This window comes from Bacillus sp. RC242 (assembly GCF_044908245.1).
Taxonomy (GTDB): domain Bacteria; phylum Bacillota; class Bacilli; order Bacillales; family Bacillaceae_G; genus Bacillus_A; species Bacillus_A mycoides.
The window spans coordinates 288,358-345,773 of record NZ_JBIYCZ010000005.1; the positions used below are offsets into that span (position 1 = coordinate 288,358).

66 protein-coding genes and 5 pseudogenes (2 of these 71 only partly in view) are annotated in these 57,416 nt (G+C 33.8%); 17 read left to right on the forward strand and 54 right to left on the reverse strand.

The genetic code is table 11. The features are described 5' to 3' along the window. The 10 genes and pseudogenes from ABH957_RS12450 to ABH957_RS12495 all read right to left on the reverse strand — a co-directional run. Positions 1-365 carry the 5' portion of a class I SAM-dependent methyltransferase gene (locus ABH957_RS12450; RefSeq protein WP_033734052.1) on the reverse strand. Its footprint begins 346 nt before the window's first position, so 365 of the gene's 711 nt are visible here — the first part of the coding sequence; the start codon lies at positions 363-365; the stop codon falls past the left edge of the window. A gap of 21 nt (positions 366-386) precedes the next feature. Further along, complete coding sequence (locus ABH957_RS12455) at positions 387-740, reverse strand: MmcQ/YjbR family DNA-binding protein (protein ID WP_070143336.1); 354 nt, start codon at positions 738-740, stop codon at positions 387-389. Positions 741-754: 14 nt separating this feature from the next. Then, on the reverse strand, positions 755-1,159 hold the full coding sequence (locus tag ABH957_RS12460) for a GNAT family N-acetyltransferase (protein WP_003189822.1): 405 nt from the start codon (positions 1,157-1,159) through the stop codon (positions 755-757). 35 nt (positions 1,160-1,194) lie between these two features. Beyond that, positions 1,195-1,611: a GNAT family N-acetyltransferase gene (locus tag ABH957_RS12465; protein WP_033734050.1), complete on the reverse strand. Its 417-nt coding sequence runs from the start codon at positions 1,609-1,611 to the stop codon at positions 1,195-1,197. Positions 1,612-1,645: 34 nt separating this feature from the next. Beyond that, the gene (locus ABH957_RS12470; protein ID WP_033734048.1) at positions 1,646-2,017 is read right to left on the reverse strand and encodes a hypothetical protein; all 372 of its coding nucleotides are present in this window, start codon (positions 2,015-2,017) and stop codon (positions 1,646-1,648) included. After that, positions 2,014-2,214: pseudogene (locus ABH957_RS12475) on the reverse strand (serine hydrolase); the annotation flags it as partial. The gene ABH957_RS12470 and the pseudogene ABH957_RS12475, both read right to left, overlap by 4 nt. Positions 2,215-2,393: 179 nt before the next feature. Beyond that, positions 2,394-2,906 (reverse strand): GNAT family N-acetyltransferase, encoded by a 513-nt coding sequence (locus tag ABH957_RS12480; protein ID WP_002147366.1) that lies wholly within the window; start codon positions 2,904-2,906, stop codon positions 2,394-2,396. A 61-nt stretch (positions 2,907-2,967) separates the two neighbouring features. Further along, complete coding sequence (locus tag ABH957_RS12485) at positions 2,968-3,975, reverse strand: HAAS signaling domain-containing protein (RefSeq protein ID WP_404448777.1); 1,008 nt, start codon at positions 3,973-3,975, stop codon at positions 2,968-2,970. Then, the gene (locus tag ABH957_RS12490; protein ID WP_404511340.1) at positions 3,962-4,315 is read right to left on the reverse strand and encodes a PadR family transcriptional regulator; all 354 of its coding nucleotides are present in this window, start codon (positions 4,313-4,315) and stop codon (positions 3,962-3,964) included. Before ABH957_RS12490 ends, ABH957_RS12485 begins: the two co-directional genes overlap by 14 nt. A gap of 183 nt (positions 4,316-4,498) precedes the next feature. Then, positions 4,499-4,831 carry a DUF952 domain-containing protein gene (locus ABH957_RS12495; RefSeq protein ID WP_404448775.1) on the reverse strand — a complete coding sequence of 111 codons (333 nt, stop codon included), beginning with the start codon at positions 4,829-4,831 and terminating at the stop codon, positions 4,499-4,501. A gap of 82 nt (positions 4,832-4,913) precedes the next feature. On the opposite strand from ABH957_RS12495, the gene ABH957_RS12500 reads away from it, so the two are divergent. Both ABH957_RS12500 and ABH957_RS12505 read left to right on the forward strand, forming a co-directional pair. Next, positions 4,914-5,327 carry a hypothetical protein gene (locus ABH957_RS12500; RefSeq protein WP_404511342.1) on the forward strand — a complete coding sequence of 138 codons (414 nt, stop codon included), beginning with the start codon at positions 4,914-4,916 and terminating at the stop codon, positions 5,325-5,327. Then, positions 5,315-5,635 (forward strand): annotated as a pseudogene (locus tag ABH957_RS12505) (hypothetical protein); the annotation flags it as partial. The gene ABH957_RS12500 and the pseudogene ABH957_RS12505, both read left to right, overlap by 13 nt. 64 nt (positions 5,636-5,699) lie before the next feature. Here ABH957_RS12505 and ABH957_RS12510 read toward each other — a convergent pair. The 4 genes from ABH957_RS12510 to recQ form a co-directional block, all read right to left on the reverse strand. Then, positions 5,700-7,775 (reverse strand): HelD family protein, encoded by a 2,076-nt coding sequence (locus ABH957_RS12510; protein ID WP_404511344.1) that lies wholly within the window; start codon positions 7,773-7,775, stop codon positions 5,700-5,702. Between the two features lie 117 nt (positions 7,776-7,892). Beyond that, on the reverse strand, positions 7,893-8,636 hold the full coding sequence (locus ABH957_RS12515) for a class I SAM-dependent methyltransferase (protein ID WP_404448769.1): 744 nt from the start codon (positions 8,634-8,636) through the stop codon (positions 7,893-7,895). Positions 8,637-8,818: 182 nt separating this feature from the next. Continuing rightward, the gene (locus tag ABH957_RS12520) at positions 8,819-9,202 is read right to left on the reverse strand and encodes a gamma-glutamylcyclotransferase family protein (protein ID WP_404448767.1); all 384 of its coding nucleotides are present in this window, start codon (positions 9,200-9,202) and stop codon (positions 8,819-8,821) included. 25 nt (positions 9,203-9,227) lie between these two features. Next, positions 9,228-11,345, reverse strand: a complete 2,118-nt coding sequence (recQ, locus tag ABH957_RS12525) for a DNA helicase RecQ (protein WP_404453608.1) — start codon at positions 11,343-11,345, stop codon at positions 9,228-9,230. A gap of 1,051 nt (positions 11,346-12,396) precedes the next feature. Between recQ and ABH957_RS12530 the strand changes: the two genes are divergently transcribed. The 3 genes from ABH957_RS12530 (at position 12,397) to ABH957_RS12540 (ending at position 14,096) form a co-directional block, all read left to right on the forward strand. Further along, positions 12,397-13,020, forward strand: a complete 624-nt coding sequence (locus tag ABH957_RS12530) for an acetylglutamate kinase (protein WP_219302618.1) — start codon at positions 12,397-12,399, stop codon at positions 13,018-13,020. A 129-nt stretch (positions 13,021-13,149) separates the two neighbouring features. Then, positions 13,150-13,506 (forward strand): hypothetical protein, encoded by a 357-nt coding sequence (locus tag ABH957_RS12535; RefSeq protein ID WP_000606233.1) that lies wholly within the window; start codon positions 13,150-13,152, stop codon positions 13,504-13,506. Between the two features lie 137 nt (positions 13,507-13,643). Next, positions 13,644-14,096, forward strand: a complete 453-nt coding sequence (locus ABH957_RS12540) for a hypothetical protein (RefSeq protein ID WP_113938505.1) — start codon at positions 13,644-13,646, stop codon at positions 14,094-14,096. 52 nt (positions 14,097-14,148) lie between these two features. On the opposite strand, the gene ABH957_RS12545 is transcribed toward ABH957_RS12540, so the two are convergent. From ABH957_RS12545 to ABH957_RS12555, 3 genes are all read right to left on the reverse strand, one after another. Further along, positions 14,149-14,334: a hypothetical protein gene (locus ABH957_RS12545; RefSeq protein WP_002085081.1), complete on the reverse strand. Its 186-nt coding sequence runs from the start codon at positions 14,332-14,334 to the stop codon at positions 14,149-14,151. 132 nt (positions 14,335-14,466) lie between these two features. After that, on the reverse strand, positions 14,467-14,916 hold the full coding sequence (locus tag ABH957_RS12550; protein WP_098168333.1) for a DUF6884 domain-containing protein: 450 nt from the start codon (positions 14,914-14,916) through the stop codon (positions 14,467-14,469). Between the two features lie 20 nt (positions 14,917-14,936). Beyond that, positions 14,937-16,145 carry a peptide ABC transporter permease gene (locus ABH957_RS12555; protein WP_404453602.1) on the reverse strand — a complete coding sequence of 403 codons (1,209 nt, stop codon included), beginning with the start codon at positions 16,143-16,145 and terminating at the stop codon, positions 14,937-14,939. Between the two features lie 175 nt (positions 16,146-16,320). On the opposite strand from ABH957_RS12555, the gene ABH957_RS12560 reads away from it, so the two are divergent. Continuing rightward, entirely contained in the window at positions 16,321-16,509 is a 189-nt protein-coding gene (locus ABH957_RS12560; protein ID WP_002032631.1) for a DUF4017 family protein, read from the forward strand. 21 nt (positions 16,510-16,530) lie between these two features. Here the strand turns inward: ABH957_RS12560 and ABH957_RS12565 are convergent, their stop codons facing one another. From ABH957_RS12565 to ABH957_RS12585, 5 genes are all read right to left on the reverse strand, one after another. Next, positions 16,531-18,228: a M3 family oligoendopeptidase gene (locus ABH957_RS12565; protein ID WP_404453599.1), complete on the reverse strand. Its 1,698-nt coding sequence runs from the start codon at positions 18,226-18,228 to the stop codon at positions 16,531-16,533. A gap of 108 nt (positions 18,229-18,336) precedes the next feature. After that, positions 18,337-19,266 carry a manganese-dependent inorganic pyrophosphatase gene (gene ppaC / locus ABH957_RS12570; RefSeq protein WP_404511346.1) on the reverse strand — a complete coding sequence of 310 codons (930 nt, stop codon included), beginning with the start codon at positions 19,264-19,266 and terminating at the stop codon, positions 18,337-18,339. A gap of 151 nt (positions 19,267-19,417) precedes the next feature. Beyond that, positions 19,418-20,083, reverse strand: a complete 666-nt coding sequence (locus ABH957_RS12575; RefSeq protein ID WP_404448754.1) for a lytic polysaccharide monooxygenase — start codon at positions 20,081-20,083, stop codon at positions 19,418-19,420. Positions 20,084-20,521: 438 nt separating this feature from the next. After that, positions 20,522-21,037, reverse strand: coding sequence for a DinB family protein (locus ABH957_RS12580; RefSeq protein WP_404453596.1), 516 nt, complete (start codon positions 21,035-21,037; stop codon positions 20,522-20,524). Positions 21,038-21,298: 261 nt separating this feature from the next. Then, positions 21,299-21,802 (reverse strand): GNAT family N-acetyltransferase, encoded by a 504-nt coding sequence (locus ABH957_RS12585; protein ID WP_404448752.1) that lies wholly within the window; start codon positions 21,800-21,802, stop codon positions 21,299-21,301. Between the two features lie 105 nt (positions 21,803-21,907). Here ABH957_RS12585 and ABH957_RS12590 point away from each other — a divergent pair, with 105 nt between their 5' ends. Further along, on the forward strand, positions 21,908-22,549 hold the full coding sequence (locus ABH957_RS12590) for an HD domain-containing protein (protein WP_404453593.1): 642 nt from the start codon (positions 21,908-21,910) through the stop codon (positions 22,547-22,549). A 61-nt stretch (positions 22,550-22,610) separates the two neighbouring features. Next, positions 22,611-22,907, forward strand: coding sequence for a hypothetical protein (locus ABH957_RS12595; protein ID WP_404453590.1), 297 nt, complete (start codon positions 22,611-22,613; stop codon positions 22,905-22,907). Positions 22,908-22,961: 54 nt separating this feature from the next. Here the strand turns inward: ABH957_RS12595 and ABH957_RS12600 are convergent, their stop codons facing one another. The 7 genes from ABH957_RS12600 to ABH957_RS12630 form a co-directional block, all read right to left on the reverse strand. Continuing rightward, positions 22,962-23,327, reverse strand: a complete 366-nt coding sequence (locus tag ABH957_RS12600) for a carboxymuconolactone decarboxylase family protein (RefSeq protein WP_002085063.1) — start codon at positions 23,325-23,327, stop codon at positions 22,962-22,964. A 125-nt stretch (positions 23,328-23,452) separates the two neighbouring features. Next, positions 23,453-24,943, reverse strand: coding sequence for an alanine/glycine:cation symporter family protein (locus tag ABH957_RS12605; RefSeq protein ID WP_404453587.1), 1,491 nt, complete (start codon positions 24,941-24,943; stop codon positions 23,453-23,455). A 130-nt stretch (positions 24,944-25,073) separates the two neighbouring features. Beyond that, a complete protein-coding gene (locus ABH957_RS12610; protein WP_404453584.1) occupies positions 25,074-26,558 on the reverse strand; it encodes an aldehyde dehydrogenase family protein in 1,485 nt (494 codons plus the stop codon). Between the two features lie 18 nt (positions 26,559-26,576). Beyond that, complete coding sequence (gene dapA / locus ABH957_RS12615; protein ID WP_404453581.1) at positions 26,577-27,473, reverse strand: 4-hydroxy-tetrahydrodipicolinate synthase; 897 nt, start codon at positions 27,471-27,473, stop codon at positions 26,577-26,579. A gap of 22 nt (positions 27,474-27,495) precedes the next feature. Further along, a complete protein-coding gene (locus ABH957_RS12620; protein WP_404453579.1) occupies positions 27,496-28,437 on the reverse strand; it encodes a proline racemase family protein in 942 nt (313 codons plus the stop codon). Next, entirely contained in the window at positions 28,434-29,471 is a 1,038-nt protein-coding gene (locus tag ABH957_RS12625; protein WP_404453577.1) for a proline racemase family protein, read from the reverse strand. The genes ABH957_RS12620 and ABH957_RS12625 overlap by 4 nt, the downstream gene beginning before the upstream one ends. After that, positions 29,468-30,643 (reverse strand): NAD(P)/FAD-dependent oxidoreductase, encoded by a 1,176-nt coding sequence (locus ABH957_RS12630; RefSeq protein WP_404511348.1) that lies wholly within the window; start codon positions 30,641-30,643, stop codon positions 29,468-29,470. Before ABH957_RS12630 ends, ABH957_RS12625 begins: the two co-directional genes overlap by 4 nt. Before the next feature lie 182 nt (positions 30,644-30,825). Here ABH957_RS12630 and ABH957_RS12635 point away from each other — a divergent pair, with 182 nt between their 5' ends. The 4 genes from ABH957_RS12635 to ABH957_RS12650 all read left to right on the forward strand — a co-directional run bounded on the left by ABH957_RS12635 (position 30,826) and on the right by ABH957_RS12650 (position 34,393). Continuing rightward, positions 30,826-32,487 (forward strand): sigma-54 interaction domain-containing protein, encoded by a 1,662-nt coding sequence (locus tag ABH957_RS12635; protein WP_404453571.1) that lies wholly within the window; start codon positions 30,826-30,828, stop codon positions 32,485-32,487. A gap of 73 nt (positions 32,488-32,560) precedes the next feature. Further along, positions 32,561-32,836, forward strand: coding sequence for a (2Fe-2S)-binding protein (locus ABH957_RS12640; protein ID WP_131247506.1), 276 nt, complete (start codon positions 32,561-32,563; stop codon positions 32,834-32,836). Continuing rightward, a complete protein-coding gene (locus ABH957_RS12645) occupies positions 32,829-33,161 on the forward strand; it encodes a (2Fe-2S)-binding protein (protein WP_215576385.1) in 333 nt (110 codons plus the stop codon). The genes ABH957_RS12640 and ABH957_RS12645 overlap by 8 nt, the downstream gene beginning before the upstream one ends. Continuing rightward, complete coding sequence (locus ABH957_RS12650) at positions 33,158-34,393, forward strand: NAD(P)/FAD-dependent oxidoreductase (RefSeq protein WP_404511350.1); 1,236 nt, start codon at positions 33,158-33,160, stop codon at positions 34,391-34,393. Before ABH957_RS12645 ends, ABH957_RS12650 begins: the two co-directional genes overlap by 4 nt. Positions 34,394-34,499: 106 nt before the next feature. On the opposite strand, the gene ABH957_RS12655 is transcribed toward ABH957_RS12650, so the two are convergent. The 4 genes from ABH957_RS12655 to ABH957_RS12670 form a co-directional block, all read right to left on the reverse strand. Further along, entirely contained in the window at positions 34,500-34,973 is a 474-nt protein-coding gene (locus tag ABH957_RS12655; RefSeq protein ID WP_404511352.1) for a hypothetical protein, read from the reverse strand. Between the two features lie 39 nt (positions 34,974-35,012). Next, the gene (locus ABH957_RS12660) at positions 35,013-35,525 is read right to left on the reverse strand and encodes a DUF6609 family protein (RefSeq protein ID WP_215585112.1); all 513 of its coding nucleotides are present in this window, start codon (positions 35,523-35,525) and stop codon (positions 35,013-35,015) included. Positions 35,526-35,904: 379 nt separating this feature from the next. Beyond that, on the reverse strand, positions 35,905-36,213 hold the full coding sequence (locus tag ABH957_RS12665) for a YxcD family protein (RefSeq protein WP_000447767.1): 309 nt from the start codon (positions 36,211-36,213) through the stop codon (positions 35,905-35,907). After that, a complete protein-coding gene (locus ABH957_RS12670) occupies positions 36,201-36,650 on the reverse strand; it encodes a hypothetical protein (protein ID WP_002032604.1) in 450 nt (149 codons plus the stop codon). Before ABH957_RS12670 ends, ABH957_RS12665 begins: the two co-directional genes overlap by 13 nt. Positions 36,651-36,907: 257 nt before the next feature. Here ABH957_RS12670 and ABH957_RS12675 point away from each other — a divergent pair, with 257 nt between their 5' ends. Together ABH957_RS12675 and uptA are read left to right on the forward strand one after the other, a co-directional pair. Then, positions 36,908-37,672, forward strand: a complete 765-nt coding sequence (locus ABH957_RS12675) for a DUF1836 domain-containing protein (RefSeq protein WP_002085036.1) — start codon at positions 36,908-36,910, stop codon at positions 37,670-37,672. 344 nt (positions 37,673-38,016) lie between these two features. Continuing rightward, a complete protein-coding gene (gene uptA / locus ABH957_RS12680) occupies positions 38,017-38,622 on the forward strand; it encodes an undecaprenyl phosphate transporter UptA (protein WP_002032601.1) in 606 nt (201 codons plus the stop codon). A 28-nt stretch (positions 38,623-38,650) separates the two neighbouring features. Here uptA and ABH957_RS12685 read toward each other — a convergent pair. Further along, positions 38,651-39,092, reverse strand: a pseudogene (locus ABH957_RS12685) (DinB family protein). A 145-nt stretch (positions 39,093-39,237) separates the two neighbouring features. Between ABH957_RS12685 and ABH957_RS12690 the strand changes: the two are divergent. After that, the gene (locus ABH957_RS12690) at positions 39,238-39,462 is read left to right on the forward strand and encodes a hypothetical protein (RefSeq protein WP_002147309.1); all 225 of its coding nucleotides are present in this window, start codon (positions 39,238-39,240) and stop codon (positions 39,460-39,462) included. A 47-nt stretch (positions 39,463-39,509) separates the two neighbouring features. Here ABH957_RS12690 and dltD read toward each other — a convergent pair whose 3' ends face one another. From dltD to ABH957_RS12725, 7 genes and pseudogenes are all read right to left on the reverse strand, one after another. Then, on the reverse strand, positions 39,510-40,691 hold the full coding sequence (gene dltD / locus ABH957_RS12695) for a D-alanyl-lipoteichoic acid biosynthesis protein DltD (protein ID WP_404453561.1): 1,182 nt from the start codon (positions 40,689-40,691) through the stop codon (positions 39,510-39,512). A gap of 336 nt (positions 40,692-41,027) precedes the next feature. Then, positions 41,028-42,650 carry a peptide ABC transporter substrate-binding protein gene (locus tag ABH957_RS12700; RefSeq protein WP_404453558.1) on the reverse strand — a complete coding sequence of 541 codons (1,623 nt, stop codon included), beginning with the start codon at positions 42,648-42,650 and terminating at the stop codon, positions 41,028-41,030. Positions 42,651-42,670: 20 nt separating this feature from the next. Further along, positions 42,671-43,672, reverse strand: coding sequence for a C40 family peptidase (locus ABH957_RS12705; protein ID WP_404511355.1), 1,002 nt, complete (start codon positions 43,670-43,672; stop codon positions 42,671-42,673). Positions 43,673-43,711: 39 nt separating this feature from the next. Beyond that, positions 43,712-44,773 carry a dipeptide epimerase gene (locus ABH957_RS12710; RefSeq protein WP_404511358.1) on the reverse strand — a complete coding sequence of 354 codons (1,062 nt, stop codon included), beginning with the start codon at positions 44,771-44,773 and terminating at the stop codon, positions 43,712-43,714. Between the two features lie 104 nt (positions 44,774-44,877). Then, positions 44,878-45,204, reverse strand: coding sequence for a DUF3870 domain-containing protein (locus tag ABH957_RS12715; protein WP_002012954.1), 327 nt, complete (start codon positions 45,202-45,204; stop codon positions 44,878-44,880). 88 nt (positions 45,205-45,292) lie between these two features. Then, positions 45,293-45,569 (reverse strand): annotated as a pseudogene (locus tag ABH957_RS12720) (hypothetical protein). Further along, complete coding sequence (locus ABH957_RS12725) at positions 45,508-45,864, reverse strand: FtsB family cell division protein (protein WP_404511360.1); 357 nt, start codon at positions 45,862-45,864, stop codon at positions 45,508-45,510. The pseudogene ABH957_RS12720 and the gene ABH957_RS12725 overlap by 62 nt, the downstream one beginning before the upstream one ends. 288 nt (positions 45,865-46,152) lie before the next feature. Between ABH957_RS12725 and ABH957_RS12730 the strand changes: the two genes are divergently transcribed. Then, on the forward strand, positions 46,153-47,079 hold the full coding sequence (locus ABH957_RS12730; protein WP_404453550.1) for an aldo/keto reductase: 927 nt from the start codon (positions 46,153-46,155) through the stop codon (positions 47,077-47,079). 47 nt (positions 47,080-47,126) lie between these two features. On the opposite strand, the gene ABH957_RS12735 is transcribed toward ABH957_RS12730, so the two are convergent. The 11 genes and pseudogenes from ABH957_RS12735 to ABH957_RS12785 form a co-directional block, all read right to left on the reverse strand. Beyond that, on the reverse strand, positions 47,127-47,723 hold the full coding sequence (locus ABH957_RS12735; RefSeq protein ID WP_404448709.1) for a DJ-1/PfpI family protein: 597 nt from the start codon (positions 47,721-47,723) through the stop codon (positions 47,127-47,129). Next, positions 47,720-48,211, reverse strand: coding sequence for an ankyrin repeat domain-containing protein (locus tag ABH957_RS12740; RefSeq protein WP_404490905.1), 492 nt, complete (start codon positions 48,209-48,211; stop codon positions 47,720-47,722). The genes ABH957_RS12735 and ABH957_RS12740 overlap by 4 nt, the downstream gene beginning before the upstream one ends. Before the next feature lie 384 nt (positions 48,212-48,595). After that, positions 48,596-48,826 (reverse strand): hypothetical protein, encoded by a 231-nt coding sequence (locus ABH957_RS12745; protein WP_000789035.1) that lies wholly within the window; start codon positions 48,824-48,826, stop codon positions 48,596-48,598. A 166-nt stretch (positions 48,827-48,992) separates the two neighbouring features. Next, positions 48,993-49,493: a lysozyme family protein gene (locus ABH957_RS12750; protein ID WP_404448705.1), complete on the reverse strand. Its 501-nt coding sequence runs from the start codon at positions 49,491-49,493 to the stop codon at positions 48,993-48,995. A gap of 209 nt (positions 49,494-49,702) precedes the next feature. Continuing rightward, positions 49,703-49,918, reverse strand: a pseudogene (locus ABH957_RS12755) (hypothetical protein). Between the two features lie 195 nt (positions 49,919-50,113). After that, entirely contained in the window at positions 50,114-50,377 is a 264-nt protein-coding gene (locus ABH957_RS12760; RefSeq protein ID WP_002136786.1) for a hypothetical protein, read from the reverse strand. 142 nt (positions 50,378-50,519) lie between these two features. Then, the gene (locus ABH957_RS12765) at positions 50,520-51,038 is read right to left on the reverse strand and encodes a shikimate kinase (RefSeq protein WP_404490904.1); all 519 of its coding nucleotides are present in this window, start codon (positions 51,036-51,038) and stop codon (positions 50,520-50,522) included. Between the two features lie 154 nt (positions 51,039-51,192). Continuing rightward, positions 51,193-51,954, reverse strand: coding sequence for a class I SAM-dependent methyltransferase (locus ABH957_RS12770; protein WP_404453544.1), 762 nt, complete (start codon positions 51,952-51,954; stop codon positions 51,193-51,195). A gap of 228 nt (positions 51,955-52,182) precedes the next feature. Beyond that, positions 52,183-53,979 (reverse strand): Xaa-Pro dipeptidyl-peptidase, encoded by a 1,797-nt coding sequence (locus ABH957_RS12775; protein ID WP_404453541.1) that lies wholly within the window; start codon positions 53,977-53,979, stop codon positions 52,183-52,185. Between the two features lie 136 nt (positions 53,980-54,115). Continuing rightward, complete coding sequence (locus ABH957_RS12780) at positions 54,116-55,492, reverse strand: sensor histidine kinase (protein WP_404453538.1); 1,377 nt, start codon at positions 55,490-55,492, stop codon at positions 54,116-54,118. Then, entirely contained in the window at positions 55,485-56,132 is a 648-nt protein-coding gene (locus tag ABH957_RS12785) for a response regulator transcription factor (RefSeq protein WP_404448695.1), read from the reverse strand. Before ABH957_RS12785 ends, ABH957_RS12780 begins: the two co-directional genes overlap by 8 nt. 121 nt (positions 56,133-56,253) lie before the next feature. Here ABH957_RS12785 and ABH957_RS12790 point away from each other — a divergent pair, with 121 nt between their 5' ends. Next, on the forward strand, positions 56,254-56,673 hold the full coding sequence (locus tag ABH957_RS12790; protein WP_002136793.1) for a hypothetical protein: 420 nt from the start codon (positions 56,254-56,256) through the stop codon (positions 56,671-56,673). A gap of 44 nt (positions 56,674-56,717) precedes the next feature. On the opposite strand, the gene ABH957_RS12795 is transcribed toward ABH957_RS12790, so the two are convergent. Together ABH957_RS12795 and ABH957_RS12800 are read right to left on the reverse strand one after the other, a co-directional pair. Then, positions 56,718-57,224, reverse strand: a complete 507-nt coding sequence (locus ABH957_RS12795; RefSeq protein ID WP_404453534.1) for a DinB family protein — start codon at positions 57,222-57,224, stop codon at positions 56,718-56,720. A 96-nt stretch (positions 57,225-57,320) separates the two neighbouring features. Next, on the reverse strand, positions 57,321-57,416 hold the 3' portion of the coding sequence (locus tag ABH957_RS12800) for a GNAT family N-acetyltransferase (protein WP_404453908.1). It continues 366 nt past the right edge of the window; the window shows 96 of its 462 coding nt (coding positions 367-462); its start codon lies off the right edge, out of view — the gene reads right to left on this strand; the stop codon is at positions 57,321-57,323.

Here is a 57,416-nt window from a genome sequence, read left to right on the forward strand (position 1 = left end):
TTTTGCAAGTAATGAAGAGTAAGCGAACTTACAATCATATCAAAAGAATTATCTTCAAATGGTAATGTTTCTTGAAGGTCATGACAAAGAAATGTTGCTTTATCACCTGTACTTTCCTTTGCGGCTTTTACCATTTCAGAACTTACATCAATTGCTGTAACGTTTGCTCCTCTTCCTACGAATTGAGAAGTATACCATCCAGCTGCACATCCAGCATCTAGTATTCTCTTCCCTTCTAGTTTCTTTGGAATAATCTCCATCATCGCTGGTCTTTCATAATAACTGTTATATGGATTTGCCAAATCTAGATTTTCTTTATATGTACTCGCTAATTTATCATACGTATCTTTGATTGAGTCTTTCATTACATCCACTCCTAATACATATTAATCCAATAACTCTTGCTGCTTTTTCTTTGAAAATGATTGCAGTACTAAATCATACGACCAATCTATCATCTTATTAATTTGTTCTTGTCCTACATCTTTATGTATGTACACTGTATTCCAATGCTTTTTGTTCATATGATATCCAGGAATTATTGTTTCTGGGTAATCTTCTCTTATTCTTAATGCGAGTTCTGGATCACATTTTAATGTAATTGCAGCTTTTTCACCTTCTTCATGGTTCACTATCGCAAATATTTTATTATTGAGCCTCATACATGTTGCACTCCAGCCATCCGGAGAATCTTCTGTCGCTTTTCTTTTCGATAAACAATACTCTCTCGTTGCATTCATTCTTCTGGCACCTCTTATTCTTCCACTATTTGATTACGATGCATCACAATTTGCTTCGTCGCTTTAAATTGCTGTTCACCATAAAACTTTATTAGTTTCTCTCCGCAAAATAGACTAACAATATCAATATGAGATATCTCTTCCAGTAATATTGTAAGCATATTCTCTCCAATACCTTTATTTCTTACACTTTCATGTACGACAACATCTTCTATGTACGCTCGAAAAACACCATCTGAAACGACTCTAGCAAATCCAATTAATTCATTTTCTTCCCATACTCCAATTGCTATACTATTCTTTAACATTTTTTCAATATCAATTTCTTTTCTTTCCGGCCACCAGCCGACTGAATCATAAAGCTTCTTTATTTTCTCTGCACAGATTGGTTGTTCATGTTGTAATTTATACGTGTACATTTTCTTTCTCCTGTCAAACAGTTTACATAACATTATTATAATCTCTTTTCTAAAAAGTGCTGACTATGCCCTTTCGGGTGATCTTCAACGACACCATACTCTCGGTAGCCGTGCTTTTTATAAAATTCTGGTGCTTGGAAACTAAATGAATCTAGTAATATGAGTCTACATCCTTTTTCCTTCGCAATGTCTTCGATTTTATGTATCAGTTGACTTCCATAACCATCATGACGAACCGATTCATCAACCCATAAAAAATCGATATGAAGATGATAAAAATACATCGTTCCTGTAACGCCGCCAAAGATTTTCCCTTCCTCATCTTTCACTACAAAGCTTACTTGTTCCATCGGCTGTTTTACTTCATCTGTTAAGATGGACATATTATATTGAATTACTTTATTTTTAATGTATTCTCCTTCAGTGCGTGTACCGTTCTCTATATGTTTCATATACATTGCTTCCTTTCAACTTAGTAAGTTACATTTAATTTTTATTTCGTCTCTTTAAAATACTAATGAACACAAATCCACCATATGTAACAAAGCACGAAAAACCAATTATCCCAGGTACAGAGACATAGCCTATTCTTACATAACTTATAACTGCAAAACTAGTAATTAATATTAAAATAGATGGCCAAAATATAAGAGCCGTTTTTCTTCGTCTCTGTTTCGATGTACTTTCTTTCTCTTCAGAAACACGTGTGCCAAAAAGCAATACAATACAAATAAGAATCGCTGCAAAGTAAATTGTATCTAATGACAAAGTGTGATCGTATAGTGCAATTCCAACTTCAAGAGCAATAATCGTTACAATTAGAATAATAATTGTTGAAGTCTTTAAGTTTCGTTTCAATCGCTCACTCCTAGCATGCTTTCACTATATTCTTTGTATATGTATTTCAAAGCTGTTGTAATAGTTTCATCAACCTCTATATTATGAACTCGCTCGGGTAAATCTTCTCCTCCAATTACATAAAGAAACGGGAGTTCATTAAACATTCCCATTATACCAATATTTATTGTAGCTGTGGGCAATCCACCTGTCATATATATTCATCTCTATTTCTATATTGTTTTATCACCTCTGAAAATTCGATATAAAATGTAAAAAACCTTTTTTTGTTTAATTATGTTGGTGAATATAAAAAGATAGCATGAGATTTCTTCATACTATCTTTTGAAATATATACAATTTCTTTTTAAATTTATTTGTACCGTAATAAATATCTCTATTCTTCTATAGGATTCTCAGGCCCGTTAAGCTCCAATTGATAAAAGGCTAAATCCAGCCATCTATTAAACTTATAACCAGCTTTTTGTATTGTTCCGGCATGAACAAATCCATAATTTTGATGCAAGGCAATACTTTTCTCATTTTCCGCATCAATTCCAGCAATTAAGGTCATATATTCTCTTTCTTTTGCAAATGTGATTAATTCTTCCATCAAAGAGGACCCAATACCATTTTTTCTATATTCCTTATCAACATACACAGAATGTTCAATTGAATATTTGTAGGCAGGCCACGCTCTAAATGGGCCGAATGTCGCAAATCCTACTACTTTATTATCTAGTTCGTATACGAAAATTGGATAGCCATCAGCCTTTTTTTGTTCATACCAATCTATTCTATTTTCAAGGGTTACAGGTTTATACGCATATACAGCTGTTGTATAAACTATCGCATCATTATAAATATCTAAAATACATGCTAAATCTTTTTTTGTTGCTTCCCTTATCATTGTTTTCTTCCTTTCATAATGGTTATCTTCTAAATGGTTTCATATTATCGGAATTTCTGATTCATTTCCACATACGAATACTAGCTTTTCGGAAACCATCAAATATATTAATCGCAGCGGACAACGTATAAATGATAATTCCACCACCAACTAACCACGTTTTAAATCCCTCTGGGGAAATCGTAAACACATTTGCCACATACGTAATGAATCCTTCGTTAAATAAATGAGGATTTACTACAATTATAATGAATACTATTGTTCCGGTTATTTGAAGAATTGTATTTCCAATTGCCAATCTTGTCGTCCATTGTCCCTGTACTAACTTATAAAGAGATATAGCTACTTCGAAAACGATCATAACCACAACGATTGGCCAGTATTGAAGTAAAACATCTTGATTAAACGTTGGCACTACAAATTTCAGGCCATTTTCAGTACCTTCATATACACCAACAAGGTGATTTGCATAAAAATAAAATGTCGCCCATATTGCTGTCCACATCAAACCTCCAAAAACTTCAAACTTTGAGATTGACTTTTTCTTTGGAACATACGAGATATTTTTCAAATCATCAGGAGTCCATTTTTTTAAACTTGTCGTCAACGGTTGGGTACCTTTGTCTTTATCTGTTCTTTCTAAAATAGCAAATACAAGTGTCAACCAGAAAAATACATGGAGGCCTACTTCGATAATTTCCCCAATGCCTTTACCTATCAATTGTAAAATAACATTTAATACTGCTTGATCACCAGTATAGCCTATAAAATTTTCTGCAATCATTGCAATGAGTGCGATAACAGCTGCAATTGGTATAATCATTTTTAATAACGTCGTATATACATCAAAATAGCGTGGTCCAATTAAATGCATCGGTCTATCCAAATACCCATTAGCCAATGAAACTGGGCTCCCCAATTTTTCAAGGACACTCTTTACATCTTCCTCATTGTATTCATCAGGTAACATATCCTCTATAGTTGACCGAAGTTCTAGTGTAATATCTTCACGATTTTTTTCAGGTAATCTCTTCGCAACCTCCTGAATATAAACCTCAATTAAATTCATTCTCGTTCTCGTCCTCCTCCTTTAATAAGTTATAAAGTTCTTTCGAATCCTTTATCCACTCCTTTTTCAATTGTAAAAATATCTCTAATCCATATTCACTTAAAATATAATACTTACGAGGTCTACTCTCCGTTTTATCCCAACTACTCGTCACTAGCTCCTGCTTTTCTAATCGGCGAAGTAGTGGATATAAAGTACTTTGATCTATCATGATTCCTGATTGCTCCAATAATTGGACAAGTGAATAACCATACTGCGGTGTTCTTAATTGGCTTAAAACTGCTAATGTCAACGTCCCTCTTCTTAGCTCAGTAATTAATGAATTTAATAAAGTATCCATTTACCCACCTCATTTGCATTACTATATGTCATACAGTATATGTTTTATACTATGTATCGTATAGTATAGTTGTGACAAAAACAATCTTTTTTTATAAAAATCAGAAAATAAGAACACAAACTATATAATTTGTGTTCTTATTTTCTTGCAGCTTACTAACAAACTTAAATACCATTAATACTTTTAACGATGTACCTCTGGTAATATAAACACTCCTTTTTCTTTAGAAAATGGGACAACTTCTACAATCGCCTCAACATTAATTACTCCATATACATGCGGGTATTCTTGACCGTTTGAAGCAAGTTCATATTTTATTTCTGCTTTTACAAGAGATGGATCTATTGTAAGTAATAAAACATCTTTTTCATGATTGAAATGTTTTTGAGCAACTTTTAAAGCTTGGTCTAATAATGAACAATGAATAAATCCCTCTTCTTTAAGTGAAGCTTCATTAATCTCTCCAATGTTTTTCGTGATTCTCCAATTTCTTTTTGTTATTACTTTTGTAATCATAGTTACTCTCCTTTTTTAATATATGTAATGATATAATAATACTAAAATTTTCAACACATGATTAATAGATTGGAGACTTATAATGGATAAAAAATTAGAAGAGATCATTGTAAAATCATTTTTTACTAAACGACTTCAAGGTAGAATCATGTTTGAGCTTTCTTCTACTAAGAAACGTAAAGATGCGATAGGTCGACTTTGCCATAATTACAGAACTACGTTACGTGAAGAATATATGATTGAAATTCCTAAACCTAATTCGTGTCCAATTGATATAGGTCGTCTGTTAAAAAAACATGGGGCCGATGATTCTTGCTACGCCATATCATGGGACAGAAAAATTGATGGGAAAACCCTCCCTTTGCTAGACGCATTAGAGGCTGCTGTTGGAATGGGAATGCCTTCTATTCTATACTCAATTACAAATCAAGTTGCGTATTTTGAAGCAGAACAAGAAACACTTCCATCACCAAGATTTATACTCAAGAGGCAATGATACATCTTGTTTCTTACTATATAAATAGCTTAGAGTTTGGTACGCATGAATTTCCATCAGGTTATTGCGGAGATTTAAACGAATGTAAAGAAAAACTTCCATATATGATTCAATTAATTGAGAGAATTCGGGATGAGAACATAAAAGAACAAATAATATGGCAAATACAAGAACAACTAGACTTAATTCTAGATTGGTTAAAGAATACACAAAATCCGGTAGATGCTGTTCGTCTATGGGAAAAAGAGCAAATTAAAGAATTTGAGAATATGATATTTTATTATTTAAAAAACAGCTTAGATCGTTAATTCATATACCTTTTAACTATAAAAAGAGGATTTTCATGAACTACTAGAAAATCCTCTTTTTTATTTATTTTAATCCCTTAATTAAAGGTGATACTTCCCCGCTATAGAAAATCCATAAATCATGAAGCGATCTCGTACATCCGACATACAATAATTTCGCATCATGTTTTGTATTTTTGTAATGTTCCTCATCAACGTCGATTAGAAGTACGGCATCAAATTCTAATCCTTTCGCCAAATATACAGGTACTACCGAAATACCACCTTCATATTTGCTTTGATCTGCTTCAATGACATTAACAGTCAACCCTACATTTGTTAACTTCTCATATATATCACGGCATTCATCGTCTGTTCTTCCAATTACCGCGATTGTTTTCACATCTTCAGTTTGCAAATGCTGTAATGTCTTTAAAACTTCAGTAAATTGGTCCTCTGCCCGGATTACTTTCACGTCTTCACCGCTACGGAAAACTGGTGTTGCGAGTCCTACTGGAATCTCTGCATTTTTAATTATTTCATTCGCGAATTCAATAATTTCTTTTGTAGAACGATAACTTCTCGTCAGTTCATAATAACCTGTTTCTTGGAATACTTCCTTAAAAGCATTCCAGTCTTCAATTCCTTGATAATCATAAATCGCTTGAGATAAATCACCTAATATGGTGAAAGAATTACCTAGTGTAATTTCTTTTAATACATACACTTGGAATGGTGAAAAATCTTGTGCTTCATCAATAACGATGTGATGAAACTTCTGTCCGATTTCAATTCCATTTATGCGATGGTGTATGTAAATTAAAGCTGGTAAATCTTCTACATATACTTCTTTTTTACGGCAATTCTTTTCTGTTTCTTGAACAAGTTCTTCAGGTAATACTTCGAGTATTTCTTTACTCTTCATCATCGAACTATATAGTGAAAGTGGGCTCATTTTTGGCCAAAAATTCATATATGTGTTTAATCTCTTTGTTGCTTCTTTTTTTAGTAACTTTTTCTCGTTTGTTTCTCCAAACTTTTTAAGTTCAATTTCAATCCAGCGCTTCATTCGGCCGACTAAACGTTCTCTTCTTTTCTTTAATGGATAATGTTTATATTCAACTTGCATCCATTTTTTAACGTCTTCCACTGGAATAACTGCTTTATCCCATGCCTCAAAATCTTTTGTCGGTACTAATTCTTTTTCAAATTGAATCATTCTTTCTTCAATAAACGACTTAAATTCCAGCGTGCCTTTCAATTTACCTAGCATAACCTTTTTTTCATCGCGATTAATTGAGAAAGCTTCTTTCAATTTTTCTTCTGTCTGCTTCAGTTTCACCGAACCATCTAACAGACGCAATGCCCAATCTGGAAACGTTGTTTGACTAATATTTCCTACCCCTAACTCAGGAAGTACACTTGAAATATAGTCTAAAAACAAACTGTTTGGAGCGAATACGATCATTCTCTCCGCTTCAAGTTGTTCACGATATTCATAAATTAAAAAAGCAAGGCGATGTAAAGCGATCGTTGTTTTTCCGCTCCCTGCAACCCCTTGAATTAATAATGGTAAGTTTCTTTCCGCACGTATAATATCATTTTGCTCCGATTGTATAGTCGAAACGATATCTTTTAATTTATTATCTTTATTCTCACCTAATCGATATAGAAGAAAATCATCAGCATGTGAGACATCTTCATTTCCTTTCACATATGTATCAACAACACGTTCTAGTTCTCTCTTTCGAATCGAAATGTTTCGTTTTAAATAAACATCGCCTTCTACTAATCCGTCTGGTGAATGATAAAATGCTAATTCTTCACCACCGGTAAATGAATAAAACATACTTGCGACAGGTGCACGCCAATCAATTACAATTGGTTTCATCGTATCTTTATCTGAAACACCTACTTTACCGATGTAAATCGGCATTACGTCTTCCTTGCCATCCTCCTGAAAGTCTAATCTTCCAAAATACGGCTCATGTACACCAATACGTAAGCTTTGTCTATTAGACTCCCTCATACTTTCAAGAATTTGCTCTTTAAAATCTTCTCCATAATAAACCGGGATTTTTTCAAGCTGTTCTAATTGATCATCCATCGTACTTAAAGTATCTTTCATTTTTTGTAACTCTTCGTCAAAAATGTTGTTCATTTGATGATTCCCTCCTGTCCGTTCCAATTTTTTCAGTCGAAATATAATTGTATTAAAAATCCATTCATAAAGTCAATAGTTTTAGTAAGAATTTTCTAAATTAAAAAAGAGTAGAGATTAATCCCTACTCTTCCTTACTTTAATTCGATATGCCAAACATTCATTTAATGTTGCCAATTCTTTATATTTTCGTTTTTCAAAATCATATGCTCCCCCAGGGAAGACTCCCATAATACTTAAACCAGCTTCAGCACATAGATTGCTAATCTCATCTACCGTATAACATCGTAAAGACTGTGTTACTACATCATTTGGATAATTAGGGTCCCGCCAATGATCTAACATTCTTTCATTTATACTATCATATTCGTATTTTCGCATAGCTGCGCTTAAGGACATTTCTTGTCCACTTACTTTTTTCCAATACAATGGTTGATAAATATCAATAAGTGCACATCCATCATCCTTCATCCAATTTTTAATCCGTTTTAATAGAATCAATTGCTCATCATCTGTTCCTACACCAAATCCGTCTAAATAACTAACAACATCAAACTTTTCTTCAAAGTTAATTTTATAAAAATCAGCGCAATGAATATCTATATTATTAGTAGAATGTTCTTTTGCAAACATAACTAACTCTGGTACAAGTTCAACCGTAGTCATTTTCACTTGTAACCTAGACATCGCCCTTGCAAATCTGCCATTTCCTGCTCCTAGTTCTAACATCGTTTGAAATGGATGACCAACTTGTTCTTGAACTTCTTTAGCAACCTGCTCTAACCAGCTTTCTGTATTGATATCGTAATTCGACAGTTCGAATTGTTTTTGGTAAAATTCCTTCACATTTAATTCGTTCATTATTATTCTCCTCCTGCACTAGATTTTTCTGCTACAGGTGAGAAACTAAATTTCTGACATCCATGAAAAAAAACCATTCTTATTTCTCTACATTTACAATTTATCAAAATAATAAGAATTTTGAAAGTACCAATATAAAAAGCAGATAACGGTCGATTCCACTATCTGCTCTATAGCTGCTTTTATTTTCCTTGTTGATACTCCACCCAATCACCAGAAATGATAACTTTCTTTAGCATCTCTTTATCTTGAGCAATATACACAAATGCACGTATTTCTCTATCACCTAAATAAATCGTTTCGGTGATTCGGTCATATAAATCACTCTCTGCATTACCTGTGTATTCTTCAAGTTCATCTAACTTTTGCAGAACATCATCATTTACTTCATAAACTTCTCCGTATACCTTTTCCCCATTTGAACAAATCATTGCAGGATACCCTTCGTATGTATCAAATAATTTACCATACGTCCATGCTTCGTCTGCGATGCATATTGCAACTTGCATAAAATGAGCATTCGTTTGCTCTTTTCTTAACGTGCCATACACGAAAACGTGATGCATAAATCCCTATCCCCTTTATATGTCTCTACTTTCTAATTTGTAAATAAGCACGAATCATAAAGTAACTCACTTCATTTGGAAGTTGGTCCTTAATCGATTTCAGACCACCCTCTGCATTTTGCACGGCAGTTTCAATCAGTGATTCATATTCTGCAGGAACAAAACTGTTCCATTCTACTTCCATTCCATCTTCAAAGCAGCGAATTAAATGATTTTCAATTGTTTGTCTTGATAAGCTACGTTCTTTCGCAATTTCATCTAGATCAATGCCTTGTTTATACATTTCATACGTTTCTAAATGAGAATTCACTGACGCTTTTCCTGATTTTTTACTCTCTGAAACAACTTCAGTCTTAATTGTTTCCGCATAGTTTGGGTTATCCTCAATAAAGTGCTGAACTGCTTGTAAGAAGTGAGACCCGTACTTCACGAGTTTGTGTTCTCCGATTCCTTTTACAGTTAGGAGTTCGGAGTCACTTTGTGGCATTTTCGCACACATATCTTTTAACGTTTGGTCAGAGAAAATAACGAACGGCGGTACACCTTCTCCTTGTGCAATTTCTTTACGCACTTCACGAAGCACTTCAAATAAAGGATGGTCTTGAACAATTTGTCTCGTTTCTACTCGTTCTTTGCGTAAAACATTCTCTTTACCAAGTAATACTTCTTTTCCTTTTTCCGTTACTTTTAATGTTGGATACGTACCATGTTCAACTGCAATTAACTCATCTGAAATTAAAAACTCAATAAACTCACTGACTTCTTTTACACTACGGTTTGATAAAAGACCGTACGTTGGCAAAGTATGAAAATTAAATTCAATGACTTTCTTATTTTTAGATCCAGTTAATACTTGTGCAATCATTTGCTTTCCGAATCGTTGGTTCGTCCTAATCATACAAGATAGTACCATTTGGGATTCTCTCGTCACATCGATACTTTCACGGTCGTCCGTACAATTACCGCAGCGACCACAATCTTCCTTCGGCTCTTCTCCGAAGTATTGCAAAATAAATGATTGTAAACATTGTTCTGTATGACAATAATCGGTCATATTTTGGAGTTTTTCAAGCTCATTTGAAAAACGTGATTCTCCAGTTGATTGATCGATTAAAAAGCGTTGTACTTGCACATCTTGAGAAGAATATAACAAAATACATTCACTATCTAATCCATCACGACCAGCACGTCCTGCTTCTTGATAGTAACTTTCCATATTTTTTGGAAGTTGATAATGGATAACGTAACGTATATTCGATTTATCTATACCCATTCCAAATGCAGATGTTGCCACCATAACACTTATTTCATCTCGTAAAAAGAGTTCTTGCTGTTCATTTCGATCGTGATCGCTCATACCTGCATGATATTTCGATACCGAAACTCCTGCTTTCCCTAGATCTTCATATAACTGATCGACTACTTTTCTTGTAGCTGCATATATAATCCCAGATTCCTTCTGATTTTGACGAATATAATCTGCTAAATACGCATTACGATCCTGTCCTTTAATTACTGAAAATGATAAGTTCTCGCGCTCGAACGTTGTCATAATTGTATTTTCTTGATTAATTTCAAGCGTACTACAAATATCATCACGTACTTGTGGTGTTGCCGTTGCCGTTAAAGCTAAAACGAGCGGTTTTTCTGGAAGATAATCTAATATGCGATGTATATGTAAATAACTTGGACGGAAATCATGACCCCACTGCGAAATACAGTGCGCCTCATCAATCGCAATCATTGGAATTTTCATATCGATAAGTTGGTCAACAAACTCCATAGAATCAAGACGCTCAGGCGCCACGTAAAGCAATTTGTAATGTCCTTGTTTCGCCAATTGAATTCGTTGATTCGCTTCTGTAATAGAAATAGAACTATTAATATATGTAGCGGAAATACCGTTTTGTATTAATGTATCTACTTGATCTTTCATAAGTGAAATCAAAGGTGATATAACTAATGTCGTTCCTTCGAATACTAATGCGGGAATTTGATAGCAAATTGACTTACCACCGCCCGTTGGCATAATACAAACTGTATCTTTCCCATCTAATACATTTTTAATTGTTTCATCTTGTCCTCTTCGGAATGACGAATAACCGAAATAAGACGCTAAAAGTTCTTGTGCTTTTGTAAACAAAAAAGAGTCACCTGCTTTTCTTTATCTTTCATCTATTCCCATTATATCATCAAACTGATTCTCGCCACTTTGAATTTTATAAGTATTTGAGTTCTATTTGCTTCTTACGTTTTCCAACATAAAAAAACAAATCTAGTACACAAGAAGAAAGAATTTCAAAATAAATATTCATTTAATTTACCTTCCTAGAATACTACTAATCGTATACATATGAATTTAAGGAGGTTAAATTATGAAGAGTCGTTACAATAATTCCAACAAACCTAAAGCGTCAAATAAACAACTCCAATTCTCTAATAATGATGCGTGGAAATATGAATCATTTTATAAGTATCAGCCCTTATTTTCTTATAGCAAGCTTATGAATTTCCTTTCTCAACTTTTTAAACGTTAATACATGTGCCAAATATATATCATTCAAACAAATTTTCTCAACATATAACTTATAGACTTACTACAATACAGTTGTTACCATATATAATAATCTGTTAGATAAACCCCTTATGTTGACCTGCTTAAATTAGCAGGTCTTTTTTTACACTTACATATCGCAATATATCGTAGCCTGGTTGAAAAGTCTTTTCTCCATTTTAGAACCCTATTCCGCTCTCCACAAATGATTATAATTCCAAAAAGCAAAATATAAATCCGCTACATTCATACAAGCAATTCATTTTTTCTCAATACACAAAGTGAATTTCATTTGTTACTATAAAAGTACTCTAGATGAGTTTTTGCTCATCAACATTATCTAGTTAAAAAGTACTCTTCTTATTTGGACACATTTACCAGGTTTTTTTGAAAGAATTTTATGTTAATATTACGTAGTCGAGTCCGACATCTCGACAATACCCTTTAGAGGTCCTGTAATTTCCCTTGCAGGACCTCTATTATTTTAAAATTCTTTTGATTTATATATATCATAAGTATATTTTTCATTCCCCTTCAACTTTCTCCTTTTCCAACTCTCAAAAAAACTCTTGGACACGTAACTTAAAAATAATGTTTATCATATTGTGAGATATACATGTTCAAAGGAGTGTAACTATTTATGTATACTTATTGGCAATCGTATTACTCCCCTTATCATATCACTAATGGAAACTTCGATTCATTTGTAAGAAATTACCCAGTTAGTAAAAACGAAAACTTTCTAAAAGGATATATGCGTTCTTTATGGGAACAACACGTTGCTTGGACACGATTAGCCATTATAGGCATCATCTTTAACTTGCCCGACGTAAACGTTACCGTTGGACGTCTTCTACAAAATGCAACACACATGGGGCTATCACTTGAACCATTCTACGGAGAAAATGCAGTAAAAAAATATAGTGCATTAATTAAAGACCACTTAACAATCGCTGCTGATCTTGTTAAAGCCGCAAAAGCTGGTGATCAAAACGCAGCGGCCGCTATAGAAAAGAAATGGTACGCTAATGGAGACGAAATTGTTGAGTTTCTAACTAGTATCAATCCATATATAGAAAAAGAAGAATTTAGAAAAATGTTTTATGAGCATTTAGCGTTAACGAAAGCGGAAGCACTTGCCTTCCTAAATAAAGATTATGATGCCAGTGTAAAACTATACGATAAAATTGAAAAAGAAGCATTAGAAATGGCCGACATGATAACAGACGCAATCGTAAAACAATTTCCGCAAGTATTTCAATAAAAATAAGCCGATTTGAAAAAACAAATCGGCTTATTTAGCTTTCTATCAATGATATTTCACTACTCCTCTTTACATTTAACGTATATCGATATATTTTATTAATATCCGTTTTTTATAGGAGGAAATAGTTTGATTAACGCAATTGGTCTCGTATTTATTCTCACAAATAAGCACGAGAAAAAGAAGAAAGTTTATCTGAATGAAAAATTCGCATTAATAGACATTATTGATTCTAAAGAAGTATTTGATGATGAAGGTAACTCATTAGTAGAACTAACATGTAAATACAGCATATACTTAGACGAAAAATACTACTGTAAATCTCTCGATGATTATACTGGACAAGTATTCCCCTTCTTAAGCGCAAAAATAGGAAAGGGACTTCTTAGAAACTTAAATTATTACTTTTCTTACGTTGATGCCTATGATAAAAAACCACCTGTTAAAGAAATAAGACCGCTTATGAAACAAGTAACTAACAGATAGCGGACAGTATTCAAAAAGAAAGCACCTAACTTCAGATGCTTTCTTTTTTTGAATCAGTAACTCTCTAACTTTCATCTCCTTCTAAATATATATACCCACGCATACTTTAAAATAAAAACATTGGAGGATTAGGCTGAATGAAATATTCAGAATCAATCGTAAGTAAACGGCTTCGAAAACTTAAAACAACTGGTATGTTTTTTATACTATTTTTAATCGCATGGATTGGATATACAAAATTCCTTTATGGAAATGGTTTTCTTCTAGAAAAGAAAAATTCAGTTGAAGTAATGAATACTAGCGTTACTGGAGAAATAGAAAAGAATTTCGATGTAAACTTACAAGGTTTTCGTAAAACGAACCTTGATACACTTATAGATGCAAGTAAAACCGATCCGAGCGAACTATCATTAATTGAGCTCATCAATAAATCTTGTTCACAAGATTGCACAAGTGAACCTTCAACTTACGTTAAATCAAACCACGGATACATCTTTTATACAGAATCTAATGGTACGAATGTAGCTTTAAAAATAATAAAACAAGATTCATGGGGAATTGAAAAGAAATCCGTTCAAAAAGGAATTTAAAAGGTTCATACAAAAAAGAGTACTTTACTTCAAAGTACTCTTTCAAAGAAAATTACCACTTACGGCATTTGTCATCATCGTCGTCACGTTTACGATTGCGACGGCAATCATCACAATCACAGTCACGTTTACGTCTACAACCACAATCATCACAATCTCTGCGTCTACATCTTCCAAACATTAAATCATCCCAAAATCTATTACAATCTCTGCGTCTACAACCACAATTATTACACATGAATATGACTCTCCCCTAATATAAAATAGAATTCATCATATTCTATGTTTAAAAGGGTAAAAAGGCTTGTTTAATAGTCTATTTTAAATGTATTAATTTGGTATAATTTGAATCTATATTACTAATTTATCCCTATACTTCCTTCTGCGCTTCCACTGCCCCATTCAACCTCTGCAGCATATACCCAATCCCTCTACATCCCGCTAACGGATATGTGATGATTTCTTCTGGATATAACTTCGTCACTACTTTTTTATGCTTCTTCCCCGCAAGTAAGACGATCTCTTCAAACTGAAGTAAACCTTTATCAATCATCTGTTGTTTTAATTGTTCTATGCTAATAATCTCATTACTATTTGAATCAAATGCAAGATCATAATTTTCCTTTACAATATCATTTGGTCTTAAAAATCCATGCTTTGCTGATAATATAACCCAATTCTCGAAAAACTCAGTTGCATACGCCTGACATGCTTTTCCGAATGGACTAATATATACATCTTTTGCCTCTTCCTCTCCGTAATCTGGATACTTATCCCAAATTTTCTTTTTTCCGCACGGAATAATGCATAATCTTTTCATTGTTATTTCTTACCTCGCTTCTAACTTTTTAAATATAAAAATAGAGAATTCTCCACTTCTTCATACTCAGCTTCTATGTCTCCAATTCCCACAACGTTCCAACTATTATTTTTTTCTACCGGTTTTTCATTCATAATGATATGAACTTGTTTCATATTTTTATAATCTTCTTCAAAAGATGCTAACACAGGCTGATTTAGCATATATGTTTTATTATGTATACTTACACTTACAAAGGTTTTATGTAATGCTTTATTTCCCTTTAAATTTACGTTCATTGGATTAAACATATTTAATTTTATATCCCCTATAATATACAGGTGATATCCTTTTTTCTCATTAAATTCTTTAAAATCCTTGTCTCTTTCGTTTTGAACAAAATGAATCATTTGCTTTGTTTCATTACTTATTGTAATTTCATTGTTTAAATCCAAATCCACATTTATATTTTGTTTTAAAAAAGCATATAGCGATTTATCACTATTAAAGAAGCTCGTTTTCCACTCAGGAAGGATTTCATCTAATAATAAACATAAAAACATTCCTGAGCTATAGCAACTCTTTCTTATGTTACAATTAGCTTCATATGCATCTAAAATTAATCTACTATATTTTCGTAATGTTTCACTTTCATCATTATTACATACTGTATTGTAAGCATTCATTTCAACATACCAAGCAGGCCCTTCTATACTTTCAACCATACACTCGTATGTTACAAACTCTTCTTTCATAAAATTAGCCCTTCGCTCTCTTAGTTCAATAAATTGCTTAATATAGTTATTCTTCTCAGCTTGTGACTTACAATGAACAGCATCATATAAACAAATTCGTTCTTTATTTCGTAATTCAATATTTTCTTCTAATATAGGATATTGAAATCCTAGAGATTCATTTGGAAATCTACTTTCACCATTCAAATATTGATAACAATGAAAAAGTTCATGCACTACAATCGCAAATAAACTTTCATAATCTCTATACCTATTCATATTGACGATGGCAGTTGGATAATCTTTGAATATGATGAATGTATCTCCTTTAAATTGTTCATTCCAATTTAAAACGGTATACCCATCATCATCCTCTGTCAGAAATAATGGATGATGAAATACATACACATACTCATCATCATACAATGCAAAAGCAGCCCTCTTAAAATCAGGCCATAGCTTATACAATAACTCCATATTTATATCTTGCTTCATTCTATTTAATATATTGTCCATTATACAAATCCCCCTATATCATTCTTTATATATATCATCTACCCTATTTTCAAATAACCATTTCATTTACATAATTACAAAAATATATGTCTTATACATAATTTTCTAAACACAAACTTATCATGTGTTATATAAATATAGTCATAACATTGGTATTAAAAGGAGGTGAACAATTATGAAAAATATACTCCCAGCATTATTAGCTTATATTATTGTTTGTATCATCGCAATTATCATTCCAGCATCTGACGGCTATAATAATGTGGGATGGAAATTATTCGTTGGGCAAGCGTACGCAATACCTATTTTCATTATTGCTGCTATTGTTACATTTTATATAAACAAGAAACGATCTTATGAATAAAGAGGATAGCGAATGCTATCCTTATTTTAATTCACTTATAAACTTCAACACAGCTCCAGCAGTACTTTGTACCGTTTCTTGCGAAAAATCAAATGCAACACCTGTATTTTCATAGATTTCCTGTATGGAAAAATTCCAATCCGCACTCGTTCCCTCTTTAAAGAAAGTAATCGCTTTTTCTTGATTCTCCCGATATATTTGAAATAATTGTAGTGCTCCTAATTGTGCAATTGCATATTCAATTTTGTAAAAAGGATACTGAATATAATGGAACGATTCTATCCAACTCGCACCAAGCCCTTCCTCATAGCCTGTAATATCGATTGACGAAAATTTATACCTTTTACATAATTCGAGATATTTCTCATCCCGTTCTTCTGATGAATGATTTGGATTGGTATAGAGCCAATGCTGAAATAGATCACCTGAAACTGGCGTAATTAATAAAGACAAAGCTCGATGCAGTTGTTCTCGTTGTGCTTTCTTATATTCATTCTCTTCCTTATAAAAAATGTTAAGTTTATCCATTAGTAATAGCTCGAGACTATGAGAATACAACTCAGCTACTTCTTCACGAAGATATTTTTCTTGCATACTACTTTCATTGTTAAACTGTTTATTGAAATGAAGTGCATGACCCACTTCATGTATGAGTGCATTAATTGCGTTAAATGATGGGCTAAAATTAGAATAAATAAAAACCTCTTGGTTATAAGGTAAGGTAAAACAAGCAGCCCCCGGCGCCTTATTTTCCCGTTCTTCTACGTCAATTAATCCTGATTTCCTTATATGAATAAATTCCTCATGAAAATATGAATCTGTCTTTCTTAGCATCTCTTCAATCCCATCCAATAAATCATTGGAATTTTGAAATGAAACTTTCTGCAATGTACAAGGAGCAAGATCCCATGGAAGATACGCTTTTACACCAAGATCCTTTTTAAAAAGATTTCCTAATCGTTTCCATACGGGTACAACCAGCTTCTCTATAGATTCATGAAGCGTATAACAGTCTTCAATACTATATTCTCTGTTTTTTAGCTTAAAAATATATTCGCTATAATTGTTGAACCCTGCATTTAGGGCCATTTGATTCCGTAATTGTACAAGTTCATTCATAATACAATCTATTTCTGGTTTTACTACACTTCGTGCTTCACATAAAGCATGCCATGCCTTTTCACGAATGCTTCTATTTGGGTTATCCAACTCTGCTTTAACGTATGCGTACGTCCTTATTTCGTTGTTCCAATTGATTGTTATGTTAGACATAATTTCTCTATACTTCGTTATAAAACCCTCCTCCTTAACGGCAAGAGAAATATTCTTTTCATTAAATAATTCGCTGTTCACCAATCTTACTTTTTTCATGTATCCGTATTTTCGTTCATCCAATAGCTTTGAAAACGGACAATCACTAAATTTCCGATCAAATTTTGCATTGTATTTTTTTAAAAGTGGTTGAATACTATTTTGGTTATATTTATGTAGATTACGTATTGTACTGTCTTTCGTATCTCTATACACAGCAATTAATTGACTCGTTAACACCTCTTCTACTTCAGCAGTTAAACGCTGTTCCTTTATTAGCCATTCCTCTAATTCAGCAACAGAAGAAATATTTTGATTTAAAAGTGATTGAAATTTGTTTTCCAACGTTTTCAAGTCATAACATTTCCTATTTCCATCCCTTTTTAACGTCTTTGAACCATTAAACATACGCAAACCTCCTTTTTTAAAATTATAATTTTCTGTCATTTTAAAAAAGAAAAAAACAAGCAGCCAATCTGACTACTTGTCCTTTCTGTTTATCCGTACTCAATATTATTAAGCTTGGAATGTTTCTGTTAATACAGGAACGATTTGTTTTTTACGAGATACAACACCTTTTAAAGTAACTGTGTTGTTTTGTAATGTTACGTTGTATGCTTTCTCAACAACGTTTGTTGCTTTACCGATCGCAAGACCGACAGAATCGTTAGTTAAGATATCAGTTACAACGAATAAGAATAGGTCTAAACCTTTTTCTTCTACTACTGCAGAGATAACTTTTTCAAGTTCCGCTTGTTGTACAAGAACGTCGTTTGTATCAACAGCGTTTACTTGTGCGATTTCAACTTTCGCGTTACCCATTTGGAATTCTTTAGCGTCAAGGGAGATTAATTGCTCCATTGTTTTTCCGCTTAAGTCAGCACCAGCTTTTAACATTTCTAAGCCGTAGCTATCTGCATCTACACCAGCGATTTCCGCTAATTCACGAGCTGCTGCTATGTCTTGCTCTGTGCAAGTTGGAGATTTGAATAGTAAAGAATCTGAAATGATTGCAGATAACATTAAACCTGCAACTTCTTTACGAATTGCAACGCCGTTTTCTTTGTACATTTTGTTTAAGATTGTAGCTGTACATCCAACTGGCTCACAACGGTAGTATATAGGATCGCTTGTTTCAAAGTTAGCAATACGGTGATGGTCAATAACTTCTAACACACGAACGGATTCGATATCGTTAGCACTTTGTTGACGCTCGTTATGGTCAACTAAAATAACGTTGTCCACTTCGTTTGCTACTGTCTCAACAAAACGCGGTCCTTCTACTTTAAAAGAGTCTAACGCAAATTGAGTTTCACCGCTGATTTCGCCTAAACGTACAGGCTCAGCATTCATTCCTAATTCTTTTTTCAATTCTGCATAAGCAATCGCAGAACAAATTGCATCTGTATCTGGGTTTTTATGCCCGAAAACTAGTACTTTTTCCATGTTTTCCACCTCTTCATGAAAAGGATATCTTAAAGAAGCAAATATGACAATATTTTAGACACATTTTTTTATAAATAATTGTACTTTCTTCTATATTTTTCATAAAAAAGATCATCTAAAATGAATTAGATGATCAAAATGTATATTTAATTTAAAATAGTGTAGGAACTTGCACTACATTGTTAAAAGCAAATTTGGAATTTAAACCATTATTCACAAGGTTCACATCAATAACTTGATAAAACGCATTTCCAGTGTCCGCAATCTCCCAAACAGCTAAAATAAGATGGTAGCCACTACGGTCAGTTGGTACATTTGCTTCATGCGTTACTGTTGTCCCCGGTCTAACTCCGCCATCATTTTTTACATAGAACGGCACTAAATCTAAACTAGACCTTGTTAAAGGCATATTTGGATTCCAATCCTTCTTTGTAATGTAGTATTTCCATTCTTTCGTACTATGAGGAGCGGTTAGTTTCCACTTGAATGTATTCATCCCGCCGTTTAACGTAACTTTCTTCCACCTATCAACTGCTTGAACGTCTAAAGCAGGAAAATGACCAGCACCTGCAATTTGTCCATCAGAAGGTCCTAATTGCGGAAAGCCACCTATTCCTTCTACACTTTGTGGTTCATATTGAACTGGACCGCAATTTACATTTACCCCTTGCTTACATAAATAAGATCGGCTCGCTGGTGATTCTACATACCCATGAGCTGAAGCCTTTTCTGAAAATCCAAATGTTAATAATCCAGTAAGTAATATCCCACCACTTAACATAACCTTTTTTATCTTTTGTAAACTTGTCTTTTTCATTCTTTCATCCCCTTCCCAAAAATGAAACGAAAATAACTATAGTTGCCTAGTCATCTTCTCTACATCCATTATAAGTGGAAGAGCATTACTAAAAGAACCCTCTAAAAACTTTCTCAAATTCGTTTAGCTACAAAAATATCAATTCTTCTTCACATTTTAATTACCAGTTATCAAATCTATTATTTATTTTGTCGTTTTATTGTTAAATACTTATAACACCGTCTGAAAATACAAACGGCGTTAAAGTAGTTAATAATTACTTACAATTATATATCACAGTGTAGCTTCGAAAAAAGTTTGATTACATTAACTCTATAAAGCTAGATAAAATAATATAAAGAAAAAGTGTGTTTTGAAAAAGATTGATCTAAACACGCTTTAAATATACTCAATTAAACCATTCGTTTATAAATAAATTACGAAATTGGCAAAGGCAGTCTAATTATCGAATAGCCCTCTTCCTCTCAGATTTGCGGAAACAGGCTCCTTTCCTATTTCACGTGCCCATATAGATAACTGGCCGATATGGTGGATTTCGTGGACAATGACATGACGTATTATCTCTCCGTGTGTACATTCAATGACTCGGCGCCTAATTGATGCGTCTCTAGAGCTAATCGGTTCTTCATTGAAATCAGTTTCTGAAAGTTTCCGAGAATCCATTTCATTTGTCCAAGATGTCACAAATGGCTTCACTTTCTCGTGATATTGAGCTGAGAGATTTTTTACTTTTTGCAAGCTGGCATACTCTTCAAACAATGGCTCCTCAGGAACTGGCTCACCTCGCAAACCTAAGATCCACATATATTCCACATCTACAATGTGAAATAAAGTATGTAGGATACTACCGAACCCACCGACCCGTTTCTTTAATAGTTCTTCATCCGGCATGTCTTTGCACAATGTAAACCACTCATCACGAACTTGCCAATTATATTGAAACAGTTTCAACATGACAGCAACCTCCATCTTTTAGATTAACATTTAATATTCACCAAAAGACTTCAAAATCAAAATCTAAAAAACTGTTAAAATTCTCTACAGACTAGCCCTTTAAATTAAACATTCCAGATGAAGTTAAAGGGTCAAAAGAAAAAAACTATTATACAGGATTTTATCAAACTTTATTTTGAATTATTAATCTTTTTGTAAATCAACACACAGACATAATAACAAATATGTCGTTTGAAATTATCTCCCTTTTCAAATAAAAAACTAAATCATTTTATAATAAATTACTGTTGCATCTAACTCACCATTCGGAGAAATTGCATACCCTGGTATTTTACCGGATTCTTGATAGTCTAACGACTTGTACAATCTATTCGAGGGATCTCCTTCTCTAGTATCTAACACTAAAAGAGACCTGTTTTCTTGCTTTGCTCGTTCCTCTGCTTTTTGCATAAGTGAACGTCCAATGCCGTTACGTCTAAAGTTTGGATGAGTCATTAACTTGCAAATTTCAGCTCTATGTATCCCATTAGGCTTTGTAACTAAATATAATTGAATACTCCCTGCCACTTCATTGTTTATTTTAGCAACATACAATATCACTTCTGGTGCTAATACAGTTTGCCAATACTTCGCTGCTTCTTTTTCTTCTAGTGGAGGTAAAAAACCAATCGACGCTCCATCATCTACTACAGTTTTCAACAGTTCAGAAAGCTCTTCAATATCATTTTCTAGTTGCTTAATCTCTTCAATTACTAAATCTTGCATTACTAATCCCCCTTTTGTTTCATTGTAACAATTTTTAAAGCAGGAATAATGAAATACTAAGATGAAATTATTTAAAATACGATTTTTTAGAGAAAGGATAACTATATGAAATATATATTAGATAGAAAATATGCAAGAGAATTGCTGGATTGGGCATATGAACAAAACCCAGGTCCGTGGTTCGAACATTCACGTAATGTTGCCCTTGCAACTGAAAAGATAGTTGTTGAACTTATTAATAATGGGTACGACCTAGATGCTGATATAGCATACAACGCTGCCCTCCTGCATGACATAGGAAGATATAAAGGTTTTACTAAATCTGTTATTCATTCCTATGATGGCTATATGTATATGAATGATTTAGGGTATACAGGAAACGCGATTATTTGTGTGACACATTCATTTCCTTGCAAAAATGAGCATTTAGATATCGCAGCAGAGTGGAGCCTTGTTCCCGATTATATGGAAAGCCGATTAATTGAAATATTGAATAAAAATAGTGACTATGACTTATACAATAAAGTAATTACTCTTTGCGACGCTCTCGCTGATGCGGATGGTTTTACTACGCTTGAAAGAAGATTGGTTTCTGTTGGTTTACGTCATGGCACAACCTCTCATACCTCTTTACATTGGAAAGGATTCTATACAATTAAGAATGAATTAGAATCTTTAATTGGGAAGAGCATATACACCCTTCTCCCTGATGTAGAGAAATCAATTTATAAGAATACAGAATATTAAAACAAGAACAACTTAAAAACGATACACTTTGTATGTATGATTCTAAAAAACTCATTTAAAAGTGGAGGGATTACTTATTAGTAAAATAGGATTTGACTTAATAAATCATGAAGGTAACTTTGATTTTGGATATGAAGATATAACGAATATATCCAGGAGATGTAAATTTTCTAACTGTTCGCATACAAATGAACCACACTGTGAAGTTAAAAAAGCTCTCTCTGACGGAATTCTTTCTGAAGAAATATTTAATAATTATTATAGAGATATAAACGAGGCACAATATGTTTCTACACAAAGGAATAAAACAAAAGCTATCGACTATATGAAACAATTGAAACTCTTTCAAAAAAATTAGACTAAACTAGAAAGTCCCCCTTAAAAGAATATTTTAAGGAGGGCTTTTTCTTGTTTAATGACTTTGATGTTTCAATTCCACCAGACATTCTTGTACTAAGGTTACTGCCTGACTCATTGCAGCTCCACCAGCAAACGCGGCTGAAACACCACAAGCTTCTAAAATTTCTTTATCAGAACATCCTTGGTCAATACAGCCCTTCGTATGATAAATCGTACAATATTCGTCTTGTGTTGCTAAACTAATCCCTAATGCAATGAGCTGCTTTTCTCTTTTAGTTAATGTACCCTCCTGAAAACATGCTTGTGTAAAAGCGTTATATGTTTCTGCAATTTCAGGGATTTGTTGCGTAAAATTCCCTATACCTTCTTTATAATCAAGTAATACATCATTTATAGAGCCATATTGTTGATTTTCCATCGTATATCCTCCATTCATTTTATTCACACTTACTTTAGTATGAGATAAAATGAAAGACATATACAAATATTTACTCTTAAAAATAGAATGAATTTTCAGTTTATTTAACTTTTAAATTTGCACATCTACAGTTTCAGCCCATTATCTACTGACACTTTTTCTTTAGAATTTTTCCTTTCAACCTCTTTACTTCTTTCTTCCCAAAATGTTAAACCTTCAATTCCCACATTTTTAGGATCAAACACTGGATCTTTCCCTTCTTTTTTCTGCGTTTCATAGTCTTTTAACACTTTTAATGCCGTTTTACTTAATAATAGAATCGCGATTAAGTTTAACCATGCCATACTACCGATTCCTAAATCTCCAAGGTTCCATAATAGCGAAGCTGATTCTACGCTACCGATGTAAACCATAATTAAAAACCCAATTTTCAAAACTGGTTTTAACCAGCTATATTTGAGGTCACGATCTAAATAAGTAAGCGTCGTTTCAGCGATATAGTAGTACGCGAGTAAAGTTGTAAATGCAAAAAAGAAGATTGCGATTGAAATAAATATTGGACCAAATCCTGTCATAACAGTTTCAACTGCTTGTTGTGTATAGATTGGACCTGCATCTACATTTCCCATATTCTTTACAATAGCGCTTTTCCCTTCAGGTATTACATTATACATACCTGTTATTAATATCATAAGAGCTGTCGCTGTACATACTACAATTGTATCAATATATACAGAAAACGCTTGAACTAGCCCTTGTTTTGCAGGATGTGATACTTCAGCAGCAGCGGAGCTATATGTCGCTTCCCCAACACCAGCGACGTTTGAAAATACAGCACGCTTTACTCCCCATGCAATAGCTGCGCCGACGATGCCGCCAAACATTTCATTTACACCAAAAGCACTTGAGAAAATTAAAGCAAACATACTTGGAATTTCCGTTACATTCGCAATTAATACGATACATGTAACAATTACATAACCAATTGCCATAAATGGAACTAGCATTTGAGAAACGCCCGCAATTCTCTTTACACCACCAAAAATGATAGCTGCTAATAATACGACTAACAATATACCAGTTATATATTTGCTAATACCATTAGAATTTTCAAATCCAACTGCGATACTACTCGATTGAATACCTGGTAATAAAACGCCATATGATAGTGTTACAACGACCGCTACCATGACCGCAAACCATTTCATTTTCAAGCCTTTCTCAATGAAATATGGCGTACCACCACGGTATTCATTGCCTACTTTACTTTTATATACTTGTGCTAATGTTGATTCAACAAATGCACTAGCTGCTCCTAATAATGCCATCACCCACATCCAAAATACAGCTCCAGGTCCGCCGAAAGCGATAGCTGTCGCTACTCCTGCGATATTACCAATTCCAACCCTACCTGATAACGCCAAACAAAATGCTTGAAAGGATGATATCCCAGTCTCCGAGCTCTTCCCTTCAAATAATAGTTTAATCATCTCCTTAAAATAGCGAATTTGTAAAAAACGAGTTGCAATTGTGAAATACACTCCTGCTCCTAATGCGAAAACAACTAAGCCAATACTCCAAACTTGCCCTACTAACCATTCTACTAACTGCTCCATCCAAATCCCCCTTATCATTCTTTTGAAAACTATTTTATATATAAGAAAACGGACAACTATTATTAAACCTTCCAGTTGTCCGCATCTCTCATTATTTCATCCCTCTATTTATTAACAGTTAGACTCTCTATTACTTTATATTTACCCAAACACTTTTCACTTCTGTATAATTATCAAGTGCATATGAACCTAACTCACGTCCAACACCAGATTGCTTATATCCACCAAATGGTGCAGCAGCATTTTCTAGGTTATAATCATTAATCCACACTGTTCCTGCCTTTAATTTATTGGCAACTTGATGCCCTGTTTTAATATTTTGTGTCCATACGCCCGCAGCAAGTCCGTAAGACGAGCGATTTGCTCTTTCAATTACTTCTTCTGTCGAATCGAACGGGAGTACAACGACAACTGGTCCGAAAATTTCTTCCTTAACGATTGTCATATCGTCTGTAACATTTGTGAATACTGTTGGCTGTACAAAATAACCTTTTTCAAATGCACGTTTACCACCAGCTGCAACAGTAGCACCTTCAGATTTTCCTTGTTCAATGTAATTTAGCACACGCTCTTGTTGTTTTTTAGATACGAGCGGTCCCATTTCAGTTTCCGCCTCCATACCTGCCCCTAGCTTCACGTTATTTGCCATTTTCACAAGTTCATTTACTACTATTTCATAATGTTTCCGATGAACGAAAACTCGAGATCCTGCGCTACAATTTTGACCATGATTATACATAATGCCTTGGAACGCACCGTTAATCGCTTCTTCTAAGTCAGCGTCTTCTAAAATGATGTTTGGTGACTTACCACCAAGTTCTAACGTTACATGTTTAATTGTTTCTGCAGATTGACGCATAATATATTTCCCTGTAACTGTTGAACCTGTGAAAGCTACTTTATCAATATCATGATGGTTTACAATTGCCGATCCTGCTTCAGGACCGAAACCTGGTACAAAGTTTACGACACCGTTTGGAAAACCAGCTTCTTTAAAAAGCTTCGCTGTATATAGTAAAGATAAAGGTGTTTGCTCTGCTGGTTTTAATACAATCGTACAACCCGTCGCAAGAGCGGCTCCCATTTTCCAAGAAGACATAACGAGCGGAAAATTCCACGGAATAATTTGACCTACAACACCAACCGGTTCGTGACGTGTGTAATTTAAATAATCTTTTGAAATTGGAATTGTTTGCCCGATAATTTTTGTAGCCCATCCCGCGTAATAGCGGTAATTTTCTACAGTCGCTGAAATATCATCATCAAGTGCTACTTGATATGGTTTTCCATTATCTAAAGCTTCCAGCTGTGCTAATTCTTCTCTATGCTCTTCAATTAAATCTGCTAATTTATAAATAAGGTGTGCTCTTTCAGCAGTAGTCATCTCTGCCCACGGGCCTGATTCAAAAGCAAATCTTGCCGCTTTTACTGCGACATCAACATCTTCTTCTTGCGCTTCACATACGACTGCTAGAACATCTTCTGTTGCTGGATTGTATGTTTCAAACGTCTTTCCACTTATTGAAGAAACAAATTCACCATTAATAAACATTTTAATTTCTTCATTTAAAAACGCTTTCACTTTTGGTTTCAGCTCAATGTTTGTCGTTAACATATATACTCTCCTCCTTATTTAAACAGCTGCATGAGCTGCAATTTCTAGTAAAATAGCTTGAAGCTTTTGATCTTCTTCTTCAGTTAATCCTAATCTCGGATAACGTGAAGGTCCTCCGACTTGCCCATGTAATTCCATTGAACGTTTAACGATTTGCACATACTTTCCTGATCCTTCAAGAAACTCACAAAGAGGTAAAATAGCATCGTTCATTTCCCACGCTTTTTCTAATTCACCATTTTGAAAATGCTCATACATTTTCGTAACGAGTCCTGGAACGATATTTCCTGCTACTGAAACCCATCCCGATGCACCAACTAAATAAGATTCCATAACTAAATCTTCAGATCCGCAGAAGACTTGGAAAGCACCTTCACCTTGTCTTACTAAATCTCTCGCTTTTCGAATATCTCCACTAGATTCTTTAATATGTGTAACATTTTCACATTCTTTTCCAATACGGAGCATTAACTCTGTGCTCATATCAACACCAGAAGTAAATGGGTTATTGTATAGCATAATTGGTATATTTACAGCGTTTGAGATTTCTTTAAAATGAAAATAAATCTCCTCTTCCTTCGGTTTACAATAGTAAGAGTTTATAATTAATGCGCAATCCGCTCCGTGCGCTTCTGCATGTTTCGTATATTCAATTGTTTCTTTCGTCGTCTCTGCAGCAGTTCCAACAATGACAGGAATACGGCCATCAACTTCTTTTAATACTGTTTCTACCATGTTAAATCGTTCTTCTTTTGATAAACTAACAAATTCTCCCGTACTTCCATTAATAATAATTCCAACTACCTTTTGCTCAATAAAGTAGTTTACGTTTTGTTTTACGCCTTTCCAATCAATCTCTTGAAATTCATCCATCGGTGTTATTAATACTGGAAATGCCCCTTTAATTTTTTGCATCTTTATCTCTCCCTTTAACATATTATTTTAATAAGAAACCTGTTGGAAACGGATCAGTAGGATCTAATATAAATGTTTGCATACCTGTAATAAACCCTCTACTTTCAAATCGAAAAATGTATCCAAGTTCTTCTTTCTTCACTTTTTCTACTGTTATAAAGCTATTAAAAATACTTTCATTTTTAAAAGGTTTATCCGCTATATAATCATTTTTAAATAATGTATGAACATAAGACACAATAGTAGAAACAAAACCTGGTGAACGTACTATAAAGTTATCTTCATGAAATGTAATCGACTTTATATGGTTCTTTTCTTTTCGCATAGAATCTACTAAAATAAGTCTTTTTATTAATGACTGTTTTTGTATAGCTTGAAGTGTAGCTTCACCCCATTTTTTTAATTTAGAGATGTTTTCAATACTGATTTCTGGCGAATACGTATCTTTTTCTACAACTGCATATACTTTATCTGCCTGTATGAGAGAGTAACTTATATTACCAACCTTTAAATTTTTCTCAATCATATAACATAGTTTGCTTTCAAACGAAACAGATACAACTTCATCATTCTCTACATATGCATTCACTGAAAATATTCCAGATAGCGTTTCGATTTTGTATTGATTAGACTCTCTCTTTTTTAAATACCCACTTTCTAGTAACATCGTTATTACTGCGACAATGCCTCCGTAATGAAGAGGAATGGCTCCTTCATGATTAAAAAACAATACAGCTGCATCCACTTCATTATGAATAGAAGGAACGACAATACATCCATTTAAACCGATGAAACCACGTGGTTCATTTAATAAAAGTTTCATTTCTTCTGCTAATTCACCTAAAAATTGTTCATTTAATTGCTCCAAACTGTAATAGTATTTGCATGGTACGTCTTTCATTACACGAAACGCCTCGCCATTTACGTGTACGTCTACTGCTGTATACATTTTTTGAATGTTCATTTTACATCCTCCGTTTCATGTTCCATCGGCGGAATTAGCAAAAAGCCTTCTTTAAGTGGATCCTTTTCATTGTAAAAAAATCTATGCATACCCATAAGCCAAGCTGATCCTGTAATTTTCGTTATTACAGCTTCAATATTTTCCACATATGTCGTATTTATGACACACCCTTTAAATAATGAGCCAACGATACTCTCATGAATAAACTCTTCATCGATTTTAATTTTTTTATGAGCGTATAATACAGCTAACTTCGCTGATGTTCCTGTGCCACATGGAGATCGATCAATTCCTCCTGGCGGAACAACAACTGTATTTTTCACATGCGCACTTTCATGAGTAGGATCTGTATAAAATTCAACATGTGTTAATCCTCTTATAAACGAATACTCTGGATGAATGATTTCAAACTTCTCATTAATTGTATTTCTAATATGAATCGCCTTATCAATGATTGTAGATGCGTTTTCTGGTACTAACTCTAAACCTACTGACTTCGCATCGATAATGGCATAAAAATTCCCTCCATACGCAATATCAGCCTCTACAGCTCCAATTTCTTCGACGTGTACAGAAATATTTTTCAGTAAAAAAGCTGGTATGTTACAGAAGGAGACTTCTTTCGCTTTCCCATCTTGAACAGAAATATCTACTTCAACTAAGCCAGCTGGTGTATCTAGCTTTAAAGAAGTAACCGGTTCAATTACTGGAATTAAACCTGATTCAACTAAAGCTGTACATACACCGATTGTATCGTGGCCACACATCGGCAAATATCCACCTGTCTCTATGTATATAACACCTATATCAGCTTCAGGATGACACGGATCTGTTAATAATGCCCCTGACATTACATCATGACCACGAGGTTCATTCATTAACAATTTCCGAATCCAGTCATACTCTCTTTTCATATGTAACATCTTCTCTGCTATCGTCTCTCCAATTAACTTAGGAAGTCCGCTAATTAATGTCCTCGTTGGATTCCCGCCCGTATGTGTATCAATTGTCGTAAAGACTCTTTGTGACCTCATCCGTTTAACACCCTTTCTGTAAAACGACTCAAACGAAGTGGTTCAATAGGAATGCTTGTTTCTTTTTCATTTAATAACTCTTCAATCACTTTCCCAGTAACTGCCGCAAGACTAATTCCATCACCTTCATGTCCTGCTGCAATAAAATAATTCGGAATATGTTCCACTCGTGAAATTATCGGCAAATGATCTTCTGTCCACGGGCGTAATCCAGCATATGAACGAATCACCATCATATCTGCCATTTTCGGATAAAAACGAATTGCTCTATTCGCAATACATTTAATAACCTCGTTATTTATCTTCGTATGAAAACCTACAAACTCTCTACTACTACCAATTAAAAAATTTTGGCTTTCTGTCGGTTCAAATACAAGTGCCACCCCATACTTTTCAGTTAAAGCATCCACTTTTCGTTTTCCACCAAATTTAGAAATTAAATAACCAAATTCCATTACTTTACGGCAGCCAACGTGTCGTTGCCTTGAAGCTACAATAATATGTCCCTTTCTCGGTTCAATTGGGATATTCACATCTAACATCTGTCCGATTTTAGGAGCCCACACACCGGCTGCGTTCACAACTTGCTTCGCAGTAAACGTTCCATTTGTCGTTTCTACAATAAAGGAACCGTCTATATCTATTTTTATTTCTTTCACTTCTGTATGATTAAAAGCTTTCGTACCAAATTTCTTCGATTCTGCAAGAAGTGAAAAAGCAAGAAGATATGGATTTACAGTCGAATCAGTTGCGCATTCTAAACCACCTAATAAATCATCCGCAAAAAATGGTGATTCCTCTCTTATATCTTGCCTATCAAGCATTCGAAATGGTAAACCAGCCTCTTTTTGACGATTTACCCATTGCTGCGCTGCCTCCATCTCTTCGTCTGATTCACAAACGAGAATGCTTCCTGGCGCCCTATATTCAAATGAGTGTGCCAACTCTTCACTTAATTCAGTTACTAATTTTTGACTTACTAACGACATTTGACTATCAAATCCTGGGTCTTTATCAATAGCCAAAATGTTCCCGTCACACCGTGAAGACGTCCCACTGACAAATTCTCCTTTTTCGATGATTGTTACGTCTCTTCCGTATTTTGATGTGTAATACGCGATAGAACAGCCTATAATACCACCGCCTATTATTAAAACGTCACAGTGTCTCACATAGCACCCCTCCTTTCTCCTAAATCTCTCACTTTCTATTTATGCAATTGGTGTGCCAACTCTACATACAGAACTATTTATATGAAATAATTTTTATTTGTAAAAATATTTTAAATTTATCGTAAATAGGTGTATTATTTTTTTATCACTGTCTAAATTTTTATACATAATAGGAGGGCAATATGGCATTTTCATTCCCAACAATAAAAGAGTTAATAAAAATTTTGTCAATTGATTGTACAAGTATCGTTAAGCGCATGAAACAGGTAGGTGAAAAATTTTATTACCTCCATTCACCTACTGAGGAATGGAGGTGCACAGTTATATATGAAGATGACTCTTTCACTACTTTAATCGACGCATTTTCTCATGAACTAGCCGTTGTCATCATTAAAGAAAATCAAGAGCCTTTATGCTGTATAACTGCTCAGCAAATGATTCCTTTTCTTTATAAGTATTACAATGAACTACTAGCTTTTTATAACACTGTTATTCAAACGTCTGATTCTTCTGTTACAGTCATCGACGATAAAGAATGCGTTCGTACTTGGACAGATGGCGCTGAAAAGATTTTTTCAGTGAACCATAATGAAATTATCGAACAACCCATCACCCGTTTTTTTGATTATAAAGATTTAGAAATTTTGCAATCATTACATGACGGAAAAAGCATAATTGCTCAGTTCCATCAGCCACGTCCAGATTTGTTCGTATTAATTAATTCAAACCCAGTTTATTGCAACGATAAAATTATTGGAGCAGTCGTTTCAGAAACGGATGTTACAAATCAAGTCGTATTAAATGAAAAACTATTTAATATGTCGCATGAAATGCACCGTTTAGAACAAGAAGTAGCAAAATATAAAGATTCATCCGATCCTTTCCTTGCGATGAATGGAAAAAGCCCTGTTATACAAAGAACGATTCAATTAGCTAGAAAGGTTTGTTCAGTGAAATCCACGGTTTTAATACTCGGAGAAAGCGGAGTTGGAAAAGAAGTGTTTGCGAAAGCAATTCATGAAGCAAGTGAGACAGCAAATGCCCCTTTCATTTCAATTAACTGCGGCGCAATCCCAGAAGCGTTATTTGAAAGTGAATTATTTGGTTACGAGCGTGGGGCTTTTTCTGGTGCAAATAGTAAAGGTAAGAAAGGTAAAATAGAACTTGCACAAGGCGGTACTTTATTCCTCGATGAAATAGGCGAAATGCCGCTCGATATGCAAGTGAAACTTTTGCGTGTACTGCAGGAACGAAAGTATTACCGAGTTGGTGGAGAAAAAGAAATCAATATTGATTTCCGTATTATCGCTGCTACAAACCGTGATTTACAAGAAGAAATGAGAAAAGGAACTTTCCGAGAAGATTTATACTATCGCTTAAATGTAGTTAGCTTGCTTATTCCACCGCTGCGCGAAAGACGAGAGGATATTATCGAATTGACGTACTCCTTTTTAAATGATTTTTCAATAAACTATAACAGGCCTATTCGAGACTTACCTTCAAATATTATGCATGAACTGCTTCATTACAATTGGCCTGGTAATATTCGCGAGCTCCGCAACGTAGTTGAAAGACTCGTCGTATTTGCGACAGACGGCATTATAAAACAAGAATATTTACCGTTTTACACAAATGATACTTTAGACAATCATACGGCTCAATCCCTATTACTCAGCAACAATAATACGATTCTTTCTTTACAAGAAGAAATGGATGAGCATGAGAAAAAGGTAATTGAAAGAGCTTTATGCATTTTAGATGGTAATAAATTAGAATGTGCGAAACAACTTGGCGTAACGAGGGCCACTTTATATAATCGTTTAAAAAGACTGGGGTTACAATAATCCCTCTCCTCCTCTATATTGGCATAGTTTTTGCATAATAATTTATGTAAACCGAACTAGAGGAGGAATACATATGACGAATAAAGAGAACTTAATTGTTTGTCGTTGTGAAGAAGTTACATACGGACAACTTCAATCGACAATTGCTGAATATAAATGCTCGGCAAGAGAATTAAAACTAAGAACACGTGCTGGCATGGGATTTTGTGGTGGTCGCACATGTAGAATGATGATAGATCGAATGATTGAAAGTACAAACCCTGACATAACTCCCAATGAAATTCCATTAAAATATCAGCCACCCGTGCGCGCAGTTACTTTTGGAGCGGTAGGTGAAAATCATGAGTAGAATTACAAATCACCCTATTTTAGGTAGTTTAAATAATAATCAGCACATCACTTTTCAATTTAACGGTCAACAATACGAAGCATATGAACATGAAACGATAGCGGCCGCTTTACTTGCAAACGGAATAAGAACGTTAAGAGTGCATGAAGATAGCGGAACTCCGCGAGGTATTTATTGTAATATCGGACATTGTTCTGAATGCCGTGTGACAGTAAACAATCAAACAAACGTGCGAGCATGCTTAACGGTTGTAGAAAACGATATGGTTGTTGAAAGCGGAAAACAGCATCCGAATATCGTGAGAGAGATGGTGAAAAAGCGATGATCGATGTAATTATTATTGGCGCAGGACCAGCAGGATTATCAGCTTCCATCTCTTGTGCACGTTTTGGACTTAACGTACTTGTTATTGATGAATTTATGAAGCCGGGCGGGAGATTGTTAGGTCAGTTGCATCAAGAGCCTACTGGGGAATGGTGGAACGGAATAGAAGAATCAAAGCGCCTTCATGAAGAAGCAAAATCCCTTTCAGTCGATATTCGGTGCGGTGTTTCCGTATATAACTTAGATGAAGATGAGGGGTCTTGGTTCGTGCATACAAATATCGGTACGTTAGAAGCACCGTTCGTACTAATTGCTACTGGGGCTGCTGAGTATTCCATTCCCCTTCCTGGCTGGACACTTCCAGGAGTTATGTCAATTGGAGCAGCTCAAGTTATGACAAATGTTCACCGCGTTCAAGTTGGTAAAAAAGGAATCATTATCGGTGCTAATATTTTGTCATTCGCCATTTTAAACGAATTGCAATTAGCTGGAATCACAGTGGATCATATTGTACTCCCTGAAAAAAGCGAATTAAGCCAAAAAGCCGGTGAACCAGAAGAAGTTTTAAACTCACTCTTAAATGCGGCTCACCTCGCCTCATCTCCCTTCCTACGTATAGGTAGCCGTTTTATGAAATATGATTGGATTCGAAAAGTTGGATTAACATTTTATCCAAATAGCGGCATGAAAATAAACGGGACGCCGCTTCATCTTCGTAAAGCTGCACTTGAGATTATCGGAGCGGAACAAGTTGAAGGTGTTCGTGTTGCTAACATTGACTCTAAAGGGAATATTATTAACGGATCAGAAAAGATATATGAGGCAGACTTCGTTTGTATAGCCGGAGGTTTATATCCGCTTGCTGAGCTTGCGGCTGTAGCGGGATGCCCTTTCCATTACATTCCAGAATTAGGCGGACATGTTCCACTTCATTCAGAAGAAATGGAAACCCCTCTTCCAGGTTTATTTGTAGCTGGAAATATTACTGGAATTGAAAGCGGAAAAATCGCGATGGTGCAAGGAACAGTCGCTGGATATTCAATCGTAAAACAAGCTAATAAAACATCTAATTCGGTTGAAAAACATTTACAACATGCAATTCAAAATGTTCACACTGTACGTCAGAAAGCTGCGATTCAGTTTAATCCGATGGTTGATGTTGGTAGACAAAAGATGAATGAGATTTGGCGTGATTTTCAATCATTTGAAGAAAATCAACAAATGAAAGCGTGAAATACTAGCATATAAAAAAGGCGGTGGATTCATTTCCACCGCCTTTTTTATACTTTTCGTACTACATCTAGTATTTCTGTTACGTCAATTACAGGAACCAAAGGTATTACCTATTTTTCATTCCGACTAAAACTTTCGATATCGACATCCATAAATTTATAAACATTAAAATTCCATAAATATTAGCGACAATTACATACAATCCTATAAATTGGTTTTCAAAGTGGAACAACGGAGTGTAATAAATGGCCATAATTAAGGCTATAACCATTGAAAAAAGAAGCAGTTTTTTCCTAGTTATCATATAAATACAATACAAAAACGTATAATAGGCCCAAAATTGCGCAGCATACCATGCATGAGATAGTCGAATACCTGTTTTCGTATGCAAAGTTGTTAAAACCATTATGTATATTACAAGTAATACAATTAATGGTGCAAATCTAACAAATTGCAAAAGATTTATTAAAAAGCGTTTTTTTGAACTTAGGTGATTTACTTCGTATTTAAACATCTGTTTCGTTATATAATGAACAAAAAATATTAATCCTACACTAATAGATAACATAAAAAATATCATTACTACGCCTTCTTTTCTAATGTATTAATCAACTGTATTTTAAAAATCAATAGGACTTAACCTAATAAAAATTACACCAACTAAAATTTTCATTAAACCATCTACTACAAAAAAGACATCTAGATTTACGTTAGTAATGATTAATCCTATGAATGAATTGATTATTAAAATGATGGATAGAAAAAACATCATTTTTCCATGTACCGGAATAAACATTAAAAAATGAACACCTACAGCTAAAAGAATTAATAGCCAGCAATTTCTATAATCATCACCAACAAAATGAAAAATGAGAAAAACTAAAATAGCCAATATAATCATTGAAAAATTAGCCCACTTCTTTTGTTCCGGTGTTCCAGAACCAACTGCAAATTTTTTCCTAGTTTTAGAGTTCAATTGCCATATCATTCCTAATGTATAAACAATAATAAAAGGCCAAACGTTTGGATAGCCGTTATGTTTTATTAAAAGTAAAAACATTGCTGCTCCAGCAATTATTAGCCAAATCCCATTAATCTTTTGTCTAGGATACTTGTAAGTTTGTGTTTCCATGTTCCGTTCTCCTTTTTCGAACTTTTCTAATCTTCTCGATATACACACTTCTTTTTTACCAGAAGCCTCATGAGCAAATTCAGCTAAATTCACACCATCATTCTTCTACCTCGCTTTGAATAATAAAATATTAGATTTCTGAAATATCATATCAAATATAGTTGTGATTTATTTGTCATAATTCGTCGAATAGATAAATAAAAGTCGTTTTATGTCAAAATTATTATTTATTTGGATAGCCAACTTTGGATTAGATAGATAAAATGATGCAGATACTAAATTGAAGACACATGAAATACTGGATTTTATTCTAAAAGAAGAAACATACTAGCAATATTAATCCAAATAAAAACTGTTAGAGCATACAGCTCTAACAGTTTTATTGTTCATTATTATTAAATTTCGCTAATGCGTAAATACCTTCTTCATCATCTAATTCAAGTTGCAATCTTGCTGCAAATGAATTGACGTTGTATTCTCGATCAAGCAACAAGCGTAGTGCTTCGATTAAGTTTGCTTGAATTAAAATTTGCTGGCGACCATTTACCTCTACTTCTGCAGAGAAACCGTAGTCGTCATCATACATTAGTTCAACTGAAACTTCTTCTGGACCAACTTGTCTTTTTTCAGCGATATATACACAAAGCGCATTTATCAATTCTTGTTCAGAAATTTTTATTGTTTCCATGCTACTTCATCTGCCTTTTTCTTACGTTGATCTTTGAAGTATTTAAATGCACGAACTGCTAACATTACGATACCAGCCATTACTAACATATTTACCATAAACGCTAATACAGAACCAAGTGCTCCCATATTTGCAAATAAGCTACCCATTAGTAAACCACCAAGACCACCTAGTAATAAGCCTTTCATAAAGCCACCTTTATTACTTTTTGGTGCTGTGTTTGTTGCTTTTGTTTTTGAATCAGTTGTCGTTTTTTGTGAATTCACATTAGAATCTTTTTTGTTTAAATCAACTTTTGACTTTTGACCTGAACTTGGTGTATATGATTTTTTACCAGATTTGTAACTTTTCGCTGCCGCATGATCTACGAACATAAAGCTACTAGCCCCAAAGATAACCATGAATGCTGTCATTACTGCTACAAGTTTTTTCAACATATTATATCCATTCTCCTTTTATATAGATATATGTGAAATCTACCTTTCTAGTAAATTCAGAATGATAGATTTGTTTTAAAACCATTTTAAAGGTTCTTATGAACTTATTATATGAACTTTTGTCGAAATATGCAAGCATTATTTACTTACGACAATTTCATGACATAGGAAAAATTAAGCAAAACGGAATTGACTTTAAATGAAACAAAACATATTATAAGTTCATAAGAACTTTTTATAATTTTGGAGGTGAAAAGATGGAAACATTTCATCTCACACGAAACGAAATGGCAACGCTCCTTCTATCACTAAGAGGATGGAATACGAAGAAGCCTCTCGGCATTTTACAAGAAGCTTGGGCAAAGTCACATAAAAAAGATATTGAAAGCGGACAAAGCGTTACTGCTTTTATTACAACCGCACTTTCGCCTATTTTTGAAAAATTGATTAAGATTGACGATACGGATGTCGGTTTTTCTTTAAATGAAATAGTTGCGCTTGGCAATCAGATTGAAAATACGAGCTTCTCTGTAACTGCTATGCAAAACTGGGTGAAACGAGATATAAAAGAAATGATCGGCTCCCCTCAAAAAGGGAAGAAATACTCAATCGAACAAGCAGCATTATTATTCATTGTCGAAGATTTAAAAACAGCGCTTGATTTTGAATCTATTCGCAAACTATTACGACTCATCGTAAATGACCCGGCCGATCGAAGTGATGATTTAATTAACCCTCTTCATTTATATGTAGCTTATTCTTCTTTATTTGAAGAACTGAATCAAGGGAATTGCTTACAACTAAATGCTACAGATACAGTTCATACGATCGAAAATATCGTAAAAGAAAAGGCTGATAAAATAGCAAGTAAGTTCGATCAAATTAATAACGAACAACGCGAAGCAATTCGTAACGCTATTATTATCGCCACACTTTCTGTACATACCGCTTATGTACAAATGCTAGCGAAACGATATGTGACAGCAACGTTATTTTTACAAAATTTAGATGTGAAACCTTAAAAAACAGGAGCAGATTTGCTCCTGTTTTTTTATATCAATATATCTTTTGTACTATTAAGCTCACATGAAATTCGAAATTGCCCTTCATGAACTTTTTCGGAGACTAAAAAGTTTTATGTAGACACCTTTATTCTAACTAATATATGAGAAATTTTTAATAATCTTTTCATTATCTCTTCATGAAAACTGGGCTTATATCCTTTACTATAATACTTATGAGAGACATAAAAGAATTGAAATGGCAATCCACTATATAAATAAGGTATAATCTACATATAGTGAACCTTTTATATTGTTAAATAAAGGGGCTTATATTCAAAATTCATACATTAGAAGGTGCAACAATGTTAAGTAGTTTTATTCATTCAGTATTAACATTTTTTGAGGGATTAGGTTATTGGGGCATAATGCTTGGACTTATGATTGAAATTATTCCAAGTGAGATTGTCCTTGCTTATGCGGGATACTTAGTATTCAATGGTAGTATCTCATTTGTAGGCGCAGTTATATTCGGTACAATTGGTGGTGTTATTGCCCAAATCTTTGTTTACTGGATTGGTCGATATGGTGGTCGCCCTGTATTAGAACGTTACGGTAAGTATATTTTCATACATAAAAAACAAATGGATGCTGCTGAAGATTGGTTTAATCGTTACGGAACTGGCGTAATTTTCACTGCACGTTTCATTCCTATCGTTCGTCATGCGATATCAATTCCTGCTGGTATTACAAAAATGCCATTACTACGTTTCACTACATTAACAGCACTTGCGATCATCCCTTGGTCTATCATTTTCATTTATTTAGGTGAGAAACTAGGTGAAAATTGGGAGAATATTAACGATATTGCTGGACCGTATGTGAAATCGTTCGCTATCGGTGGCGTTGTACTTATACTTTTATATTTCGTTATAAAAAAGTGGACAAAAAAACGTAAAAATCTTGCTTAAGATTATAATAAAAACCGCTATAAATTCATTAAGAATTATAGCGGTTTTTATTATCGGCTTGATCATGTATTAGAAATTGTATTATTTCTTTTTTATGCTTTAAGTCATGCTCGATAAGTGATGAAAAATAATTATTTAACCTCAATTTGGTCTACTAATTGTTTACGAGTAAAGCTAAATTGATCTATTAGTTCTTCTTTTGAAATACCAGACCTTGCATATTTTATTGCACCCTTATTCATTTCCTCAACATCTGTTGGAACGATAGGTACAGATTTCCCGCTTACAAAATATGAAATTCTATACTTCATTAGAAACTCATCCCAAACAATAAAATGTGAAATTACATCCGCAATTGCCCATGAACCTTTTTTAAATGGTTGAAACCATATATCCTCCGATATTCCATTCAATGTTTGGCACCATTCTATTAGATTTAACTTTTCTTTCAGAATCCTTCCTTTCTCCATAATGCACTCCTCTTCCACACAAATAATTCATTCATATTAATGATTTCTAGACATTTCATTAAAACCCTCCAGTTTAAGATTTACTTGGATAAGTTACAATTCATTTGTAATTTCGTATAGTAACTCAAAAAGGAGTGATCCCCCTATGCATTGGCAGCAAAAAGTACCATACTTAATCGGACGCCCTGTTGGTATTTCTCTTATTAATGGGCAAGGAACTTCCGGCGTTTTATGCGGCGTTCAAAATAATCAATTATTTGTTTACGAATACCTTTACCAAGCCCAGTTCGCCATGAAACATTATGACTTTAGACAAATTCAAGATATACACGCCTTTCCAAATTGCCCACACCAAAATCCTCTATACTAAAAAACAGGAACGGCTTTATTGCCATTCCTGTTTCTATTGTTTATGCATTATTTTTCAGAGTAAAACTTCTGCACAGCTTCATCAAAATAGATCCAGCCTTTCCAGCCTAAATGAATTGTATCTTTTAAGAAATACTTATCATATTCATGGCTAGAAAAATCGACTACTGGGTATCCTGCTTTCTCGACTTGATCGCGAACCTTATTGTAATACACATCACGACGTTCTTTTGGGAAACCAGCGTAATCATACCACGGTCCGTTTACAGGCACAGAAATAAAGAGTGGTTTTACATTTTTTTCTTTGAAAAGATCTAAAACAATTTGTAAGTCATCATATTCTGGTGAATCATCATACGATTCATTTGCTCTAAAGTTTTTTAAACCTTTTAATTTTTTCTTTAAATTATGTTTATAATAATATGGATTTTCAATTCCGAATGTATTTGTTGTGGATCCTACTTTACCTTCTTGTTCCGCATGTTTACGTGCATCTTCCCAAGAAAGCGAACGTAAACCCATATTTGTTTCCTCTTTCATCGGTTCGATCTTAAATAGAGAGTTAAATAAATCTCGATGATCTAAAATGTTCCGGTACATATACGCTAGCGGTTTAGCTAGTTCAGCTTTTATGTTATGTTTTGTATCGTTATATACAATACTTTCTAGCGAACTACTTAATATCGCATCCTTACGAACAACTTTATAATCTAGTAAACGTTTCGCGATTTTTTTCTTCATTTCAGGCTTTATTTCGTCATTAAAAATAAAGTGATAGGCTTGTTGTTTGGAGAAATTATTTGTAAAATCCCCTTGTGATACACCGGTTTTTGTAAACCATTGTGGTGAAAGAACAAAGACTACCTTTTTACCTTCTAATTCATCCATTGTAGACGTCATATTTAATATATGAGCCAAGCTTTGCGTACCACCAGTCCCTATTAAAAATGGAGTAAAACCTGCTGGATTTACTTTAAAATAGTTAGATGGATGATATGCATCCATTCGTAAAAACTCTGATGAACCATACATCGGTAAATACTGCGAATTCTCTAACATTTTCTGTTGCAAGAAAACACTTTGTAATTTCTCTTTTTGTAAGGAAGTTGCTGCATCTTCTATCTTTTTATCGCTTAATAGTGATACTAAACTCTTAGATGGAATAAGCAATACAATGAAAAAGAGTACACAGGCTAAAATAATTGGACCAAAAGCATGCTTCATCTTCATCGGTTGTTCCTCTTTCTATTACGAATAAATTGTAACCCTTGTTTATGACACGTCATCATTTCTCTCCTTTTTTTCAATACATGCTCCATTCTATTTATCTATTATATACATGTATGTATTTCCTCCCTTGCTCTATTAAGTCCTATACAAATAGCGCAAGAAAATGCTTCCAAAGAAACATGTTAATTATACAAGATTCTACATAAATTTCACACTGGAATTTATGTAATAATTTTATTTTTAAGCGATGAAAAAACTTATAAAATGTCTATAATTCATTTGAAGCTATAAGAAAAAACAGACTATCACATACGTGAAGTCTGTTTCTTCATCACTTTATTTTTGTACATCTGCCCATTTTAAACTTGTTGCTGGACCGAATTGATGTACATATAAGTCTTTCACATATGGCTTTTGTAAATACGATAATCCGCGCTGGAATACCGGTGCAATTACTGCATCATCAAGAAGTACTTTTTCAGCATCTTGCATTGCTTTCCAGCGAGCCTTTTCATCATTACCTAATTCAGTTTTAATCTTCTTAATTAACGCGTCATACTCTGGATTTGCATATCCTGTATTATTTACGGTACTTCCCGAAAGGAAAACTTCTAAGTATGTCATTGGATCTGGATAATCAGGTAACCAACGTGATAACGACATTTCGTATTCTTTTTTCTTCTCTAACGCTAGTTTTTGCGTATGTGGTTGTAATTTCACATTAACTTTTAGCCCTGGTAAGTTTTTCTCAAGCTGTTCTTTAATATATTCTCCTACTTTTTTAAAGTTCTCTAAGTCATAGTTTAATAGCTCTAACGTCACTTCATTTGTGCCTGTCTCTTGCTTCGCCTTTTCCCAATATTCTTTCGCTTGTTTTACATCAGTCTTATTAAACTCACCTGCCGTACTTCTAAAATCTTTCTTATCTGGTCCTTTTAAAAATCCTTTTGGTACGTAATAATTCGCAGCAACTGATCCATCATTTAAAAATGAAGTCGCAAGTCCCTTCTTATCAAAAACTGTGCTAAGTGCAAGGCGTGCGTTTTTATTTTTAAGAATCGGTACATTTTCATTGAAACGGAAGAAATACATAACTGGATCTGTATATTGTTTCAGTTCTTTATTATTTTTATATTTATCTACGAATTCTGTAGAAATGACAGCCCTATCTACCTTATCTGTTTCATATAAATTTACCGCAGTTGAAATTTCTTTAACAATTTGGTAGTTTACTTCATCTAATTTCACTTCTTTTTTATCCCAATATTTATCGTTTTTCTTCATTGTAAAGCTCGCTTCGTGCTTCCACTCCGATAATGTAAACGGCCCATTATATATCGCTTTATTTGCCTCTAACCCGTATTTATCACCTTGCTCTTTCGCAAATTTTTCATTAATTGGATAGAAAGACGGTAAAATAAGTAGTTTCGTAAAATACGGTACTGGATGTTCTAACTCAACAACGAACGTTTTATCATCCTTTGCTTTCACACCTAATTCTTCTAAGCCTAATTGTTTCTTATTTATCTTTTCCGCATTCTTCACATCGTACGCGATATATGCATATTGAGAGGCTGTATCTGGATTTATAAGTTGCTTCCAAGCATATACGTAATCTTGAGCTGTTACTGGATCGCCGTTAGACCATTTCGCATCACGCAAGTGGAATGTATAAGTCTTTCCGTCTTTACTCACTTCATATTTTTGTGTCCCAGCCTGAATCACTTCATCATTTTTCGATAAACGGAATAATCCTTCCATAACATTGTTTAAAACATTAAACGATACTGCATCTGTTACTTTTCCAGAATTCAGTGATGGAATTTCACCCGTTTCTAGTAGTTGTAATACTTTTTTCTCATCTTTCGGCTTCGTAGCTGTTTTTTCTTTCGCACAGCCTACTAAAAATGAAGAGACAAGTAAAGTACTAACTAATGAATAGCGAACAACCTTTTTCATATAAAGCCCCCCTATCTTTTTCAAGGTAAATAACGACGAGCACCAGCGTATTCTTCTATATATCCTGGTGTATTTAACGGTATAATTTCTACCGATCTTTCAGCTCTTGGTGAATGAATCATATTCCCATCACCAATATACATGGCAACGTGATGAACACTACCTTTTCCTTGATTATGTGCAAAGAATATTAAATCGCCCTTTTGTAGGTTTTCTTTATCAACCGCAATTCCTGCTTTTGATTGTGGCCCAGAATCCCTCGGTATTGTAATGCCATGTGATTTATAAATCGTATGTGTAAATCCAGAGCAATCAAATCCAAAACCACTTGTACCAGCCCATATATACGGTAATCCTAAAAACATTTTTCCGGTGTTTATTAAGTCATCAGCGGTTGGAGTCGGAATATCATTTTGAGAATGGTAAACAGTTCCATCATTTTTCCGTAGCCACGCCTTCTGACCATTTGGCAACAATACGCGGTATGAGATCGTATCTTCACTTAATAGCAGTAAACGCGTATTATAGCTGACTTCAAGTGATTTATGTTTTTCAGAAGGGTTAATATATACAATTGCTGTCGGTTTCGTTATTAATACGAAAGGTTCGTTTGTTTTATCTACAAATTCTTGATTATACGTTAATTGTTTTTCAGGCATCCACCCTGGATACCCTTCTTCATTTCGCGGCGTTGGCTGTCCGTGCACTAGTACTTTTACCCAATCACCTTTTTTATCAATTACTGTTACTTCTTGACCGAGTAGCGCTTGCGTTTCTAATTTATTTGCATTCGTTAACCAAAGCTTCTCATCTAACGTCATTGATTTCGTCCACTTCCATAAATCAACTGGATTTGTTGCGCTCGGTGCATCAATTGGTCGTAATGAGTCAGGCGCAGTCCATAACGTTGCAGCAGATACATCTATAAATGCTTTATTATCCTTCTTCTCTTCAGCATTTGCCGATGTAAACGATGAAAATATAAATAAGGTTGTCAAAAATGCAGTTCCTACTTTTTTCATATATATCCCCCTTAAAAGATAGTTTACTAGGTACTACTTCTAAGATTGTATATTCACTACAGAATGCAGGTTTACCTTTGGACCATTGTAAGTCATTCCTTCTGGGTCTTCCATTAACCATAACGGTGCATCAAGATCAAAGTAATGAATGTTCGGATGTGCCGCAGCTAAATGGGCAACAACGCTAACTGAAAGTGAAGGTTCCATCATACTTCCAACCATACACTTCACACCTGCTGCTTCCGCAATATCCGCAATTTTCCATGCTTCTCGTATGCCGCCGCATTTCATTAATTTAATATTAAGTAGGTCTGCATATCCTCCTTGGATAATCTTTAATGCATCGCTTGCCGAAAACATACTTTCATCTGCCATAATAGGCGTTTGTACATTGTCCTTCACGTACTTTAATCCTTCCCAATCTTTCGCATGAACTGGTTGTTCTACAAATTCTATATTTAAATTTCTATTCTCCATTTCTCTAATAATAGAAACAGCCTCTTTTGGATTCCATCCTTGATTTGCATCTAGACGTAACGTCGTATTCTTTGGTACTACATTTCGAATTGCCTCTATGCGTTCTAAATCTAAGTGTGCCTCTTTACCCACCTTAATTTTTAATGTTTGGAATCCCTTTTCGATATGCTTTTTCGCTTCTTTTGCCATTAATAAAGGCTCATCCACACTTACTGTAATATCAGTATGAATCTCTTTCTTCCCACCTAACAATGCATATAACGGTATGTTGTGAAATCGACAATATACATCGTATAAAGCCATATCTACCCCCGCTTTCGCACTTGTATTTCCTATACAGCTCATTTGAATGTGTAACAATAACGTTTGAAATTGCAGCACATCTTTATCAACTAATACGGAGCGAATTGGCCCTAATATTGCTTCCTCAATCCCGTTGGTAAAATCACCTGTAATAACCGGTGTTGCTGCAGCAGCTCCTTTTCCAACAATCCCTTCATCTGTATGAATAAACACATCTATACTTTCGATTTCCGTTACAGTGCGAAGCGCAGTTTTAAACGGTGTATGAAGCTTTACATGTCGGCGGTTTACCTTCACATCGGTAATTTTCATTTTGTTCATCCTTTCATTGTTTATAGAGTGATACTTTAATCCCCGGGTGGCTTTTCCGTTAATGCGAAACAAAAAAATCCAGCCATAAGAAGATTCTTACGGCTGGATTTTGTCTATGAATGGGTAGACAAAGCAGCGATCTGATTATATTTTTTCTGTGCATCCTTTAGCGCTACAAGTAGCGCCTTTTGAGACGAACCGAAGTATCGATTTTTTATTTCTGTTACTAATGCTGGGTCATTAATATTTTTATGTAGAAACAAATATTTAACAAATTGAGATGTTAATGCAATTGTGGCTGAGCAATCTGCATCTACAATTTCCCCTGTATCCTTCTCAAGTACAAATGCTACAAAATAACTTTTGAACTTTTCGGTAATGGGATTATTTTGAGGTGCTTTCGCATCCCCTACGACGTAAATTGTATTTGAAGCGTACACAGCTATCTTCCTTTCTTATACGAGGATAACGGTTTTCTTAACAGACGTATAAGCTGTTAACTCAACGTTGATTAAAAAATGTATCCGCTTACCTTGTATTATATACAATTGACAGAATTTTGATAATATTCATTTTGACATATATTCCATAATTATGAAAATCTCTTGAAACAATTAAAATTGGCTCAAACTTCTCATTTTTACAATATGTCATTGCTCCTTGTACCATGACATTCACACTACAAACAACTTTTTCCCTCATACATCAAAAAACAGTTAGCTATCGCTAACTGTTCCACCACTTCACTTTGGCAATACGAATATTGTTTCGTTTGACTTAGAAAATTGATACTCTTTTCTAGCAAACTTTAAAATCTCTTCTTCATTACCGGTTAAATTCTCAATGTTAGTCTTTAAAGAACCTTGATCTTTCTTTAAAGAAACTAATTGTTTTTTTTGATTTGTTATAGTATCTTTTTTGCCATTAATTACTTCTTGTTGTTTCGTTAAAATATATTGAACGTACAAAGTAGTCGCAGCAATAAAAATGAACATGAAAATAAAACGCCTTAACTTCTTCTTATTTATAGTTCGCTTGTCGTTAGGCTGTGATAGTTGCTCTGGTATATTAGGAACATTGACTCTTTTGAGTTTCCTCATTTTCAAATCCCCCTAACCCATATTTTCTCACTACCATAGGCACGATCTCTTACTAACTTAAATTCTATTCTTATAAAATAACCTCCTTCACAAAAAAATCTCACAAATTAACCAATTAGAGATAGCGTTCGACGACATCTCTGTATTTAAAATGAGAATTTTTATTTATGCTGCTATAAAATAGTAGTTTATGTTATTCTTTTTCCCCAATTGTAGAAAATATTTTTACACATATAAATTCTAGTTTTGCATACCGATGTTATAACATGCTTACAAGGAGGAAAAATGATGCACTACCGTACATTAGGTAAAACTGGAATTACTGTTTCTGAAATTGGCTTTGGAGCGTGGGCGATTGGCGGCGATGAATGGGGTCCTGTTAACGACACACAATCTATAACCGCTATGAAGAAAGCAATTGAATGCGGCGTAAACTTTATTGATACTGCTGATGTATACGGATTAGGACATAGTGAAAGGTTAGTAACTCAAGCGATAAGAGAGCACCGTAATAATATCGTTTTATCAACGAAAGGCGGTTTAATTGGGCATCACTATGATCCAAGTGGAGAGCCTGTTTATAATACTGCCGAAAAAGTGATCGCAGTATTTGAAACTAGCTTACTACGCCTAGAAACAGATTATATTGATGTTTATTTCTGTCACATTTGGTGGGATAAACAAGAAGAAACAGAAGCATTTTTACGAGCATTTGAAATATTAAAACGGGACGGAAAAGTAAGAGCTGTTGGTGTTTCAACTCACGACATACAATATATAAAACACTTCAATAAAAACGATGAAATTGATGTTGTGCAACTTGATTACAACATATTAAACCGAAAACCAGAAAACGACATACTGCCCTACCTACAAGAGAACAATTTAGGAGCTGTTATACGCGGCCCTTTAAAAATGGGGATATTAACCGGAAAATTTACAAATAAAACAACTTTTCCTGACGGAGATTTACGCAAAGAATGGCCAAAAGAAAAGTGGTTTCAAGAAGATTTACAAAAAGTAGAAAAATTAAGGTTACTCTCAAATGAAAATCAAACATTAGGACAACTTGCACTTCGCTACGTCCTCTCTCATCCAGCAGTATCGGTCGCAATTCCTGGCGCAAAAACAAAAAAACAAGCGAAAGAAAATGCAGATGCAACTACCCGTCCGATACTTACGGATGAGGAATTAGCTTATATTCAGTCAATATAAAACAAGACCAGCAGTTGGATATTTCAACTGCTGGTCTTGTTTTACTTTCAATATTTTAAATCAATATCATATTCCATTCTCTTCGCTGTTTCTTCAGCAACCCCAGTACCCAACAAATTTTTCACAATATGAAATGACATGTTAATTCCAGCTGAAATTCCTCCAGACGTAATAATATGTCCCTCATCGACAAATTTTACATTCTCTAAAACTTCCACATTCAGAAAATCATTTCTAAAATTTTTAACACTAGCCCAATGTGTTGTCGCTTTGAGCCCATCGAGTAATCCAGCTTTCGCAAGTAAAAACGCACCGGTACAAACAGAAGTCATTAACTTCACTTCTTTCATTTGCTGACGGATCCAATTTATTATTATTTCATTTTTCATTTCGTTTTCTCTAGCACCTAAGCCACCAGGAATTATTAAAATATCAACTGGAGGTAAGTCTTCGATACTATAATCTGGTTGTACCTTTAATCCATTTCTTGCTGTAATCATTTCTCCATCTTGACTAACAGTATGAACTGTAAATGGTTGACCTTCACTTGTTGCTGTAACGGAAAAAACTTCAAATGGGCCGGCAAAATCTAACACTTCCACTTCATTAAAAAGAAAAACCCCTACTTTCCAGCGGCTAATCATAAGCTCACTTCCTCTTGCAAATGATGTAAAAGATGCTCATGCCCTTTCTCTACAGCGATATCAAATGCAGTTTTCCCATCATTTTTCTTAGTCGTTTTATTGGCTCCATGTTCAAGAAGCAATGTAATTATATCTTCATTTCCTAATAATGCAGCTTCATGAAGTCCTGTCCAGCCACCACTTTGCACTGCATTCACATCTGATCCCTTTTCAATTAAGAAAGATACAAGTTCGATTTGTTTGTTTGCAATTGCCGCTTGAAGTGGCGTATTTTCATTTTCGTTTTTCGCTCTAATATGTATATTTGTTCCATGTTCTAAAAGGAAACTTGCTATTTCTTTCTGCCCAAAATAAGCTGCTAAATGAAGCGGTGTCCATCCATCTTCACTAAATGAGTTAACAAAACTTGGATCCGTATTAATGATTTCTACTACCTTTTCTTTTTCCCCGCTTATGACTGCTTGTGATATTGATATGATTTGTTCCATTATGAACCTCCATGTATAGAAATATTAAGTACCCCTTAATAAATTCCATTAATAATCACATGTTCCTTTCTAAATAATTAAGTTTACATAATAATATTATTTTTATAATTCGCTATCCTAATAAAAAAACAACCGACTCTAATGAGTAGATTGTTTTTGAGTTTCATTTTTATAATTGTTTTAAAAAAAATCATTTTCACTTACAACTAACAAACATTATTAAAAATGAAATGAAATTATATATTTAGCAGCCATGAACTCTTTACATATCAAAACCGGCTATTTACTTAAATTAATAGTTTTTTATCATTTGAAAATAAAAATGGAATTTATCCTTACATTTGAAAAATACGTATATAGCAAGAATCTATAGCAGTACTCTTATCATACTAATCTATAACAATTCTGCCTTCTTCCCTTACCTGTATCCTTTAAAACATAAGACTTTAAAACGAGTGCTGTTAGTGAATCTGTTAATGTTTTATATGATAAATTTGAAAGAGCTAATAGATCGTTCGTATATAACATTCTATGCTTCTCTAATAATAATAGTACTAATCGTTCTGACGGTTTTAATGTTTCATCACTTTCTAGTATAAAATCTATATTTTTCATATTCATACTTCTTACTCCTTATATAAAAAAATGATTTTAGTAGTTATTTAATATAAAAATACTACATAACAAATTTGAAGATATATCGAAATAACATAACGCCCAAACACTTTTATACTATAACATAAAAAAGACATTTCCCCAAATTGAAAATGCCTTTTTATATCTACTTCTCTTTTTTATATAATTGATATGATTGTTCTAGCCCTTTATTATATTTCGTATTATTATCTGTCCATTCTCCCCCTAAGTTTCCTGGCCACCCTGATGTATTAGCAACATATTTAAGCAACTCCCAATCCTGCAATCCTTTTTTCACACCACGTTCATACGATTTGACCATACTTGAAATTGCTATCGTTGTATTTATACGCGAATCCACTAAACTCTCTTCCGATAATTGCGCTGGTGCTAATCCACCACGATGTAATTGGAATAATCCAAAAGATGTTCCGTTATCTCCTATTGCTTTTTGGTTAAATTTTGTTTCATGATCCGCAATTGATAATGGTATCCAATCTGGAATATCATACCTCTTTGCAACTTCACTAATTACTTGTTTATTATTTTTAATCTCTTTCTGCTTTTCATAGTTAATATAAATTACATAACTTAAAGTAACTAACGTAAATAATATGAATATATATTGTAGTGCCTTTTTCATCATTTCATCTCCTGCTTTGTATATGTTTCACTTTCTATATACACTATAAGACTTTTATGTGACATTCATTTGACAAAATGATATTAATTATACATAAGCTGTTACAGTTTCAACTATCAATCTAAAAACTACAATTCTTCTAAAAGACTTCTTCAACACATAAAAACAATCAGCCTTTCATGTATAGTACATGAAAGGCTGATTGTTTTTCACTACACTTTTTTATGTATACAGTATATCCCTGCTATAATAAAACAAATTGAAATTACCGATAAAATTGTACCCTGGATTTCATAAAATGCAGTAAAGAATTTCCCGCTTCCTCTATCCCAAATTTCTAATGAACCCGAGTAAATTGCGGAAGTTATATATGTAAGGCCGAATAGGAGAACACCCGAAAAAACATAGGTTACTCAAATATTTTTCATTATTAGCTCACCTCCATTAATTTGATTTGTGAATAAAACAAAAAAGACCTTTATACGTTAAAGATCTTTTTCATCTTATTTTTGTTAGAAAAAACGCCAGAACCTAAAACAAAAACTCACTTTATTATACGTATCTCCATATAAAAATTAAAGACTATAAGGCTACCAGCATCTTCTCGATTAACATTTTTTACATTAAATGTTTCTTGCAATATGCGGTTTACTATAATGGCTTGTTCCACCACCGCCTACTATTACTTTACCGCCTTTTTCGAAGATTAATAATTTACTTGAACCATCTGAAAGTAAAACTATTACTTCAGCATGATCACTTGTCGCTACATAGATTACATAACCACTTTTTGAAATACAAGTTTCCCAATGCTTATCAAATTCTGATCTTACAACTCGATTAGAATACACTTGATTTTCAATTCTTCCTGGCTGTTCATTTTCCAATTTTTCTTACCTCCTTCCAAATTTGTCATTTATATACAAATGACGGTTTCTCAATAAATTAGTGACCGTCCTTAATATAAATAGTATATGTAGTTAGTAGGAGAATGCTTGGACTATGAAAACGTAACAGCATTTAAGTATTTTACAATCGGAATTTTTCCTTAATCATTACAGCTACTTCTTTAGCACTCAAATGAGTATTATTAATTTTTATGTACTCTTTTTTTTCAATTTCATCATGAAATGAATTTAATCTATGTTTTTTCATCGTTTCTTTTAAATTTTTTTCAGACCATTCAATGTCTCTTTTTTTCGGTTTATGCTCTAGTCTATGTGGACTTTTATTTCGCTCTAATCTTTCATCTAATTCTGCCTCGAGCTCTACAAAATATACTGCTGCGCCTTTTGATTCAAAAATACTTACTACATGGTTTATGTACTCCCAATCTGATTGAAGGTCAAATGCCCATACATATGTAAAAATCATTCCGTATAAATCACTTTTAGACACTTCTTCAAATATTTCATTACGAAACAAACTTACTAATCTTTTTGCTTCCTTTGTACTGTAATCAAAAAATGGACTTACTAAATCAATGGTCATGTGATTATGAAAAATTTTCAAATCTGTTAATTTCACTAATTCTTGTCCGACTGTCATTTTCCCGACTGCTTGCGGGCCAAATATTAAGATGAATTTCCTTTATTTTCCCCCGATCTTTCTCTATAAACAATGAAATAAAACATATCCTAAAATTGAAAATAAGGCAGTCGATGTTGTGTCGATTGCCTTATTTTCATGAATAGTTCCTATATTATTCCTTTCGTACAGCTTCAAAAGTAATAATTTGTTCTGCATTTGACGGTTGCTTTTCATAAACATAGTCAGCAGAGCAAGTAATGTCAGTGAAACCTATACTTTCTAAAAGGAGCTTAAACTCTTCTATTCCATACCACCGCATTGCAAAACGTTGTAGTTCAGTTTGTACTAACTGTCCTTTACTCCATTTTTCATATTTTAAATATGATACAGTTACTTGGTTAAGCCAATCTATTTCAATTGATTTATTTTCTAATGTAATTCCGTCCCCGCTTGGTAGAGAAAAAGTCGATGTATGAATCTCACCCGTCTTCCAGTCATATGGAAGCGCAAGATCTACAATTAAACGCCCACCTGGATTAAGATGTTCATAAAAACATTTCAAAGCGTTTATAGAATCATCACGATTTTCAATTAAACAAAAGGATCCGGTAGGAATTATTATCGCCTCATATTTATATGGTAATGAAAATTGTTGTAAGCTTCCTTGGTATAAATTAGGGTTTAAGCCTCTCTCTTTACAACGCTTACGGCAAGAATCTAGCATTTCAGGTGAATAATCTATCCCATCAACTTTAAATCCAACTTCAAGAAATGGAATAATGACACGTCCCGACCCTACTGCTGCTTCGAGAATTCTTCCTTTACAACTCTTTAAACGATTTTGATAATATTCAATATCACCATTCAAAGAGTAACCGACAGGTTTTGTGAAATCATATAATTCCGTACAAAGTGTACTATAATAACTAAACATTTATTTTCTCCTCCGTTTTATGTGTACGGAAGATTCTAATTTACTTAATCTTTCCGTACCTCAAATTTTAATGAGAATTCGAAAGAGCTGACTGTCATAATATATCACTCGCTTTCCATGTAATATATTTACATTGTATAATATTTCCTCGCGATTGAACATATAAAAGTTGAAAATTCTGATTATAAATGAAGAGCTTACTATAGTAAGCTCTTCATCAAAAACTATTTATTTCACAATCGGCAATGTCACTTCACTCAATTTCACAGTTAGCTTCGTTCCTGCTTTCGGTCTAATTGTATAATCGTAATCACTTGCGATTAAAACGACTCCCATTTGATGCCCTGCTTTAAATACGTAATCATCTGGCTGCATGTCCCATGTAAATGTGTAATCTTTACCAGGTTGAATCGCTGTTGAATTTTCTATACTATTTAAGTTTTGCGGATCCATCCAACCTCTCGTTACAATTTCAGGCCTCGCTCCGCCATAATCAACGAGTAAAGCTGTTAAATTTGAAACAGATCGATCAATATTTCCTGTTATTGAAATTTTAGGCGTACCACTTATTCGCATATCTTTTTGCAGTACAGGCATTGTATATACTAATCGATTCGCTATTTCTAACTCAGGGTTTTCTACTAGTTGATTTGACTTTATTTTAGCATCATCTACTAATGAGAAAACATTGTTTACTGATCCCATACTTAATGGTAGATTGACTGCTTTATTACTTAAATACATACGGACTTTTGATGGTACAGCTGCTGGATCTGGCCAATTTTTTATTTTTTGCCACGATTTATTTTCACGTTGTACATCTACCATCGGTTCATCCATAATTCCATTTTCAATTCCATATAACCAATAATCGAACCATTTATTTTGGGCTTGTTGCCAGTTATTACTTGATGTTCCGCCATGTCCACCTTGATGTAACCACATTTTACGAGGAACATTATTTTTGCCAAGAGCTTCCCACCACTGTGCGAACTGCTTCGTTTTTACATTCCAATCATTTAAACCGTGAACAACAAACACACTAGCCTTCACATTCTTAACATCTTTTACATAGTTACGTTTATCCCAAAAATCGTTATAATCGCCTGTTTTACGATCTTGTCCAGCTGTTAGTTCTTTAATAATTTGCCCGCAAACTTCAGGGTTTTTTCTTGTTAGTACTGCTTCTGCCATATTATCTGTATCTTCTCCTTGATAACCACCCGGCGCAATAACCGCCCCATTTGCACGATAATAATCATACCAGCTACTAATCGCTGCGATTGGAATAATTGTTTTTAACCCTTCCACTCCTGTCGTTGCGACAGCATTCGGTAACGTACCATTATAAGAAACTCCTGTCATTCCTACATTTCCCGAAGACCAACTTGCGTTTACTTCCTTACCATCCTCTGTATATGCTTTCGCACGTCCATTTACCCAATCAATGACAGACTTAGTCCCTAATATTTCTTGCTCATCTCCAGTAGTCGGACATCCATCTGATTTCCCAGTTCCGATACTTTCACCTAAAATGACTGCATATCCTCTTGGAACGTAATAATTTCCGTATGAACCAAGATTAACAGCTCCATACGGTTTTCCTCCATATGCATTCAATTCTTCATCAACATTATAAACAGGAACATCTTTCAATCCAGATCGATATGGACTCATTTCATAAATAACAGGGACTTTCACATCTGGATTTGTCTTTGGACGCATAACCTTTACTGATACACGATCTTTTTTACCATCTCGATCACTATCAACTTCTGTCTCTACAAATAAATTTTCTACGATGGCCTCATCAAGAGAATAGATTGGTTTTGTCACCCCATTTTCCAATTGAATTTTTGTGTTTGGAGTTAAAGCTTCTGAAACTTGACCATTTAACTTAATATCGCTCCCTTTTACAGAGCTCCCTTCCTTATTTTCTGCATGTGCAGTCATACTAGAAACTCCTGAAGTAATTGTTAAAGATAATATAGCTGAAAGTGTTATTGCTAATTTCTTTTTCCTCATGCCCTTCCCTCCCCATATATTCCTTCTTTTACTATACATTAAAAATGCAGAAAATTCAGTTTATATTTTATAGAAAGTTGAGAAATTTGTAAAACATTCGACTCTTTCAAGATAATAGAAAAGGAACTAATAATAATTAGTTCCTATCTATATACATATAAAATTGTATTTCTCCATCTTCTACCGAAACTCCGTATTCAAATCCATGTCTTTCTAATATACTTTTTACAATCGCTAATCCTAATCCAGTACCTGATTTTTCTTTGCTACGTGAAGACTCTAATACGTAAAAAGGCTCCCAAATTTTATCTATCTCTTTAATTCCCTCAGCAGCAATACCATTTTGAATTTGAAAATACACAATGCCATTTTTCTCTTCTAATGTGATTTTTATATTTTGATTCGTTGTATATTTTATCGCATTAGAAATTAAATTTTGAAAGACCATTCTCATTTTATTTAAATCAGCATAAACAATCGTGTCACCAACACTATAGTTCACTTGCAACTTGATTTCTTTCGACTCCAGTTCAATCTTATGCTTATCTATTATACTTTGTACTAGTGGTTCAATAGGGAATTCTTCTTTTTGTAAAATATCTCTTTCTAGTTTAGAAAATCGCAATAACTCTTCAATTAAATTTGAAATTTGATCTGTTTGTTTAATGATTGTATCAACATATGTGCCATCATCTAAACCGTCTTTTATTCCCATAGAATATGCTTTTACTAATGCGATTGGTGTTTTTAATTCATGAGTTACATCGCCCATAAATCGTTTTAAGTGGTCATTTCGATCTGTTAAATCTTGATGTGCTTCATGTAATTTATCACTCATAATGTTTATACTATTTGCTAAATCACCTATTTCATCATTCGTTTTAACTTTCGTCCGTTTAAATTTCAGACGTGAAATATCTTCTGCGACATCACTCAATTCATTCAGTGGTGTAGTGATTGTTTTTGAAAAAATCCAGACGAGCACGATAATAAGAAATAGTGAGAATCCCAAAATGTATAAATAAAATGAGTTAAGCGTTTTAATTACTTCATTGGAATGTGCGATAGAAACTCCTACTAAAATCAACATATCATCTTTCGCAATGTATTTCGCAAAAAAACTAGATTTTATCTTTTCTTGATCATATATTTTATTCGATTGTCCGAGGTTCTTCACTTTCGTAATTTCTTCTTTTGTAATCCAAAGTTTATTCAATGCAACTCTCTTTTTTGTAAGTTGCATGCGTAATTCTTCATTAATAGCATCTTCTGAACTATTTATTGATGTATACGCAATCGTAACATTACCTTCATTTTCAATACGATTTATAGCATCATCCAGCTCTTTACGCGGTATTGACTGGATTTGCGCTGTAATGCCTTCTAAGCTTTCGCGTGTTTTGTGCACATTATATTTTGGTAAAAAATAGTTAATTAATAATAAAGAGATGGCAAAAATAAGGATGACTGTTAAAGAGATGCTGAAAAATAACTTTTTACCGAGTTTATTCACACTCTTCCTCCAAACTGTATCCTAAACCGCGATGTGTCTTTATAATATTTTCTCCTATTTTTTTACGTAATCTTCTTACATGCGTATCAACCGTTCGCTCTTCCCCAAAATAATCAAATCCCCAGACTATATCTAACAACTTTTTCCTCGTTAAAATCGTGCCTTTATGATTTAAAAAGCACTTTATTAATTGTAATTCTGTCTTTGTAATGTCTAATTCTTTCTCATTTTTATATACTTTATTTTTGGTGAAATCTATTTTTAAATCTTGAACTTGAATAACATCTTCATGCTGTACAAGCTTTTTCGCTCGCGTAATTAGCACTCCTGGGTGAAATGGTTTTTTCACATACTCATCTGCCCCACTTTGAAGAGCTGCTAATTCATCTTCACTTTCACTTTTCGCAGTAAGCATTAATACTTTTACACTCGAATTCTTTTTTATTTCCTGACAGACAGCAATACCACTACTTTTCGGCATCATCCAGTCTAAAATAGCTAAGTCAATTTTCTCATCATAAAATATTTGAAGTGCTTCCTCTCCATCCTTTGCTAATAAAACTTCGAAGCCTTCTTTTTCAAAATACGCTTTTAAAATTTTCAGCATATCTTGTTCATCATCCGCGATTAATACTTTCATTACATTTCCTCCATTACTTATAAACAAATATCAATTTTATCATACAACTTCTTTGTTACATCAATGTGACATAAAAATATTTACAACGTTTGAGGGTATAGTAAGTGTGAGGTGTTGTTTCATGTTCAAAAAAATAGGAGTCATTACTCTTCTCTTCTTTTTATTATCAACAAATGCGTTCGCAAATACAAATAAACAAATTGAAGTATTTGATTGTAAAAAAGAAATGGTGGTCCAAAAACAATCTTTAGATTCAGCTATTCAAAAAGAAGCTGTTCAATATGCTAAATCCATTACTGGCCCGTTCAAAAACTTAAATGTCGTTCCGAAAGATGGTCATATGATAAAAATCCCGTTATCAAAACCTGTTCCTATTACAAATCAATGGTTACATACAACAATCGATGAAGTACTCATCCTTCTCCCACTTAATGAAAAACCTTACATTATGCTTTACGATGATGAGAATAATCCACATTTTTATTATGTAAAAGGTGATCCGAAGGGTTTATTGAAACAAATGAATGTTAAAATTAATTAAAGAAAGATCCCACAAGTATCATTTGTGGAATCTTTCTTTATCAGTTAACAAGTTAATTTTTTAATATGATTTTCGTTTAAAAAATTCAAAATCTGCCTTTTGTGATGGTTATCGTGATCTACGAATTCCTTAATAATATATATAAGAGAATACGGCGTTCCAGTATGAGGACAATACGATACTCCATTGGCAGTTAAATGTTCCCTTAGCTTTCCAATAGACAGTCGGTGAAGCTCTTGAACAAGTAAATCTCTTTTAGCTTTTGCTTCTTCAAGAAGTTTTATCTTAGATATACCTGATTTCGCATAATTAGAGGCTAGTTTATTATATGTATCAAAGTCAGGGAACTCCATTCCCTGTCCATCTCTCACTGATGATAATGTCTCACGTAAAAGATAGTCATCCCAGTTCATAATATGAGATACGATCTCACCAACAGTCCATTTCCCCTCTGATATTGGTGTCGTCCACAATTCTTCTTTCATATCTTTCAATGCATTTATCCAAATTGAATATTCATTGAAATCATTAATAATTTTATTTTCTCCCATCATCTAATTCCCCATTCTAATAATAGATTTAGATAAATCATACCATAAATCTACATACAAAAGAACAAACGTTCTTATCGGAGAATAAATAATAATTCACTGCATCCTTTTATCTAAGTTTAGATAATGGCTCGTTCCTACATACATTGCCCCTTTCACAAATCCATTCGAAGTATAAAATTGGTTCCCCTG

Coding starts and splice junctions, on each gene's coding strand:
- ABH957_RS12620 (WP_404453579.1), bottom strand. CDS start 28,437: ATGAACATTCAAAAAATGTATACAGCAGTAGACGTACACGTAAATGGC.
- dltD (WP_404453561.1), bottom strand. CDS start 40,691: ATGAAGATGAAGCATGCTTTTGGTCCAATTATTTTAGCCTGTGTACTC.
- ABH957_RS12550 (WP_098168333.1), bottom strand. CDS start 14,916: ATGAAAAGATTATGCATTATTCCGTGCGGAAAAAAGAAAATTTGGGAT.
- ABH957_RS12665 (WP_000447767.1), bottom strand. CDS start 36,213: ATGGAAACAATAAAAATTTCTGAACAAGAATTGATAAATGCGCTTTGT.
- ABH957_RS12775 (WP_404453541.1), bottom strand. CDS start 53,979: ATGAGGAAAAAGAAATTAGCAATAACACTTTCAGCTATATTATCTTTA.
- ABH957_RS12625 (WP_404453577.1), bottom strand. CDS start 29,471: ATGAGGTCACAAAGAGTCTTTACGACAATTGATACACATACGGGCGGG.
- ABH957_RS12710 (WP_404511358.1), bottom strand. CDS start 44,773: ATGAACAAAATGAAAATTACCGATGTGAAGGTAAACCGCCGACATGTA.
- ABH957_RS12700 (WP_404453558.1), bottom strand. CDS start 42,650: ATGAAAAAGGTTGTTCGCTATTCATTAGTTAGTACTTTACTTGTCTCT.
- ABH957_RS12655 (WP_404511352.1), bottom strand. CDS start 34,973: ATGATATTTTTTATGTTATCTATTAGTGTAGGATTAATATTTTTTGTT.
- ABH957_RS12725 (WP_404511360.1), bottom strand. CDS start 45,864: ATGAGGAAACTCAAAAGAGTCAATGTTCCTAATATACCAGAGCAACTA.
- ABH957_RS12610 (WP_404453584.1), bottom strand. CDS start 26,558: ATGTTAACGACAAACATTGAGCTGAAACCAAAAGTGAAAGCGTTTTTA.
- ABH957_RS12785 (WP_404448695.1), bottom strand. CDS start 56,132: ATGAAAGTATTAATCGCGGATGATGAACAAGATATGCTGAAAATTTTA.
- ABH957_RS12790 (WP_002136793.1), top strand. CDS start 56,254: ATGTTCAAAAAAATAGGAGTCATTACTCTTCTCTTCTTTTTATTATCA.
- ABH957_RS12530 (WP_219302618.1), top strand. CDS start 12,397: ATGTATACTTATTGGCAATCGTATTACTCCCCTTATCATATCACTAAT.
- ABH957_RS12690 (WP_002147309.1), top strand. CDS start 39,238: ATGCATTGGCAGCAAAAAGTACCATACTTAATCGGACGCCCTGTTGGT.
- ABH957_RS12540 (WP_113938505.1), top strand. CDS start 13,644: ATGAAATATTCAGAATCAATCGTAAGTAAACGGCTTCGAAAACTTAAA.
- ABH957_RS12675 (WP_002085036.1), top strand. CDS start 36,908: ATGGAAACATTTCATCTCACACGAAACGAAATGGCAACGCTCCTTCTA.
- ABH957_RS12520 (WP_404448767.1), bottom strand. CDS start 9,202: ATGCATCACGTTTTCGTGTATGGCACGTTAAGAAAAGAGCAAACGAAT.
- ABH957_RS12600 (WP_002085063.1), bottom strand. CDS start 23,327: ATGGAAAATCAACAATATGGCTCTATAAATGATGTATTACTTGATTAT.
- ABH957_RS12750 (WP_404448705.1), bottom strand. CDS start 49,493: ATGATGAAAAAGGCACTACAATATATATTCATATTATTTACGTTAGTT.
- ABH957_RS12565 (WP_404453599.1), bottom strand. CDS start 18,228: ATGTTTAATGGTTCAAAGACGTTAAAAAGGGATGGAAATAGGAAATGT.
- ppaC (WP_404511346.1), bottom strand. CDS start 19,266: ATGGAAAAAGTACTAGTTTTCGGGCATAAAAACCCAGATACAGATGCA.
- ABH957_RS12455 (WP_070143336.1), bottom strand. CDS start 740: ATGAATGCAACGAGAGAGTATTGTTTATCGAAAAGAAAAGCGACAGAA.
- ABH957_RS12705 (WP_404511355.1), bottom strand. CDS start 43,672: ATGAAAAAAGTAGGAACTGCATTTTTGACAACCTTATTTATATTTTCA.
- ABH957_RS12670 (WP_002032604.1), bottom strand. CDS start 36,650: ATGTTGAAAAAACTTGTAGCAGTAATGACAGCATTCATGGTTATCTTT.
- ABH957_RS12545 (WP_002085081.1), bottom strand. CDS start 14,334: ATGTGTAATAATTGTGGTTGTAGACGCAGAGATTGTAATAGATTTTGG.
- ABH957_RS12495 (WP_404448775.1), bottom strand. CDS start 4,831: ATGATTACAAAAGTAATAACAAAAAGAAATTGGAGAATCACGAAAAAC.
- uptA (WP_002032601.1), top strand. CDS start 38,017: ATGTTAAGTAGTTTTATTCATTCAGTATTAACATTTTTTGAGGGATTA.
- ABH957_RS12460 (WP_003189822.1), bottom strand. CDS start 1,159: ATGTACACGTATAAATTACAACATGAACAACCAATCTGTGCAGAGAAA.
- ABH957_RS12605 (WP_404453587.1), bottom strand. CDS start 24,943: ATGGAGCAGTTAGTAGAATGGTTAGTAGGGCAAGTTTGGAGTATTGGC.
- ABH957_RS12635 (WP_404453571.1), top strand. CDS start 30,826: ATGGCATTTTCATTCCCAACAATAAAAGAGTTAATAAAAATTTTGTCA.
- ABH957_RS12515 (WP_404448769.1), bottom strand. CDS start 8,636: ATGAACGAATTAAATGTGAAGGAATTTTACCAAAAACAATTCGAACTG.
- ABH957_RS12650 (WP_404511350.1), top strand. CDS start 33,158: ATGATCGATGTAATTATTATTGGCGCAGGACCAGCAGGATTATCAGCT.
- ABH957_RS12740 (WP_404490905.1), bottom strand. CDS start 48,211: ATGGAACAAATCATATCAATATCACAAGCAGTCATAAGCGGGGAAAAA.
- ABH957_RS12580 (WP_404453596.1), bottom strand. CDS start 21,037: ATGTTGAAACTGTTTCAATATAATTGGCAAGTTCGTGATGAGTGGTTT.
- ABH957_RS12735 (WP_404448709.1), bottom strand. CDS start 47,723: ATGATTAGCCGCTGGAAAGTAGGGGTTTTTCTTTTTAATGAAGTGGAA.
- ABH957_RS12585 (WP_404448752.1), bottom strand. CDS start 21,802: ATGCAAGATTTAGTAATTGAAGAGATTAAGCAACTAGAAAATGATATT.
- ABH957_RS12490 (WP_404511340.1), bottom strand. CDS start 4,315: ATGGATACTTTATTAAATTCATTAATTACTGAGCTAAGAAGAGGGACG.
- dapA (WP_404453581.1), bottom strand. CDS start 27,473: ATGCAAAAAATTAAAGGGGCATTTCCAGTATTAATAACACCGATGGAT.
- ABH957_RS12465 (WP_033734050.1), bottom strand. CDS start 1,611: ATGAAACATATAGAGAACGGTACACGCACTGAAGGAGAATACATTAAA.
- ABH957_RS12745 (WP_000789035.1), bottom strand. CDS start 48,826: ATGAAAAATATAGATTTTATACTAGAAAGTGATGAAACATTAAAACCG.
- ABH957_RS12560 (WP_002032631.1), top strand. CDS start 16,321: ATGAAAAATATACTCCCAGCATTATTAGCTTATATTATTGTTTGTATC.
- ABH957_RS12795 (WP_404453534.1), bottom strand. CDS start 57,224: ATGGGAGAAAATAAAATTATTAATGATTTCAATGAATATTCAATTTGG.
- ABH957_RS12640 (WP_131247506.1), top strand. CDS start 32,561: ATGACGAATAAAGAGAACTTAATTGTTTGTCGTTGTGAAGAAGTTACA.
- ABH957_RS12645 (WP_215576385.1), top strand. CDS start 32,829: ATGAGTAGAATTACAAATCACCCTATTTTAGGTAGTTTAAATAATAAT.
- ABH957_RS12575 (WP_404448754.1), bottom strand. CDS start 20,083: ATGAAAAAGACAAGTTTACAAAAGATAAAAAAGGTTATGTTAAGTGGT.
- ABH957_RS12485 (WP_404448777.1), bottom strand. CDS start 3,975: ATGAATTTAATTGAGGTTTATATTCAGGAGGTTGCGAAGAGATTACCT.
- ABH957_RS12730 (WP_404453550.1), top strand. CDS start 46,153: ATGCACTACCGTACATTAGGTAAAACTGGAATTACTGTTTCTGAAATT.
- ABH957_RS12765 (WP_404490904.1), bottom strand. CDS start 51,038: ATGACAGTCGGACAAGAATTAGTGAAATTAACAGATTTGAAAATTTTT.
- ABH957_RS12660 (WP_215585112.1), bottom strand. CDS start 35,525: ATGGAAACACAAACTTACAAGTATCCTAGACAAAAGATTAATGGGATT.
- ABH957_RS12770 (WP_404453544.1), bottom strand. CDS start 51,954: ATGTTTAGTTATTATAGTACACTTTGTACGGAATTATATGATTTCACA.
- ABH957_RS12510 (WP_404511344.1), bottom strand. CDS start 7,775: ATGAACAACATTTTTGACGAAGAGTTACAAAAAATGAAAGATACTTTA.
- ABH957_RS12555 (WP_404453602.1), bottom strand. CDS start 16,145: ATGGACAATATATTAAATAGAATGAAGCAAGATATAAATATGGAGTTA.
- ABH957_RS12500 (WP_404511342.1), top strand. CDS start 4,914: ATGGATAAAAAATTAGAAGAGATCATTGTAAAATCATTTTTTACTAAA.
- ABH957_RS12590 (WP_404453593.1), top strand. CDS start 21,908: ATGAAATATATATTAGATAGAAAATATGCAAGAGAATTGCTGGATTGG.
- ABH957_RS12480 (WP_002147366.1), bottom strand. CDS start 2,906: ATGATAAGGGAAGCAACAAAAAAAGATTTAGCATGTATTTTAGATATT.